Below are 56,588 nucleotides of genomic sequence, written 5' to 3' on the forward strand. Positions count from 1 at the left end.
CCTCGAACTGGCCGCCGTACGCCGTCACCTTGAGCTTGTCGCTGAGCGCGTAGCTGCCGCCCAGGAAGCTGTAGCGGTCGCCGCGTACGTCACGGGTGCCGTATTCGGTGGTGAAGTGCTCACTGCCCGAACCGGTGCGCGGACTGGTGCGAGTGAAGGTCCCGGCCTGGACCTGCAGGGCGCTCAGCTCTTCGCTGAGCAGGCTGACGCCATCGAAGCTGGAGGGCAGGGCGCGGTTGTCGATGCTGTTGAAGACCGGGGTTTCCGGCTGCTGGCGGCCGGCCCGCAGGACGGTGTTGGAGGCGCGCAGCTTCAGGCTGGCAAGGCCGATCTTCGACCATTGCGGCACGGCGTCGCCATCGCTGTCGGCCAGGGTACGGTTGCCGCCACCGGCAATGCTGCCGTGGCCGCGCTCCAGGGCGATCTCGTTGAACCCGGCCACGTCCAGGCCGACACCCACTGCGCCCTGGGTATAGCCGGAGCTGTACTTGAGCTGGCTGCCCTGGGTCCAGGTGTAGCGGCTGTGGGTTGGCTCGGTGTAGCCGTCCTTCTGGATGTTGAAGTGGAAGCTGTCCTTCATCTGCTCGCGGGCGGCGAAGTTGCGCGTGCTGAAGCTCAGGCTCTGGCCCTCGACGAAGCCCTTGGCGCCGGCYTGGCCCTTGACCACGGCTTCGCTGTCACGACGCAGCTCGTCCGGCGGCAGGGCTTCCTCGTCGGCACAGGCTTGCCCCAGGCTGGTTGCGCTGATGGCTAGCGCCAGGAGGGGGCGGGTGAACAGGTGATGCTGCATGAGTTGCTCCTTGTTGTTGTCGGTTTTCCTAGCAACGAATGCATCCCCTCCACCCATCGGAGAGATGGGGGAGCCGGCAGGCGGAGGGGAAGGCGGGAAGTGCTGCCCGGTCTTTGCCGGGCTGGCGTTCAGGCGGCTGTGGCCGCCGGTGTCAGGTCGGCGATCAGGGCTGGTTGCTCACGCCGTAGAAGGAATTGCGGCCGAAGGGGCTGATCAGGAAACCCTGCACGGACTTGCGCATGGGCTGGTAGACGGTGGAGTGGGCGATGGGGCTGATCGGCAGTTGTTGCGCGAGGAGCTGCTGGGCCTGCTGGTAGAGGCTGACGCGCTGCTGATGATCGGTGGTGGCCTTGGCCTGGCGCACGAGCTTGTCGTAGGCCTTGTCGCACCACTTGGAGACGTTGTTGCCGTCCACGGCGTCGCAGCCATAAAGGGTGCCGAGCCAGTTGTCCGGGTCGCCGTTGTCGCCGGTCCAGCCGAACAGCGCGGCATCGTGCTCGCCAGCGTGGGCGCGCTTGATGTACTCACCCCACTCGTAGCTGACGATCTTCGCCTTGATGCCGACCTTGGCCCAGTCGGCCTGGATCATCTCGGCCATCAGCTTGGCGTTGGGGTTGTACGGGCGCTGCACCGGCATGGCCCAGAGGGTGATCTGGGTGCCCTCGGCGACGCCGGCTTGCTTGAGCAGTGCCCTGGCCTGTTCCGGATCGTAGGCCTGGCCCTTGATCGACTCGTCATAGGACCACTGGGTCGGCGGCATGGCGTTCACCGCCTTCTGCCCGGCACCCTGGTAAATGGCGTCGATGATCGCCTGCTTGTTCATCGCCATGTCCAGCGCACGGCGTACTTCGGCCTTGTCCAGTGGTGCGTGGGTGACGTTGTAGGCCAGGTAGCCGAGGTTGAAGCCCGGCTGCGACGGCATGTTCAGGTTCGGGTCCTGCTTCAGCGCTGCCAGGTCGGCTGGGCGCGGGTTCAGGGTGATCTGGCATTCACCGGCCTTGAGCTTCTGCATGCGCACCGAGGCGTCGGTGTTGATGGCGAAGACCAGGTTGTCGACCTTCACGTCATCGGGCTTCCAGTAGTCCCTGTTGCCCTTGAAGCGAATCAGCGCGTCCTTCTGGTAGCGGCTGAAGATGAACGGGCCGGTGCCGATGGGCTTCTGGTTGATCTGCGCGGGATTGCCCTGCTTGAGCAGTTGCTCGGCGTACTCGGCGGACTGGATCGCGGCGAAGTTCATCGACAGGTTCTGGATGAACGCGGCATCCACTTCGTTGAGGGTGAAGGTCACGGTGTGCTCATCCACCTTGCTGACCTGGGCGATGTTGCGGTCCAGGCCCATGTCGGTGAAGTAGGGGAATTCGGTGGGGTACGCCTTGCGGAACGGCTGCTCCTTGTCGAGCATGCGGTTGAAGGTGAACAGCACGTCGTCGGCGTTGAACTCGCGGGTAGGCTTGAAGTACTCGGTGGTGTGGAACTTGACGCCCGGACGCAGGTGGAAGGTCCAGGTCTTGCCATCGGCGGAGGTCTCCCAGCTTTCGGCGAGGGCCGGTTGGGCTTCGGTACTGCCACGCTTGAACTGGGCGAGGCGGTTGAACAGGGTTTCCGAGGTGGCGTCGTAATCGGTGCCGGTGGTGTATTGGCCGGGGTCGAAGCCCGCCGGGCTGCCTTCGGAACAGTACACCAGGGTGGACGCGGCCTGGGCCGCGGAGCCGGCCAGCAGGAGCCCGCCGAGGGCGATGGCGTGCAGGGGATTACGTCGCATGTTGCGCATTGCCTGACCTCATTCTTGTTCTTCTGAGGGACCGGCGAACCGATGGGGTCTGCAGCCGGCCTGGGAGAACGGAACCGGATGAGGTCCGTTCGTTCATGGTCGGGCTGTGCCCGGCCAAGCCGTCGCCGAAGTTAAGTCAGGCTGAAATTAAGTTCAACTTAAAATTCAGTGCTACTGAAATTTTTCCCAGTCTGTGAATCCGGTTGGAGAATCAGGTGGCGGGGTGCTCACCGAACAGCGGCAGGGTGGTGACGGTGAGCATCTCCGCCACGCAGTCGCCGGCGTTGCGCAGGCAGTGGCGCTTGCCGGAATCGAAGTGCACCGAGTCCCCCGGGCCGAGCGGATAGGTATGACCGTCGATCACGTAGGCGATCCTTCCGCTGAGCACGTAGGCGAATTCCGCGCCGTCGTGGGTGATCAGCTCCGATTCGTAGCCAATCGGTACGCTCACCTTCACCGCGTTCAGCTGGTTGCCCGGAAAGCTGCTGGACAGGCGCTCGTAGCTCAGCGGCTGGCCTTCGATGGTGTAGCGCACGCGCTCGCCCTGGTGCGAGTCCGGCGGAATCTGCTGCGGCGAGTCGAACAGGGCGTTGAGCGGAACATCCAGCGCCTTGGCGATGCTGGCCAGCGACGACAGCGAGACGCCGGTGAGATTGCGCTCGGCCTGGGACAGGAAGCTGGCGGTGAGGCCGGACTCGGCGGCCACCTGGTTCAGCGTCTTCTTGGCCGCGCGCCGAAAGCGGCGCAGGCGTTCTCCGATACGATCTGCGGACATTGGTTGGGCTCTTGTAGGACGCGGGCAGCATACCAGCGTCGCGATAGGCTGGAAGCACTGCGCCATGACGGCAGCGGAAATCGTCCGCCTCGATCGAGGTTACAGCGGAAAGCCTTTGACCCGGAATTTCAGTGCTGCTTAAATTTGCCATCACTTCACTGCCTATGGGGAAAGTCGCATGACATTGGGTGTTGGGGGCAGCAGCCCCGAGCAGGCGCTGGCGCCACTGCAGATCATGACGGCCGGCGTTCGCCCCATCGCTCTGGAGGAATATCGCGCACGCGTCGCGCAGCTGCAGGGGCTGATGGTCGCTCGCGGCATGGCCGCGGTGCTGGTCGATGCCGGCAGCTCGCTGTTCTATTTCACCGGCCTGCGCTGGAGCCCCAGCGAGCGTCTGGTCGGCGCGCTGATCCCGGCCCGTGGCGAGGTGCGTTATATCGCCCCGGCCTTCGAGGAGGGAACGGTGCGCGATCTGCAAGTGCTGCCCGGCAGCATCAGCGTGTGGGCGGAGCACGAAAGCCCCTCTGCGCTGCTGAAGGAAATGCTGGTGCAGATTGGCGTCGTCGATGGCGACAGCCTCGGGCTTTCCCACAGCCTGCCGTTCGGCATGTTCGAGCGCCTGCGCCAGGCGGTGGGCGAGGTGCAGCTGGTGGATGCCGGCGGGCTGATCGAGGAGTGCCGCCGCTGCAWATCACCGGCGGAGCTGGCACTAATGCAGCGCGCCAAGGATATGACCCTGGAGGTGCACAAAGCCGCCGCCAGCATCCTGCGCGAAGGCATCAGCACCACCGAGGTCGTGCGCTTCATCGAGGCGGCGCACCGCAAGGTCGGCGCCCCGGGCTCGACCTTCTGCATCGTCCTGTTCGGCGAGGACAGCGCCTTCCCCCATGGCGTACGCCAGCCGCGGCCGTTGCGCGAGGGCGACATGGTGCTGATCGACACTGGCTGCCAGCTGTTCGGCTACAACTCGGATATCACCCGCAGCTACGTGTTCGGTACGCCCAGTGCGCGCCAGCGTGGGTTGTGGGACCTGGAAAAGGCCGCGCAGCAGGCTGCGTTCGATGCCGCTGTGCTCGGCTCGCCCTGCGAGCAGGTGGATGCCGCCGCGCGCCACTGCCTGGAGGCCGGCGGCCTCGGGCCGGATTACGCGCTTCCAGGCTTGCCGCACCGCACGGGCCACGGCATCGGTCTGGATATCCACGAAGGCCCTTACCTGGTGCGCGGCGATCGCACGCCGCTGGGCGTCGGCATGTGCTTCAGCAACGAGCCGATGATCTGTGTGCCGGGGGAGTTCGGTATTCGCCTGGAGGATCACTTCTACATGACGGCGGACGGTCCGCGCTGGTTCACCCAGCCGAGCCATTCGGTGGACGATCCGTTCGGCCTGGAGGCCTGATCGCTCGCGAACCATCTCGTTGTGGGGAAGCCTTGTGCGTAGGAGCGGACTCCGTCCGCGATAGATTGGCATTGCGCCGGACGCCATCGCGGACGGAGTCCGCTCCTACATGCAAACGTCAGGGAGCTAGCTCAACCCGCGAGAAATTGTTCGACCCCAGCGGGCTCAGGGTAAAGCCGCTCACCCCCGGCCGCACCACGGCGAACTGCTTGGGATAGGCCAGGGCGATCCACGGCGCCTCGCGCTGGTAGATCGCCAGCGCCTTGCGGTACAGCGCGGCGCGGGCTTCCTGATCGGTAATGGCGCGCGCCTGGCGCAGCAGCTCGTCGAACTGGGCGTTGCACCAACCGGCCTGGTTCTCGCCGCTCTTTGCTGCCGCGCAGGACAGATTGGGCGTGAGGAAGTTGTCCGGGTCGCCATTGTCACCGGCCCAGCCCATGAAGATCAGGTCGTGCTCGCCCTGCTTGGCGCGCTTGATCAGCTCGCCCCACTCGAACACGCGGATGTCCGCCTGGATGCCGATCTTGCGCAGGTCGTCCTGCAGCATCTGCGCGCCGATGCCGGGGTTGGGATTGGTCGGCCCGCCGCCCGGGCGGGTCCAGATCGACAGCTTCAGTCCCGGCTGTATACCGGCTTCTTCCAGCAGCTGCCTCGCCCGCGCCGGGTCGTGCGGCCAGACCTTGAGTTGCGGATCGGAACCCCACAGCGTAGGCGGGTAGGGCGCCACGGCCAGGGTGGCGGCACCCTCGCCGAACTGTGCACGCAGATAGGCATCGCGGTCGAAGGCGAGGTTTATCGCCTGGCGCACGCGCACGTCGTCCAGCGGCTTGTGCCGGGTATTGATGCCGACATAGGCGACCAGCAGCGAATCCAGTTCCTCTACCTTCAGCTTCGGGTCCTGGCGCAGCGCGGGCACGTCGGTGGGCTTGGGGTAGACGGCGATCTGGCAGTCGCCGGCCTTGACCTTCTGGATGCGCACGTTCGGGTCGGGGGTGATCGCCAGCAGCAGGCGCTCGATCTTCGGCTTGCCGCCCCAGTAGTCGGGGTTGGCGTTGAAGCGCACCTGGGCGTCCTTCTGGTAGCGCTGGAAGACGAAGGGGCCGGTGCCGATCGGCAGGTTGTTCAGCTGCTCGGCCTTTTCCGCGGCCAGCAGCAGGTCGCCATACTCGGCGGAATAGATAGAGGCGAAGCCCATGGCCAGGTCAGCGAGGAAGGGCGCCTCGGGATGCTTCAGGGTGAAACGCACATGCTGCTCGTCCAGCTTGTCCACGGCGCTGATCAGGCCGGGCAGGCCCATTGCCTCCGCGTAGGGGAAGCCGCGCGGGGCCAGCTTGTGCCAGGGGTGCTGCGGGTCGAGCTGGCGCTGGAAGCTCCAGAGCACATCGTCGGCGTCGAATTCGCGGGTCGGCTTGAAGTAGTCGGTGCTGTGGAACTTCACGCCCTGGCGCAGGGCGAAGGTGTATTGCAGGCCGTCGTCGCTGATCGTCCAGCTTTCGGCCAGTGCCGGCACCACGCGGGTGCTGCCGGGGGCGAATTGCACCAGCCGCTCGAAGACGGTTTCCGCCGAGGCGTCGGCGGTGGTCGCGGCGGTGTACTGGGTGATGTCGAAGCCTTCCGGGCTGGCCTCGGTGCAGACCACCAGGGATTGGCCCAATGCCGGTCCGCAGCCAAGCAGGCTGAGCAGGGCAAGACGGGCGAGTGTGCGGCGCAAGATGGTTGCCGGAGAAACGGCCGCCGGTGCTTGACGGCGGCCATTGCCCTTACTTGCCGACGCTGACGCCGTAGAACGAGTTCAGCGCGAACGGGCTGATCTTGAAGTCCTGCACGCTCTTGCGCATCGGCTGGTACACGGTGGAGTGGGCGATCGGGGTGATCGGCACCTGCTCCTTGAGGATGTGCTGGGCCTGCTTGTACAACTCGGTACGCTTGGCCTGGTCGGGGGTGCGCTTGGCATCCTTGATCAGCTTGTCGTAGGCCGGGTCGCACCATTTGGAGAAGTTGTTGCCATCCACGGCGTCGCAGCCGTAGAGGGTGCCCAGCCAGTTGTCCGGGTCACCGTTGTCGCCGCTCCAGCCGATCAGCATGGCGTCGTGCTCGCCGGCCTTGGCGCGCTTGATGTACTCGCCCCACTCGTAGGTAACGATCTTCGCCTTGATGCCGACCTTGGCCCAGTCGGACTGCAGCATCTCGGCCATCAGCTTGGCGTTGGGGTTGTACGGGCGCTGCACCGGCATGGCCCACAGGGTGATCTCGGTGCCTTCGGGTACGCCGGCCTTCTTCAGCAGTTCCTTGGCCTTTTCCGGGTTGTAGCCGGCGTCCTTGATGGTGTCGTCGTAGGACCACTGGGTCGGCGGCATGCCGTTCACGGCCAATTGGCCGGCGCCCTGGTAGACGGCGTCGATGATTGCCTTCTTGTTCACCGCCATGTCCAGCGCTTCGCGTACTTCGAGCTTGTCGAACGGCTTGTGCAGGACGTTGTAGGCGATGTAGCCGAGGTTGAAGCCCGGCTGCGACGGCATGCTCAGGTTCGGGTCCTTCTTCAGCGCTTCCAGGTCGGCCGGGCGCGGGAAGAGGGTGATCTGGCACTCGTTGGCCTTGAGTTTCTGCATGCGCACCGAGGCGTCGGTGTTGATGGCGAAGATCAGGTTGTCGATCTTCACCTCACCCTTGTTCCAGTAGTCGGGGTTGGCCTTGAAGCGGATCATCGCGTCCTTCTGGTAGCGACTGAAGACGAACGGGCCGGTACCGATGGGCTTCTGGTTGATGTCGGCTGCCTTGCCCTGCTTGAGCAACTGGTCGGCGTATTCGCCGGACTGGATCGAAGCGAAGCTCATGGCCAGGTTCTGGATGAACGCGGCGTCGACTTCGTTGAGGGTGAACTTGACGGTGTGGTCGTCGACCTTCTCCACCTTGGCGATGTTCGCGTCCATGCCCATGTCGGTGAAGTATGGGAATTCGGTCTGGTACGCCTTACGGAATGGATGGTTCTTGTCGAGCATGCGGTTGAAGGTGAACAGCACGTCGTCGGCGTTGAATTCGCGAGTCGGCTTGAAGTACTCCGTGGTATGGAACTTCACGCCGGAGCGCAGGTGGAAGGTGTAGGTCTTGCCGTCATCGGATACGTCCCACTTTTCCGCCAGGCCCGGGATGACCTGGGTGCCGCCGCGCTCGAACTGGGTGAGGCGGTTGAAGACCGTCTCGGCGGAGGCGTCGAAGTCAGTGCCGGTGGTGTACTGGCCGGGGTCGAAGCCCGCGGGGCTGCCTTCGGAGCAGTAGACCAGGTTGTTGGCGGCGTGGGCGAGGGGCGCGCTGGCGATCAGCCCGGCGGCAATCATGGAGCGGATGACGGCGTTCTTACGCATTTGGACCTCTGTTTATTCTGGTTGTCATCGAGGGGCAGCCTCGTGAGCTGCGTTGCGTGAAGCTATGCACGGCACATGCCGGGCGCAAGCGGCTGACCGGGGTGAGTGTAGAAGTTGTGACGCGGGTGCAAGGGAATGTCGCAATTTCGACAATGGGAACCGTGCGGTCGGGTGGCGGCGTCCCGGTCCCCGCAGACGCCGCGCTGCAAGAGGCCGGAAGTGTTACGGCATCTGCACCTCGATCGTGCCGTCGGCGCTGACGGTGACCTGGCTGGTACCGGCCTCGATTTCCTGCGCCGGGGCCGAGTCCATGGAGGAGAACTTGGCCGCGGCCATGCGCACCATTGGCATCGGGCGCGGCGCGCCGGAAGTGTTCAGGTTCAGGCTGACCAGCTTGTAGCCCTTGCCGCCGAGGGCGTCGGTGAGCACCTGGGCGCGCGCCTTGAAGGCGTCCACGGCGCCTTTCATCATCGCGTCCTCGTTCTTTGCGCGGGTGGCGTCAGCGATGCTGAAGTCCATGCTGCCCATCTTCAGCTTGCCCAGCAGGTCGGCGGTGAGCTGCGACAGGGTGGCGAAGTCGGTGCTTTCCAGGCGCAGTTCTGCGCGTTCACGCCAGGCGGTGATCTTCTGGCCCTTGTCGTCGTACACCGGGTAGCTGTTGCGGCTGCCCAGGCTGACGGTGACGCCCTTGGCCTTGCGCGCCTGCTCGACCGCCGCGTTTAGCGCAGTGGTGGTCTCGGCGGCCAGCTTGGCCGGGTCGGTGCCCTGGTTCTCGCTGAACAGGGTCACGTGCATCAGGTCGTGGGCGACTTCCTGGCTGACCTCGGCGCGCAGCGAAACCTGGTTGTAGCGCGGTTCGTCAGCCATGGCCCCGAGGCTGGTGGCGCACAGGGCGATGGCGGCGGCGATGGCGGTGAAGGGTTTCTTCAGTACAGACATGGATGACTCCTTGCTCCAGAAAGTGTCCGGGCCACAGCTTAGTAGAGGCAGTGGCGAGGACTGTCAGACCCTTTGACGGCTATTTGTTCGCAAGCGGGTTAAGGCCGGATGTCACCAATTGTTTCGTAGCGAGACGGCCGTCACGGGGCGCGCTGGAGTATGCTGTGGCGCTATGCCGCACAAAGGGGAGGGGGCACTTGGCTATACTCGCGCAAATTCCGGAATTCACCATGCGCCCACCGGTTTTCCAGCTGTCCGCCAGTCGTCAGAACCTCCTGCATCTGACGCTCATCCGTATTCTCGTCCTTGCCGCCCAGGCAGGTTCAGTCGGGCTTGCCTACAAGGCCCAGCTGATCCAGCTGCCCTGGCTCGCCCTGGGCGTGACCCTCGGCGTCTCCCTCGTCCTGTGCCTGGGCACCGCGCTGCGCCTGCGTGGCCCGTGGCCGGTCACCGAGCTGGAGTATGCCGTCCAGCTGGCCTGCGACCTGATCATCCACAGCGTGCTGCTGTATTACTCGGGCGGGTCGAGCAACCCCTTCGTCTCCTATTACCTGGTGCCGCTGACCATCGCTGCGGCGACCCTGCCGTGGCTCTACACCATCGTCCTGGCCGGCCTCGCCCTGGCCAGCTACACGGTGCTGCTGGTGTGGTTCCACCCGCTGGAGATGGCTGCCGGGCAGCGCGACAACCTGCTGATCTACGGCATGTGGCTGAGCTTCGCCCTCGCTGCCGCGCTGATCACCTTCTTCGTCGCGCGCATGTCCGAATCCCTGCGCCGCCAGGAACAATTGCAGGCGCAGCGCCGCGAGGAAGGCATGCGCGACCAGCAACTGCTGGCCGTCGCCACCCAGGCTGCCGGAGCCGCCCACGAACTGGGCACGCCGCTGGCGACCATGAGCGTACTGCTCAAGGAGTTGCGCCAGACCAATGCCGACCAGCCGATGTTGCAGGAAGATCTCGCCCTGCTGCAGGAGCAGGTCAAGCTCTGCAAGACCACCCTGCAGCACCTGGTGCGCGCCGCCGAGGCGGATCGTCGCCAGGCGGTGGAAGAGCAGGGCGCCAACGAATGGGTCGAGTCGGTGCTGCGTCGCTGGCACCTGATGCGCCCCGAAGCGAGCTACCGCTACCAGACGCTGGGCAAGGGCAAGGCGCCACGGATGATTCCGCCGACCGACCTGAGCCAGGCGCTGCTCAATCTTCTGAATAACGCGACGGACGCCTGTCCGGACGATCTGGACATCCGCCTGGACTGGGATGCCGGTGAAATCTGCCTGAGCATCCGCGACCAGGGCCCAGGCGTGCCGCTGGCCATTGCCGAACAGCTCGGCAAGCCGTTCTTCACCACCAAGGGCAAGGGGTTCGGCCTGGGGTTGTTCCTCAGCCAGGCCAGCGTGACCCGCGCAGGTGGAACGGTGAAGTTGTATAACCATGAAGATGGCGGCACTCTGACCGAGTTGCGTCTGCCCAGAAGCTATGGCGTGGCCTGAGAGCCGCGCCCGCGAGGAAGTACCATGAGCGAAGAGATCCTGTTCGAAGGCGAAGAGCAGCCCCACCTGCTGCTGGTGGACGACGATGCCACCTTTACCCGCGTCATGGCCCGCGCCATGACCCGTCGCGGGTTGCGGGTGTCGGTCGCCGGCTCCGCCGAGGAAGGCCTGGCCATGGCCAAGGAAGATCTGCCCGACTACGCCGTGCTCGACCTGAAAATGGACGGCGATTCCGGCCTGGTGCTGCTGCCCAAGCTGCTCGAGCTCGATGCCGAGATGCGCGTAGTGATCCTCACTGGCTACTCCAGCATTGCCACCGCGGTGGAAGCGATCAAGCGCGGTGCCACCAACTACCTGTGCAAACCGGCCGATGCCGACGATGTGCTGACTGCACTGCTGTCACAACATGCCGACCTGGAAACCCTGGTGCCGGAAAACCCCATGTCGGTCGACCGCCTGCAGTGGGAACATATCCAGCGCGTGCTTGCCGAACATGACGGCAACATCTCCGCGACCGCCCGAGCGCTGGGTATGCACCGGCGCACATTGCAACGTAAGCTGCAGAAACGCCCGGTGAGGCGTTAAGCGATCGATAACACAGGAGGGGCGCCAATGAGCGCTCCTTTTTATTTTCCGCCGTGCGAGCCCGACCCATGACCGACAGTGCCGAATACCGGGCCGCGAACGATGCCGTTCGCAGCCGCTTCTTCCACCGCGTCTGGCACCTCACCGCGCTCTACTGGCGCAGCGAAGAGAAGGGCATGGCCTGGCTGCTGCTGCTCGTGGTGATCGCCCTCTCGCTGGTGGGCGTGGCCCTCAGCGTCTGGCTCAACAGCTGGTACCGCGACTTCTACAACGCCCTGCAGAACAAGGACCTGAACAGCTTCATCCACCTGATGCTGATGTTCTCCGGGATCGCCGCGGTGTTCATCCTCACGGCGGTTTACCGGCTGTACCTGACCCAGATGCTGACCATCCGCTGGCGCCGCTGGCTGACCGAGAAGCACTTCGCTGCCTGGCTGGGCGACAAGAGCTACTACCGCCTGGAACAGCGTGGCCACACCGACAACCCCGACCAGCGCCTGACCGAGGACCTCGACAACTTCACCAGCACCACCCTGAGCCTCGGCCTGGGGCTGATCCGCAACGTGGTCAGCCTGGTGTCCTTCTCGGTGATCCTCTGGGGCGTTTCCGGCAGCATCGAGCTGTTCGGCATCACCATCCCTGGCTACATGTTCTGGGTGGCACTGGTGTATGCGGCGGTGGGCAGCTGGCTGACGCACCTGATCGCCCGTCGCCTGATCGGCCTGAACAACCAGCAGCAGCGCTACGAGGCCGACCTGCGCTTCGGCCTGGTGCGGGTGCGCGAAAACGCCGAAAGCATCGCCCTGTACAACGGCGAGGCCAACGAGAACGAACGCCTGATGGGCCGCTTCCGCAATGTCTGGGGCAACTTCTGGGAGCTGATGAAGGTTCAGAAGCGCCTGACCTTCTTCACCTCCGGCTACGCCCAGATCGCCACCGTATTCCCCTTCATTGTTGCCGCACCGCGCTACTTCTCCGGGCAGATCCAGCTCGGCGAGCTCATGCAGATCAATTCCGCCTTCAGCAACGTGCAGGACAGCATGAGCTGGTTCATCGACGCCTACACCAGCCTCGCCAGCTGGCGGGCGACCAGTGATCGTCTGCTGAGTTTCCGCGGCGCCATGGCCGAGACCACCCAGGAATCGGCGAATATCGACGTGCGCAAGACCGGCAGCAGCCTGCAGCTGCAGGACCTGACTCTGAGCCTGGGCAGCGGCCGTGAACTGCTGGAGCCGACCCGCCTGACCATCAATGCCGGCGAGCACGTGCTGATCGGCGGCCCCTCCGGCGGCGGCAAGAGCACCCTGCTACGTGCCATGAGCGGCCTGTGGCGCTATGGCAGCGGTGTGGTGCAGATGCCCGAAGGACGCAGCCTGTTCGTCCCGCAGAAGCCCTACCTGCCCATTGGCACCCTGGCCGAAGCGCTCTGCTACCCGGAGCCCGGCAACAGCCACGATGCCCAGCGCATGAAGGAGGTGCTGCATCTGTGTCGCCTGGATACCCTGGCGGCGCGCTTGGACGAGGCTGACCACTGGCAGCGTGTGCTCTCTCCGGGTGAGCAGCAGCGTCTGGCGATTGCCCGCGCACTGCTTTACGCGCCGCAATGGCTGTTCCTCGACGAGGCCACATCAGCCCTGGACGAGTCCGACGAAGCTGCGCTCTATCAAGTGCTGCTGGAGCAACTGCCCGAGGTGACGCTGGTCAGCATTGGCCACCGGGTCAGCCTCAAGCGCTTCCACCCGCGTCAGCTGCGCCTGGAAGAGCATCGCCTGGAGGAAATGGAAGCTGTCCTCCCTGCGTAGTGGCAGTTTGATTCACTGGAAAAATGTGATGGGCTGAGTGGGAAACATCTGAAAGTCTTCTCAGACAGGATGAATTCTTCTTATTTATTTACATTTTTCAGTGCTTAACCGCTGCGAAGTTTTCAATAACAGGTACCCTGTGCACCCCGGCGGCCCACCCGCCGGGCTGAATGCCATCCAACGGTACCTGCATGAAGTCCCTCTCCCCGTCACGACAGGCTTTGACCCGTTCCGACCTGCGCCTCGTCGATCCGCGCCGGTTGCTGCTGGGCGCTGCCTGTGTGTCCGTGGTGCTCGCCGCTGCAGCCTTCGCTGGTGGCCTGTGGCTCGGCCGCTCGCAGGTCGAGCCGGTGATGGTGCCGGTGGCGCAGGCCGAGGAAGCGCCGGACGAATCTGGCGAGCGTTTTGCCGCCGAGCGCATCGGCGAGTTGACGGGCCGTCTGCAGGTACTGGAGAAGGATGCCGACTACCTGCTCAAGGCCGTCGACAGCCACGATGAAATCGCCCGCAAGCTGTCCAGGGTCGACCCGGAGCTGGTGCCCGCTCCCAAGGCCAAGCCCGGTACCCAACGCAACGAAGGCGGCATCCTGCTGCCGCCGCGCGCCTGCGTCGATCCGTTGCCGGCCGCTGCCGCCGATCTGGAGCGCAACGAACAATCCGCCAAGTGCCTGCGCCGGGTCTTCGACCTGGTGATGGACCAGGTAGCCCGGCGCAACGCCGACTTCATGGCCATCCCCGCGCGCCGGCCGATGGAGCAGGCGCGCCTGGGCTCGCCCTTCGGCAACCGCGTTGACCCGTTCAACCGGCACCTGGCGTTCCATTCCGGGCAGGACTTCTCCGCGCCCACTGGCAGCCCGATCCACGCTGCTGCCGGCGGCCGGGTGATTGTCTCCGGCCCGCATGCCTCCTACGGCAATCGGGTGGAAATCGACCACGGCAATGGCCTGGTCACCCGCTACGCCCATGCTTCCAAGCTGCTGGTGAAGGTCGGCGATGTGGTCATGCCGGGGCAGGAGATCGCCAAGGTCGGCTCCACTGGCCGCTCCACCGGCCCGCACCTGCACTTCGAGGTGCTCTACCACGGCGAATTCGTCGACCCGCAGAACTTCCTTTCCCTGGGTGGCATGGAGATCGACAGCGATGGCCTGGCCACGGACTAAGAAGCCTACCACCCGCCAGCTGCTGCGCGCTGAGCACCGCCCCCACGTTCCCCGCGGCTATGCCTGGCTGGGCTGGTCCTTGCTGGTGCTGGCCGTACTGGCCCTGCTCGCGGCCGGCGCCTGGCAGCTGCGCGCCAGGGACGACGGGCAATTGCACGAACGCATCGAGACGCTCGAGGCGCAGAACGCCGAACTGACCGAGGCGATCGAGGAAAAGCGCCTGCAGGGCGAGGAGGAGCGCGCCAATCGCGAGCAACTGATGCAGCGAATCGACGCCATGTCCGCCGAAATCAAGAAACTCAAGACCGAGCTGGCCTTCTACCGCCAGCAGAAACCTGGCAAGTAGCCCGCGCCGAGGGCGCAAGGAAACACGATGTTCAGCAACAGCAAGAAGAAAGGTCCGCAGGTGTCGGTGGACAAGTTCTCCAGCCTGCTTTCGGGCAATGTCGATCTGGTCGGCGACCTGCAGTTCCAGGATGGCCTGAAGATCCTCGGCACGGTGAAGGGCAACGTCCGCCACAAGCCCGGCGCGGCCAGCCTGCTGGCGCTCAGCGCGGAAGGGCGGATCGAGGGCAACGTCAGCAGCTACGACGCGCTGATCGACGGTACCATCATCGGCGACCTCTACGTCGAGCACCTGCTGGAACTGCACTCCAACGCACGGGTGGTTGGCAACATCCAGTACCGCCAGCTGAGCATGGAAAACGGCGCCACTGTCGACGGCAAGCTCACCCGCCTGGCCGATGGTGAAGCGCCCAAGCCACTGGAGCTGCCGGCACCGGTGAAGGAAGAAGTGGCCGAGGCCTGATTTGCCCCGGCGGGATCGGTACTTAGCTTGCTATGATTGCCGGCCCCACTATCCAGACACTTGCGCCCCATGCTCGCCCTGCTGCTCCAGACCTTCGCCATCACCGCTCCGGTGTTCGCCATGCTGTTCCTCGGAGTGCTGCTGCGTCGCGTCGGGGCGATCAATCCGGAGTTCATCCAGACCGCCTCGGCGCTGGTGTTCAACGCCACCATGCCGGCAATGCTGTTCCTCGGCATCTACCACTCCGACCTGCACAGCGCGGCGCGTCCGCAGGTGCTGCTGTATTTCTGTGCGGCGACGCTGGTGGGCTTCCTGCTGGCCTGGGGCTGGGCGGCGTGGCGGGTGCCGCGCGAAGACCGTGGCGTGTTTGTCCAGGGCTCGTTCCGCGGCAACAACGGCATCATCGGCCTGGCCCTGGCCACCAGCCTCTATGGTGAGCACGGCCTGGCACTGGGCTCGGTGCTCGCGGCGCTGGTGATCCTCTGCTACAACACGCTGTCCTCGGTGGTGCTGGCGATCTACAGCCCGAGCATGAAGTCCGACCCGCTGAGCATCGCCCGCAACGTCATCTGCAACCCGCTGATCATCAGCGTACTGGCGGCGCTGCCGTTCTCCTGGTTCGGCATTGGCCTGCCACAGTGGCTGCTGACCTCCGCCGACTATTTCGCGCAGATGACCCTGCCGCTGGCGCTGGTGTGCATCGGCGGCACCCTGTCGCTGGCCTCGTTGCGTGAAAGCGGCCGGCTGGCAGTGGGCGCGAGCCTGATGAAGATGGTCTGGCTGCCGATCATCTGCACCTCCGTTGCCTGGGCACTGGGTTTCCGTGGCGCCGAGCTGGGCGTGCTGTTCCTGTATTTCGCCAGCCCCACGGCGGCGGCCAGCTACGTCATGGCCCGCGCCGCCAACGGCAATCACGAGCTGGCGGCGTCGATCATCGTCATCACCACGCTGGTGGCGGCCTTGACCACCAACGTCGGCATCTTCGTCCTGCAGTGGGGCGGCTGGATGTGACTCGACCGATGTCGAGAATCTTCCAATCGGGGTTGCGCCAAAAGCCATTCGGCTTGTAGGAATTTTCTGAAAGATCGCCCTGCGTCGCAACAGCGCGCGAAGTCCATTCCGCGCGTCGACAAGACCGGTTACATTTGGCTCCCCCCGCTATGCACGATCAAGGAATGTTCATGCAGCCCACGCGTCGGATGGTTCGTGCCGTCTTCTTTCTGTCAGCCAGTCTCCTGGCTGCGACGGTCGCTGCCGAGCCGAGCGCGCAGCTCAGCAGCCCCACCGGCGGCTGGCGCTATTCCGGCCTGAACGATGATCCCAGCGTACCCCGCGTGGCCTATCCGACTCCGCCGATCGACCGTGGCGGCGTGCGTGGCCGCAGCCTGATCGAGGGCCACCTGCGCGAAGTGGCCGGCGTCGACCGCGCCCAGCGCCTGGTGATCAACGGCAACCCGCTGCCGCTGTATACCGACGCCGAAGGCAAGTTCGTCCGGCCCTACAACTTCGGGACCGGCAGCAACAGCGTCGAAGTCGCCAGCGCCGAGGGCAAATCCCTCAAGCGCATCCAGTTCTACGAAGCCAACCGGGGCCGCATCCCGCCGCGCATCCGCCTGGTGCTGGGCTGGAACGACCCCAAGGCCGAACTCGACCTGCATATCGTCACGCCCGACGGCCAGCATGCCTTCTGGGCCAACCCGCGCCTGAGCAACGGCGGTGGCCTGGACCCGGACGGCGTCGATGGCCCCGGCCCGGAAATGTTCACCATGGCTGCGCCGCTGCACGGCACCTACCTGGTCTACGTCAACTACTGGGGCAACTACAACGCCAGCCAGGGTTACAACTTCCAGGAAGGCAACCACGAGCAGGACGTGATCACCGCCGAGATCAACCTGGTGTTCAATGAGAACACCGTCAACGAGAAGCGCGAGACCTTCGTGGTGCCCATGCGCACCATCGGCGATCTGGTGCTGGTGAAGACCTTCAACTACTGAATTCGCCCCTCGCAGGGATGACACGGGACAAGCGATCGATGAGCGACAATACGCCCTCCAGCAGCCAAGACAGCACCCCCACGCCGCCGTCGGCACAGGCCCCGCGCCGTGGCCCGCTGATCGCCATCGGCGCGCTCGCCGCCGCCCTGGTGGCCGGCGGCCTGGCCCTGGCCTTCGGCCTGATCCCGGCCTTCCACTCGGCGCCGGTGGGCACCCTGGAAGCACCGGAAAGCCCGGACGTGGTGCGCGACCTCAAGTGCCCGGACGCGCTGATCGAGAGCGCATCCCTCAGCCAGCTGCCCAAGGCCGTACTGGAAGTGCCGCTGCTGCGCGACGTGCTCACCGAGGACTTCGTCTTCTATTACGAGAACAACGCTGACCGCCTGGGCCTGACCGGCACCCTGCGGCGCATCGTCTACGAGCACGACCTGACCCTGAAGGACAGCGTGATCGAGGAACTGCTCGACCAGCCGGCCCAGGTCGCCCTGTGGCGAGGCGCCGATGGTCGCCTGCGCGACTTCATGGTGGTGCTCAAACGCGGTGGCCTGGCCAAGGTGCTGGAGCCGCTGGCCAAGGTCGCAGCCGATGACACGCAGCTGAAGAAGGTTGCGGAAATCCAGGTGAAGGGCAGCGCCACGCCGGTTTACAGCCTGCGTTACGGCGCCGAGAAAACCCTGCTGTTCGTCTCCCGTGGCGACCAGATGCTGGTGCTGTCGCACTCGAAGATGCTGTTCCCCAATCCCGGTTACGACGACCTCGGCGAGGCGGATGCCGCCGTGGCCAAGGACCTGGGCGCGGCGCTGGAAGGCGAGCCGCTGTTCGCCAGCGACTTCGGCCTGGAGCCGCGCGGTGAGTTGAAGCAGCGCATCACCCTGGGGGCTGGCGTGCTCGCCATGGGCTACCAGCGCTTCATCCCGACCTTTGCCGGCGTGCGCTTCGAGCAGGGCAAGGAAGGCGGCTGGCACAGCTACCTGGCGCTGAACGAAGTCGCCCGCCAGCCGGACCTGGATTTCACCCCTGTCTGGCAAGCCATGCCCATGGGCGCCAGCGCCTGCGTGGCGCTGCCGGTGACGCCGGGCCTGTACGACAACATGCTGGTCAAGCTGGGCGCCGAGCAGAAGATGGCGGTGTCCTTCTCCGAGCACCTGTCCGGCGCCGCCGGCCTGTGCTGGTACCCCGATTCGCGTCTGCACTCGCCGCTGCTGGTGGTGAAGCTCGACGCACCGGCCGGCCCGGAGCTGGACGAACAACTGGGCAAGCTGTTCGGCAGCATGGTCGGCGCCTACGAGGCCAACGTGCAGGAGCACGTGTTCCCGGTGGACAGCCAGGCCGCCGGCGAAGGTCGCCTGTGGCAGCGCCAGGTCAGTTCGCGCTTCGGCCAGTACGCCGCCAGCGAGGCGGGCAACCCCGACCAGGTCAGCGGCAACGGCTTCTTCCGCGTCAGCCTGCTGCGCGATGGCAACACCCTGCTGTTCTCCATCGACGACAAGCTGCTCAACAAGGCCCGCAACACCCTGGCCAAGCGCTACCCGCCGCTGGCCGACGTGCTGCCCAAGGATGCCATGGTGCCCGCGTACCTGGCGCCCAAGACCCTCTCCGAACTGCTCAAGCGCGAGACCCTCGACAGCCTGCCGCAGGACATTGAACCGGTGTTCCGCAACGCCGCCGACACGCTGCTCCTGCCGCGCCTGAAGACTCTCGCCGGCAACGGTTCCTACGCCCTGACCCTGCCGGCCGGCAGCGAGCCCAGCGGTGAATGGAAGTGGCTGCCGCTGGACTGGAAGGCGCTGTGATCCGAGCTTCTCTCACGCTGCTCGGCAGCCTGCTGCTCGCCACCCTGGCGCATGCGGCGGAGCCGGCGCTGGATGCGCAGCAGACCCAGGTGTTCCGCGCCTGGTTCGTGCGCATTGCCGAGGAGCAGCTGCGCCGCGGGCCGAACCCGCGCTGGTACCAGCAGGACTGCGCGGGCCTCGTGCGCTTCGCCGCCAACGAGGCGCTGAAGGTGCACGACGCCAAGTGGCTGCGCGCCAACGGCATGTCCAACCGCTACCTGCCGCCGGAGCTGGAACTCTCCGAAGCGCAGCGCAATCTGGCACAGACCTGGCAGCAGGGCGGCGGCAAGAGCGGCCCCTACGTCAACGCGATCAAACTCATTCAGTACAACAGCCAGCTCGTCGGCCGCGACCTCAACCAGGCCCGGCCGGGCGACCTGATGTTCTTCGACCAGGGCGATGACCAGCATCTGATGATCTGGATGGGCCGCGACATCGCTTATCACACCGGCACTCGTACGGCGACCGACAACGGCATGCGCTCGGTCAGCCTGCAACAACTCATGACATGGAAGGACACCCGATGGATACCCGACGAATCCAATCCCAACTTTATCGGCGTCTATCGCTTGTCCTTCCTGACCCGATGAACGCGCTGCGCGGCATGGCCGCTGCCCTGGCCTGCGCCGGCCTGTTCGCCGCCGCGCCCGTACTCGTGCAGGCAGACGACGACGTCCCGGCGAGCGGCTACACGCCCATGGCCGGCGAGTCGTTCTTCCTGCTGGCCGACTCAAGCTTCGCTTCCGACGAGGTGGCCAAGGTGCGCCTGGAAGCGCCGGGCCGCGACTACCGTCGCTACCGCATGGAGCCCTACGGAGGCGCGGATATCCGTGTCTACCGCATCGACCAGCCGCTGGAATTCCTCAAGCGCCAGAAGAACCTGCACCGCGTGCTGTCCGAGGGGCAGTTCAAGGGTGAGGGCCTGTCCAACACCCTGGCCTACCTGTGGGACAACTGGTACCGCAAATCGCGTCGGGTGATGCAGCGGACCTTCTCCTACGAATCGCGCCAGCAGGTCACCGAGGTGGTGCCCGAGCTGAAAATGGGCAACGCCATCGCCGCGCCGACTCCCTATGACGCGCAGCCGCAGTACGCGCCGATTCCCGGCCTGCCGATGGTCAGCCAGTTCCGCTACCCGCTGTGGGATGCCAAGCCCATCCAGCCGCCGAAGGAAGTCACCCTGGCCGGCTCCTCCAGCGAGTTCATCAACGTCGCCCCGGGCAACGTCTACGTGCCGCTGGGCAAGCTGAAGCCGGGCCTGTATCTGGTCGAAGCGCTGGTCGGCAAGTACCGCGCGACCACCGTGGTGTTCGTCTCCAACAGCGTCGCGGTGAGCAAGATCGCCGGCAGCGAACTGCTGGTGTGGACTGCACGCAAGCATGAAGGCACGCCGGTCAGCGGCGCCAAGGTGCTGTGGACCGACGGCCTGGGCGTGATGAGCAGCGGCAGCAGCGACGCCGACGGCCTGCTGCGCCTGCAGCACGTCAGCCCCGAGCGCTCCTTCGTGATCGGCGAGGACGAGGAGGGCGGTGTCTTCGTCTCCGAGAACTTCTATTACGACAGCGAAATCTACGACACCAAGCTCTACGCCTTCACCGACCGCCCGCTGTACCGTCCGGGCGACTGGGTGTCGCTGAAGATTGTCGGCCGCGAGTTCAAGAACTCCCGCGAATCGCAGTCGCCGCAAAGCGCGCCACTGCGCCTGTCGGTGATCGACGCCGCCGGCACCACGCTGCAGACCCTCGACCTCAAGTACGACGCCAAGAGCGGCACCAACGGCCGCTTCCAGCTGCCGGCCAACGCCGTTGCCGGCGGCTACGAGCTGCGCTTCGACTACCGCGACCAGACCTACAGCAGCGCCTTCCGCGTCGCTGAGTACATCAAGCCGCACTTCGAGATTTCCCTCGACCTGGCCAAGCCCGACTTCAAGACCGGCGAACCGGTGAAGGGCAACCTGATCCTGCTCTACCCGGACGGCAAGCCGGTGGCCAATGCGCGCCTGGAGCTGAGCCTGCGCGCCCAGCAGCTGTCCATGGTGGACAACGAACTGCAGTACCTCGGCCAGTTCCCCGTGGAGCTGACCAGCGCGCAGATCACCACCGACGACCAGGGCCGCGCCGCGCTGGACCTGCCGGCGGCGGAGAAACCCAGCCGCTACATGCTCACCGTGTTCGCCAGCGATGGCGCCGCGTACCGGGTGAAGACCAGCAAGGAAATCCTCATCGAGCGTGGCGCCGCGCGTTATCGCGTGAGCGCGCCGCAGCGCTTCAGCGCCGCCGGTGACAAGGTCGAGTTCAGCTACGCCGCCGAACAGCAGACGCAAATCCAGCCGACCGCCTACCGCTGGCTGCGCCTGGAAGACCGCAGCAGCGGCGACGGCGCAGTGGAAGGCGGCAAGTTCGCCATCACCTTCGACAAGCCCGGCACCTACAGCGTCGAGCTGCGCGACAAGGCCGGCCAGCTGCTCGGCGGCACCGGCCACTCGGTCAGCGGCGACGGTGTGAAAGCCGTGCCGGGGACCGTGGAAATCGTCCTCGACAAGACTGAGTACAAGGCCGGCGAAGAAGCCCTGGCGCTGATCACCTTCCCCGAGCCGGTGGACGATGCGCTGCTGTCGCTTGAGCGCGACAAGGTCGAGGCCACCGCGCTGCTGTCCAAGGGCGGCGACTGGCTGAAGCTGGAGAAGCTCAACCCGACCCAGTACCGCGCGCGTATCCCGGTGAAGCCGGAGTTCTCGCCGAACCTGACCTTCTCCGTGCTCTATACCCGCAGCGGCGACTACAGCTTCCAGAACGCCGGCATCAAGGTTGCGGTGCCGCAGGTGGAAATCGCCGTCAGCACCGACAAGGAACGCTACGAGCCGGGCGAGACGGTCACCGTCAACCTCGATACCGTCTACGCCGGCAAGCCCGTCTCCAGCCACCTCACCGTCAGCGTGGTGGACGAGATGATCTACGCGCTGCAGCCAGAGATCGCCCCGGGCATCGACCAGTTCTTCTACCACCCGCGGCGCAACAACGTGCGTACCAGCGCCAGCCTGTCGTTCATCAGCTACGACGTTGCACTGCCCGGTACGCCCAGCGCGCCCGGCCGTGCCAACCGCAGCGAACGTGGGGTGAAGGTGCTGGAACGCCCGCGCCGCGAGGAAGTCGACACCGCTGCCTGGGAACCGGAGCTGGTCACCGATGCCAACGGCAAGGCCCAGTTCAAGTTCCGCATGCCTGACTCCCTGACCCGCTGGCGCATCACTGCCCGCGCCATGGATGACCAGGGCCAGGTTGGCCAGAAGAAGCAGTTCATCCGCTCCGAGAAGCCGCTGTACCTGAAATGGAGCGGCCCGAAACGCTTCCGCAGCGGCGATGCGCCGGACCTTGGCCTGTTCGTCTTCAACCAGGGCGAGCAGGACACCAAGGCCGAGCTGCTGATCCGCGCCAACGGCGCAGAGCAGACCCAGGCGCTGGAGCTCAAGCGCGGCGTGAACTACATCGCCCTGCCGCAACAGCCGCTCAGTGATGGCGACTGGAGCGTCGAACTGCGCCAGGATGGCCAGGTGCGCGACAGCCTCGGCGTGCACTTCAGCCTGGCGGCCGACAGCTGGCAGGTGTTGCAGTCCAAGCCGCTGCAGGTCAATGCGCAGAACACCCCGCTGGAGCTGCCGGCGGATGCCCGCGATGTCAGCCTGCGCCTGGACGACAGCGCCCAGGCCCTGCTGCGCGGCAACCTCGACTCGCTGCTGGATTACCCCTGGGGTGGCGTCGAGCAGACCGCCAGCCAACTGCTGCCGCTGAGCATCGCCTATCCGACCCTGGCCAACAGCGAGCCGCGCGTGCGTGACCGCCTGCGCCTGATCATGCAGACCAGCCGTCTGCGCCTGGTGCAGATGGCCGGCCCGGACGCCTACTTCACCTGGTGGGGCGGCGAAGACAACGACGCCTTCCTCACCGCTTACGCCTACTACGCCGACTGGTACGCCAGCCGCGCGCTGGAAATCCAGCTGCCGCCGGACCACTGGCAGCGCGTGCTGGAGCTGTATTCCGCGCGCGCCAGTGCCACGCCGCTGCTGCAGCGTGCGCTGATCCTGGCCTTCGCCCGCGACATGCAACTGCCGGTGCAGACCCTGGTCAGCGGCCTGCTGACCGACCTGGAGAATGCCGGCAACGGCGAGTCGGCGAAGTCGATCAACGACCTCGACAGCGAAGACAGCCTGGTCATGGGCGACCCCGACTCCGAGCTGGGCCTGGCCGCTGCCCGTGTGCTGGCGGCCAGCCTGGCCGAGCAGAACAAGGTCGCGCTGCCGGCGGGCTTCGCCAAGCAACTGGATGGCGCACGCCTGAAGCTGAACACCAGCGAGCAGCCGTTCGCCCGCGCGGTGCAGCTGTACAGCGGCCCGGCGGACGCCAGCCGCGCCCGCTCGCTGCTGCAGAGCCTGGCACCGCAGCAATCCACCATCGAGCGCGCCCTGGCCCTGGCCTGGATGCAGCGTGCCGTGGCCGCCACTCCTGCAGCCGAACTACCGCAGCCGGTGGCCGACTGGAAGGAAGGCCGCAGCACCACCGGTGATGCGTTCTGGAAATGGCAGGGCAAGGAGGCTCCGGCCCAGCTCGACCTCAGCGCCGCGCCGTCGCGCACGCTCAATGCCTCGGTCACCTTCCGCAGCGCGCAGGCTCCGGCCAGCCAGCTGCCGGTGACCATCAAGCGTCGTCTGCTGCGCCTGGTGCCGGGTGACGAAGCCTTCGCCTTCAAGGCCGAGGAACTGGGCAGCAAGCCGCTGTCCAGCGACGAGCTGTACCTGGATGAAGTGACCCTGACCACCGAGCAGGCGCAAGCCCTGCGCTACGGCATGCTGGAAGTGCCGCTGCCGCCGGGCGCGGACGTCGAGCGCACCACCTGGGGCCTGCAGATCAGCGGCCTGGGCGGCGTCGAGGCGACCAGCCTGGAGCGCGCGCGCAACGAACCGGGCGACCTGTTCTACGGCGTGCCGGTGGACACCCTGAGCGGCGAGCTGCGCTTCCGCCACCTGGTGCGCTTCTCGCAGAAGGGCGAGTTCGTCCTGCCGCCGGCGCGTTACCAGCGGCTCTATTCGCCGCAGGAGCAGGCGCTGGAGCAGCAGCCGGCCCTGGCGAAGATCAAGGTCCAGTAAGCCATGCGCGCGTGCCTCGCCGGGCTGATCCTGCTGTTGCCGCTGAGCGCCCTCGCGGCGCCCGGTGCGCCAGAGCAGGCGCAGCTGGCCTGGCGCACGGCACAGGGCGACGAGCTGCTGCGGCTTGGGCCGCAGCAGGTGCTCGACCGCCAGCCGCTACCGGCGGACCTGCACGCGCCGCTGGGCAGCCTGTGGAAACTGTTTGTCTATGCCTGGCTCAACGACACCGGCCAGCAGGAACCGGCCTACCAGTGCCGGGGCGAGAGCAGGGAAGAAGTCTATTGCTGTTCCGCCGGGCAGAGCATCGAGCGCGACGCCGCGCTGGTGAAATCCTGCGGCCTGTACTTCCAGCCGCAGCGCCTGGGCATCGACGGCGCGGTCTGGCACCAGTACTGGCAGTCTCGCCAGGCGCCGGAATGGATCGCCCAGCTGGACAAGCTGGCGCCACAGACCGAGGTACCGGTCGCCGAACTGCTCGATCAACTGCAACACCTGCCGGCCCAGGAGCAGGCGCGCAAGGTGCTGCTCGATGTCAGCCTGGCCGCCGACGAAGGCCGCGCACCCGCCGCGCTGGGCGGACGCCTGCGGGTGAAGACCTGGAGCTGGGACGAGGGCGGCAAGCGCGAAGGTGGCTTCGCTGGCTGGCTGGTCGATGGCACGCCGCTCTGGGCGCGCGGGCCGGGTACCAGCAAGACGGTGCTGGCCAAGTACGGCAACGCCATCGGCGCCGCGTTGCCGGCGCCGTGGCCGAGCGATCCGGGGCGTTGCGTGGAAGTCGGGCTGTTCAGCCGCTATCCGCTGAAAGAGGTCTACGACGCGCGCAACCAACTGGCTGCCGAAGGCCTGCTGCAAGGCCGGCAGAACGTGCTGTTCGCCAACGGCGTTCGACTTGACGTGAACAGCAGCGGCGATCTGTTCCTCGAACGCGGCGCCGAGGGCCCGCGCCTGACCGCACGCCTGTCTCGCGAGGAATATGTTGCCCGCGTACTCGATCGTGAAGCCTCCGTCACGCCGCCGGAAGCGGCCAAGGCTCTGGCGGTGACCATTCGCACCTATCTGCTGCAGAACGGCGCGCCGCGCGGCGACTGCCTGAGCATCGACGACAGCAGCCAGCGCCAGCGCGTGGCGCCGCGCCCGGCCAGCGAGGCGGCGCGTGGCATCGCCGCCTGGACGGCCGATCTGGTCCTGGCTGGCGGTACGGTCACCTATCACTCGGACGTCGCGGGGCAGTCGAAGCTGTCCTGGCGCGACGCCCAGGAGCAGGCCGCCAAGGGCCTGCGTTACGACGCCATCCTTGCCCGCGCCTTCCCGCGTACCAGCCTCAGCCGCTGGAGCAATCCGATTGCCGCCTGCCAGCCGCTGCCCGAGGCCGAGCGCTGGCTGAAGGCGCAGCGCCGCGACTGGCGCCCGCGCCTGGAAGCCGAGGCGGGCTACGAGGAGCTGCAGTCCTTCGCCGTATGCCGGCTGAGCAGTGGCCGGCCCTATGTCGACCGCGAACGCCAGCGCATCTATGTGCGTGGCCTGTACTCCCAGCAGGATCGTCTCGACCTGGCTCATGAATACCTGCACCTGGCCTTCCAGGCGCACCCCAACGGACAAGACGAGGGCTATGTCGAAAGCCTGGCCCGTCGCCTGATACTGGAATGATCGCCATGAAACTCGCCCACGTGCTCCGCCTGTCCCTGCTCGCCAGCCTGATCCCGCTGGGCGCGCAGGCCGCCGAATCGCCGATCAGCCTGGATACCCCGCTGGGCGGCTGGCGCTCGGGCGACGGCGACAAGGCCGACTTCCGGCAGACGGTGAACTACCCGGCGTCCTCGGTGAACTCGCGGGACGACCAGTCCGACACCGCGCGCATCCGCGGCGAAATCCGTGGCCTGCCCAAGGACAGCAAGGAGCCGGCACGCCTGGTGGTGAACGGCGTGGCCATGCCGATGCGGGTCGAGGGCGACGGCAAGTTCGACCGCCCGTTCGCCTTCCCGGCGGGCTCCAACAGCGTCGAAGTCGTCAGCCCGGACGGCCAGCACCGCAAGCGCGTGCAGTTCTACCACGGCGGTGGCGGCGGTGAAGTAGCGGCCAAGCTGCGGGTGCTGCTGTCCTGGGACTCGGACAACACCGACCTCGACCTGCACCTGGTGACGCCCGATGGCGGCCACGTCTGGTACGGCAACCGCTCGCTACCCAACGGCGCGGCCCAGGACGTCGACGTGACCACCGGCTACGGCCCGGAGATCATCGCCAGCCCGACGCCGCTCAAGGGGCAGTATCTGGTCTACGTGAACTACTACGGTGGTGGCTGGAGTTCGGATGACAGCTCTGGCGACGTGAACGCGGCCAAGCCGCTGACCACGGCGCAGGTGACCATCGTCACGGAGGAGGGGACGGTGAACGAGAAGCAGGAGTCGTTCCTGATCCCGATGCGTCAGCCGGGGGAGCTGACGCTGGTCAAGCGGTTCAGTTACCCGTAACGACAGAGTCGCTTTCGCAGGAGCGCCACGTTCAGTTTGTAGGGCGAGTAACGCGCCAGCGTTATCCGCCCTACGCGCTGCTTCGGGTGAGGTTTTTTGCGCCGCTTCGGCGTGCGCGCGGACTTCCTGTTTCGCCCCCTCGGTCGACCTACTTTGGCAAACGACCCAAAGTAGGCAAAGGTCTCGCCCCTCCATCCGGCTTTTCGCTTCGTGAAAAGTACCCTCGGTTCTTCGGAGTTTCAGGGGCACGCTGCGAAGGACCGTCCCTGGCCCATCGCAGCTCTCGCGAGATCCATGTCGCTCAACCCCTGAAACTCCGATCACCTTCGGCCTCCTGAAAGGGGCACTCCGGAGCGTGCGGGTATTTCACTGGAAGTCTTCAAGAGCCAAGAGCCAAGAGCCAGAGCCGAAGCTCGATGCGCTCTTCGTAGGAGCGAGCTTGCTCGCGAACCGCTGCGCTGTGAAATCCCAAGTAGAAGCGGGCCATGCCCGCGATCAGCGCCCGCTGGCGCTGTTGAAAATCAGGCCTTCTGATCCGCCTGCCAAGCCTCGATCACTTCCTGCGCCGCCCGGAACGCATCGATGGCCGCCGGAACACCGGCATAGACCGCACAATGCAGCAGCGCCTCGCGAATCTCTTCCACCGTGCAGCCGTTGTTCAGCGCGCCGCGCACGTGGCCTTTCAGTTCCTGCGGGCACTTGAGGGCGGTCAGTGCGGCCAGGGTGATCAGGCTTCGGGTCTTGCGCGGCAGGCCTTCGCGGTTCCACACGCCGCCCCAGGCGTGCTCGTTGACGAAGTCCTGCAGCGGCTGGGTGAACTCGGTGGCGTTGCCCAGGGCGCGGTCGACGAAGACGTCGCCCATCACTTCACGGCGGACCTGTTCGCCGGCCTTGCGGTTCTCATTGCTCATGACGGGTTCCTTCAGAGTCCTTCCAGGCGCACCGGCGCGGTGCCGGAGCGCAGCATGTTGAGTTGTTCGGCGGCGGCCTTGGAAACGTCGATGATTCGCCCGCGACCGAACGGTCCGCGGTCGTTGATGCGCACCACGACGCTGCGGCCGTTGTCGAGGTTGGTCACCCGTACCCGTGTGCCGAAGGCCAGGGTGCGGTGGGCGGCGGTCAGGGCGTTCTGGTTGAAGCGCTCGCCGCTGGCAGTGCGCTTGCCATGGTGCGCCTTGCCGTAATAGGACGCGGTGCCTTCGGCGCGGTAGCCGCGGCCGGAGACCTCCGAGTCGCTGTCGTAAGACGTGGTGCTACAGCCGGCCAGCAGGGCCAGGCAGCCGACGAGGGCCATGGGTCGCAGCATCGAACCTCCGGACGTAAAAACGCCGGGCAAGCCCGGCGTCGTTGAAGTGTGGGCTCAGCCTTCGAGCTTCTTCTTCAGCAGTTCGTTCACTTGCGCCGGGTTGGCCTTGCCCTTGGCGGCTTTCATGGCCTGGCCGACGAAGAAGCCGAACATCTTGCCGCGCTTGGCTTCGTCGCTGGCGCGGTACTGTTCGACCTGCTCGGCGTTGGCCGCCAGCACGTCGTCGAGCAGCTTCTCGACGGCGCCCGAGTCGGTGTTCTGCACCAGGTCCTTGGCCTTGATGATCTCGTCGGGCGAGCCTTCACCTTCGGCCATGGCGGCAAACACCGTCTTGGCCGCCTTGCCGTTGATGGTGCCGTCCTTCAGGCGCAGGATCATGCCGCCCAGGTGCTCGGCGGATACCGGCGACTGCTCGATCTCCAGGTTGTCCTTGTTGAGCAGGCTGGAGAGCTCGCCCATCACCCAGTTGGCCGCCAGCTTGGCGTCGGCGCAGATGGCCTGGACCTGTTCGAAGTAGTCGGCCATCTCGCGGCTGGCAGACAGCACGCTGGCGTCGTAGGCGGACAGGCCGTACTGGCTCTCGAAGCGCTCGCGCTTCTGGTCCGGTAGCTCCGGTAATTGGCCACGCAGTTCTTCGAGGAAGGCGCGCTCGATCACCACCGGCAGCAGGTCCGGGCAGGGGAAGTAACGGTAGTCGTTGGCTTCTTCCTTGCTGCGCATGGAGCGCGTTTCGTCCTTGTTCGGGTCGTACAGGCGGGTTTCCTGCACGACCTTGCCGCCGTCCTCGATCAGCTCGATCTGGCGCTGCACTTCATGGTTGATCGCCTTCTCGATGAAGCGGAAGGAGTTCACGTTCTTGATCTCGGCACGGGTGCCGAACTCGGCCTGGCCCTTGGGCCGAACCGAGACGTTGCAGTCGCAACGCAGCGAGCCTTCGGCCATGTTGCCGTCGCAGATGCCCAGGTAGCGCACCATGGCGTGGATCGCCTTGACGTAGGCCACGGCCTCCTTCGCGCTGCGGATATCCGGCTCGGAGACGATCTCCAGCAGCGGGGTACCGGCGCGGTTCAGGTCGATGCCGCTCATGCCGTGGAAGTCTTCGTGCAGGCTCTTGCCGGCGTCCTCTTCCAGGTGTGCGCGGGTGATGCCGACGCGCTTGACGGTGCCGTCTTCCAGGGTGATGTCCAGGTGGCCCTTGCCGACGATGGGATGATCCATCTGGCTGGTCTGGTAGCCCTTGGGCAGGTCCGGGTAGAAGTAGTTCTTGCGGGCGAAGACGTTGCGCTCGGCGATTTCGGCGTTGATCGCCAGGCCGAACTGGCAGGCCATGCGCACGGCTTCCTGGTTCAGCACCGGCAGGGTGCCGGGCATGGCCAGGTCGACCAGGCTGGCCTGGGTGTTCGGGGCGGCGCCGAAGGTGGTGGCGCTACCGGAGAAGATCTTCGATTGGGTGGAGAGCTGTGCGTGGATTTCCAGCCCGATCACGGTTTCCCATTGCATGTGTGTCGTCCTCAGAATCCAGCCGGTGCTTGTTTGTGCCAGTCAGTGACCAGTTGGTACTGGTGCGCGACGTTGAGCAGGCGGCCTTCCTGGAAGTACGGCGCGAGCAGCTGGACACCCACCGGCAGGCCGTCGACGAAGCCGGCGGGCATGGACAGCCCCGGAATGCCGGCGAGGTTGGCGGTGATGGTGTAGATGTCTTCCAGGTACTGGGCGACCGGGTCGTTGTTCTTCTCGCCGAGTTTCCAGGCCGGGTTGGGCGTGGTCGGGCCGAGGATCACGTCGACTTCGGCGAAGGCATTGGTGAAGTCGTTCTTGATCAGGCGACGAATCTTCTGAGCCTTCAGGTAGTACGCGTCGTAGTAACCGGCGGAAAGCGCGTAGGTGCCGACCATGATGCGGTTCTTCACTTCAGAGCCGAAGCCTTCGGCGCGGGAGCGCTTGTACAGGTCCTGCAGGTCCTTCGGGTCTTCGCAGCGATAGCCGTAGCGCACGCCGTCGAAGCGCGACAGGTTGGAGCTGGCTTCTGCGGGCGCGATCACATAATAGGCAGGGATCGCGTGCTGCATGTTCGGCAGGGAGATTTCCTTGACCACCGCGCCGAGCTGCTTGAGCTGCTCGACCACCTTCATCACCGCGTCGGCGATACGGCTGTCCAGGCCGGCGCCGAAGTATTCCTTCGGCAGGCCGATGCGCAGGCCGCTCAGCGGCTTGGCCAGGGCGGCCAGGTAGTCGTCCACCGGCTGGTCGACGCAGGTGGAGTCCTTCGGATCGAAGCCGGCCATGGCGCCGAGCATCAGCGCGCAGTCCTCGGCGGTGCGGGCCAGCGGGCCGCCCTGGTCGAGGCTGGAGGCGTAGGCGATCATGCCCCAGCGCGATACGCGGCCGTAGGTTGGCTTGATACCAGTGAGGTTGGTCAGCGCCGCCGGCTGGCGGATCGAGCCGCCGGTGTCGGTGCCGGTGGCGGCCGGGATCAGGCGCGCAGCCACGGCAGCAGCGGAGCCGCCGGAAGAGCCGCCCGGTACGCGGGAGGTGTCCCAGGGGTTCTTCACCGGGCCGTAGTGGCTGGATTCGTTGGCCGAGCCCATGGCGAACTCGTCCATGTTCAGCTTGCCCAGGCTCACGGTGCCGGCGTCGGCCAGGCGCTCGACGACGGTGGCGTCGTAGGGCGAGACGAAGGCGTCGAGAATCTTCGAGCCGCAACTGGTGCGCACGCCCTGGGTGCAGAACAGGTCCTTGTGGGCGATTGGCGCGCCCAGCAGGGCACCGCTCTCGCCTTTGGCGCGCCGCTCGTCGGCCGCCTTGGCCTGGGCCAGGGCGATTTCCTCGGTGACGGTGATGAAGCTGTTCAGCTGCGGGTCGAGCTGCTGGATGCGCGCGAGCAGGGCAGTGGCCAGTTCCTGGGCGGAGAATTGCTTGTCGGCGAGTCCGCGAGCGACTTCGGCGAGGGTCAATTGATGCAGCATATGTCCGTGTCCTTAGCGCTTACTCGATGACTTTCGGGACGAGGTAAAGGCCGTCTTCCACGGCCGGCGCGATGGCCTGGTAGGCTTCGCGGCGGTTCTCCTCGGTGACGGCGTCGGCGCGCAGGCGCTGCGTGGCTTCCAGCGGGTGGGCCAGCGGCTCCACGCCATTGGTGTCGACTGCCTGCATGGCGTCGATCAGGCCGAGGATATTGTTCAGGGTGTCGGTGGTACGCGAAATGTCGGCTTCCTCCAGGCCCAGGCGGGCGAGGTGGGCGATCTTTTCCACGTCGGTGCGTTCAAGCGCCATCGAGGTCTCCAGCTAGAGCGGCCCGGTTCGAACTGGACCTGGCCGGAAGGAATTGAGGGGGCAGGGAACAGAACCCGCGGCAGACGGTCGAAGGCCGCTGGGACGGGCCTGCAGGCCCGAAAAACGAGGAATCTAGCATAAATTGCCGCCTTGCCCAAAACCCCCGTCATTGTTAGAGTTTGCCGCACTTTTTTACCCGCGCATTTTTCACCCACGCGCCACCTAGGGTTTCTTTCCAATGTTCAAAAAACTGCGTGGCATGTTCTCCAGTGATCTGTCGATCGACCTGGGCACTGCCAATACCCTTATTTATGTGCGCGAGCGCGGCATCGTCCTGAACGAACCGTCCGTGGTCGCCATTCGTAGCCACGGCAGCCAGAAGAGCGTGGTAGCGGTCGGTACCGAAGCCAAGCGCATGCTCGGCCGTACCCCCGGCAACATTGCCGCCATTCGTCCGATGAAGGACGGCGTGATCGCCGACTTCAGCGTCTGCGAAAAGATGCTGCAGTACTTCATCAACAAGGTTCACGAGAACAGCTTCCTGCAGCCCAGCCCGCGCGTGCTGATCTGCGTGCCGTGCAAATCCACCCAGGTGGAACGCCGCGCCATCCGTGAATCGGCCCTGGGCGCTGGCGCCCGTGAGGTGTACCTGATCGAAGAACCGATGGCCGCTGCCATCGGCGCCGGCCTGCCGGTGGAAGAGGCCCGTGGTTCCATGGTCGTCGACATCGGCGGCGGCACCACCGAGATCGCCCTGATCTCCCTCAACGGCGTGGTCTACGCCGAATCCGTCCGCGTCGGCGGCGACCGCTTCGACGAAGCCATCGTCACCTACGTGCGCCGCAACTACGGCAGTCTGATCGGCGAATCCACCGCCGAGCGCATCAAGCAGGAAATCGGCACCGCCTTCCCGGGCGGCGAAGTCCGCGAAGTCGACGTCCGTGGCCGCAACCTGGCCGAAGGCGTACCGCGCAGCTTCACCCTGAATTCCAACGAAGTGCTCGAAGCGCTGCAGGAATCCCTGGCGACCATCGTCCAGGCGGTCAAGAGCGCGCTGGAGCAGTCCCCGCCAGAACTGGCTTCCGACATCGCCGAGCGCGGCCTGGTGCTGACCGGTGGTGGCGCGCTGCTGCGCGACCTGGACAAGCTGCTGGCCCAGGAAACCGGCCTGCCGGTGATCGTCGCCGAAGACCCGCTGACCTGCGTCGCCCGTGGCGGCGGCAAGGCGCTGGAAATGATGGACCGTCATTCGATGGACCTGCTGTCCACCGAGTAAGTTGGACGTGGAGGTTGGTTGACGTTTTGCCCGCGCTGGTGAAACTTCAACCGACCTTGCACCGCTAGGAGCCGGTCATCAAACCGATATTCTCCAAAGGGCCCTCGCTGGGCGCGCGCCTTCTGGTGCTCGCTGTCCTGTCGGTCGCCTTGATGGTGGTCGATGCCCGCTTCGATTATCTGAAACCGGTACGCAGCCAGATGGGCCTCGTGCTGAGCCCCTTCTATGGCATCGCCGACTTCCCCGTTCGTGCCTGGGAAGGCGTGCGCGACCAGTTCACCAGCCGCAGCGAGCTGCTGGCCGAGAACGAGCGCCTGAAGGCCGAGCAGTTGCTGATGCAGCGCCGCCTGCAGAAACTGGCGACCCTCACCGAACAGAACGTACGCCTGCGCGAGCTGCTCAACTCCTCCGCCCTGGTCGACGACAAGGTGCTGGTGGGCGAGCTGATCGGCGTCGACCCGAACCCCTTCACCCAGCGCATCCTGATCGACAAGGGCGAGAAGGACGGCGTGTTCCAGGGTCAGCCGGTGCTCGACGCCAGCGGCCTGATGGGCCAGGTGGTCGAGGTGATGCCGTATACCGCGCGCGTGCTGCTGCTGACCGATACCACCCACAGCATCCCGGTGCAGGTGAACCGCAATGGCCTGCGCGCCATCGCCGTGGGCACCGGCAACCCGGAGCGCCTGGAACTGCGCTACGTCGCCGATACCGCCGACATCAAGGAAGGCGATCTGCTGGTCAGCTCCGGCCTTGGCCAGCGCTTCCCGGCCGGCTATCCGGTGGCGGTGGTGAAGGAAGTGCTGCACGACACGGGCGGGCCTTTCGCCACCATTCGCGCCGTGCCGACCGCCAAGATGAACCGCAGCCGCTACGTGCTACTGGTCTTCAGCGACAGCCGTACCCCCGAACAGCGCGCTACCGACGCCGCCGAAGCCCAGGCCGAGGCGGACCGCAAGGCCGCTGAGTCTGCCGCTCCCGCGCAACCTGCGCCTGCCACGCCGGCAGCACCTGCAGCCCAGCCGCATAACGGTGCACAACCGGCCGCTCCGGCGGCGCCCGCCGCCCAGCCTGCCCATCCGGCCGGCAGCAACGGCGCGGCACCTGCCGCACCCGGTGCCTCGGCCGCGCACCCCGATGCCAGGGCCCGCCACTGATGGCTGGCCAGGGTTCCAACAATGGCTGGGCGATCTGGTTGACCCTTCTGGCGGCGCTGCTGTTGTCGGTGGCGCCGATGCCCAGCTTCATGGAGATCGGCCGCCCGCTGTGGCTGGCGATGTTCCTCACCTACTGGGTGCTCTACCTGCCGCAGAAGGTCGGCATGCTCAGCGCCTGGGTGCTGGGTGTCGCCGAGGACGTGCTCTACGGCAGCCTGCTGGGGCAGAACGCGCTGATCCTCAGCCTGATCATTTTCCTGGTGCTGGCGCTTCACCAGCGCCTGCGCATGTTCCCGATCTGGCAGCAGTGCCTGGTGCTGCTGGTGGTGTTCGGTCTCGCCCAACTGGTCCAGCTGTGGATCAGCGCCCTGACCGGCAACCGCCCGCCGACCCTGGTGTTCCTGCTGCCGGCGCTGGTCAGCGCGCTGCTCTGGCCCTGGGTCTACACATTGCTGCGGGCCCTGCGGCTGCGCCTGAACATCAACTGATCGTCCCCTTTGCGGGGCAATCGCCGGGCCCGCGTTGCGCGGGCTCGCTTCGGAGTCCCTGATGGCCCAGCTGTACCTCGCCTCCAGTTCGCCGCGCCGCCGCGAGCTGCTCACCCAGATCGGCCTGCCGTTCCACATAGTGCCCGCGTCCATCGACGAAACGCCGCAGCCCGGCGAGTCGGCGCTCGCCTACGTCGAGCGCCTGGCCCGTGGCAAGGCCCAGGCGGGGCTGAATTTCCTCGCCCAGCGCGCCGACGTTTGCGTGCTCGGCGCCGATACCGCGGTGGTGCTGGATGGCCGCATCCTCGGCAAACCGCTCGACCGTGACGACGCGCTGGCCACCCTGCTGGTACTTTCCGGCCGCGAGCACGAAGTGCTGACCGCCGTAGCCGTGGCCGACCGCGAGCGCTGCGAAGCGCGCGTGGTCAGCAGCCGCGTGACTTTCCGCGAGATTTCCGCCGAGGAAGCCGAGCGTTACTGGGAAACCGGCGAGCCGCAGGACAAGGCCGGTGGCTATGCTATCCAGGGGCTCGCGGCGGTCTTCGTCAGCCGCGTCGAGGGCAGCTACAGCGCCGTGGTCGGCCTGCCCCTGTGCGAAACCTCGGCATTGCTGGCTGACTTCTCCATCCCTAGCTGGCAGTCTTGATCGGAAAGTAGCGCTGGCACGACTCCGGGCGCGATAAGGAAGGGCGCATGAGCGAAGAGATCCTGATCAATATCACGCCGATGGAATCGCGCGTGGCGGTGGTGGAGAACGGCGTCCTGCAGGAGGTCCATGTCGAGCGCACGCTGCGCCGCGGGATCGTCGGCAATATCTACAAGGGCAAGGTCGTGCGTGTGCTGCCGGGCATGCAGGCGGCCTTCATCGATGTCGGCCTGGAGCGCGCGGCGTTCATCCATGCCGCCGAGATTTCCACCCGCGAGGGCAGCGCCGTCGAGAGCATCGGCGCGCTGGTCCACGAAGGGCAGAGCCTGGTGGTGCAGGTCACCAAGGACCCCATCGGCACCAAGGGCGCGCGCCTGACCACGCACCTGTCGATCCCTTCGCGCTACCTGGTCTACATGCCGCGCACCAGCCATGTCGGCATTTCCCTGAAGATCGAGGACGAACACGAGCGCGAGCGCCTCAAGCAGGTGGTCGCCAAGTGCGTCGAGGCCGAGGGCATCGTCGAGAAGGGCGGATTCATCCTGCGCACCGCCGCCGAGGGTGCCGGGGAAGACGAGATTCTTGCCGATATCCGCTACCTGCGCCGTCTCTGGGACCAGATCGACGCGCAGATCAAGACGGTCGGCGCGCCGACGATGATCTACGAAGACCTGTCCCTGGCCCTGCGCACCCTGCGCGACCTGGTGAACCCGCGCATCGAGAAGATCCGCGTCGATTCCCGGGAGAACTTCCAGAAGATCACGCAGTTCGTCGAAGAACTGATGCCGGAAATCGCCGACCGCCTGGAGCATTACCCTGGCGAGCGGCCGATCTTTGACCTCTACGGCGTCGAGGACGAGGTGCAGAAGGCGCTGGAGCGCAAGGTGCTGCTCAAGTCCGGCGGCTACCTGATCATCGACCCGACCGAGGCGATGACCACCATCGACGTCAATACCGGCGCTTTCGTCGGCCACCGCAACCTCGAAGAAACCATCTTCAAGACCAACCTCGAGGCGGCCACCGCCATCGCCCGCCAACTGCGCCTGCGCAACCTGGGCGGGATCATCATCATCGACTTCATCGACATGGAAGACGAGGAGCACCGCCGCCAGGTCCTGCGCACCCTGGAAAAGCAGCTCGAACGCGACCATGCCAAGACCAATATCATCGGCATCACCGAGCTGGGCCTGGTGCAGATGACCCGCAAACGCACCCGCGAAAGCCTGGTGCAGGTACTCTGCGAGCCCTGCCCGAGCTGCCAGGGGCGCGGCATGCTGAAGACGCCCGAGACCATCTGCTACGAGATCTTCCGCGAAATCCTCCGCGAGGCGCGGGCCTACCAGGCCAATTCCTACCTGGTGCTGGCCAATCAGAAGGTGGTCGACCGCCTGCTCGACGAGGAGTCGGGCAATGTCGCCGACCTCGAACTGTTCATCGGCCGGCCGATCAAGTTCCAGGTCGAGGCCATGTATTCCCAGGAGCAGTACGACGTTGTCCTGCTTTGAGCAGCACGTCGCAGGGCATGGCGTTCCGAGCGCGGAACGCTTTGCCGTGGGGTTTTCCGGAGCTTTGTCTGATCCACACTGTCAGACTCTGTTCGACTGCTCATGGCTGGGAGGCCGCTCGATGACCCTTCGCACCCCGGTATCCGGCTGACATGGAAAACGCCGGCCGCCTGCTCGCCACCACCTTGCGCTTCGTCCTCGGGCTGCTGGCCCTGGGCCTGGTGCTGCTTGCGCTGTACGTCAGCCTGGGCCGGCAACTGGTGCCGCTGGTGGCGGAGTATCGCGATGACCTGGCGCAACAGGCCAGCCAGCAGCTCGGCCTGCCGGTCAGCATCGGCGCGCTGGAAGGCCACTGGCGCGGCTTCAGCCCGATCATCGTGGTGCGCGACATCCAGCTGGGCGAGGGCAACGATTCGCTGCGCCTGGAGCGTGTACGCCTGACCCCGGATATCCTCGGCAGCCTGATGGCGCGCCAGCCGCGCGTCGACAGCCTGGAGCTGGAAGGCCTGCACCTGACCCTGCGCGAGGACGAGGACGGCAAGTGGCACGCCGACGGCCTGCCCAATCGCAACACCGAGACCGATCCGCGCAAGCTTATCGACCTGCTGCTGACGCCGCGCCGGCTGTCGCTGATGGACAGCCAGCTGACCGTGCTGCCGCAACAGTCCAACCCGCTGTCGCTGAACTATGTCGGCATGACCCTGCGCAGCGGCAGCCGCCAACGCCTGGAAGCACGTTTCAGCCTGCCGGGCGGTGAGCCGGTGGCGGCGCGCCTGGAAACCCGCCTGAACCGTGACGACTGGGCAAAAAGCTCGGCCCAGCTGTACCTCAGCCTGCCCCAGGCCGACTGGGCCAAATGGCTGCCGGAGCGCCTCACCGGCGCCTGGAAGCTGTCCCAGGCCAAGGCCGGCGGCGAATTCTGGGCAACCATCGACAAGGGCGTGCCGGTGTCTGCCGCGGCGCGCCTGAATGCGCCGAAGATCGACGCCGCCCTGGGCGACCGCAAGCCGGTGAGCCTGAGCGATATGGGCGTCAGCCTGTTCTTCCAGCGCCAGGGTGATGACCTCGACGTGCGCGTCGCCGATCTGGCAGCGAACCTCGGCGAAACCCGCTGGGGCGAGGTGGAGCTGGAGCTGACCCGGCGGATGAAGGGCGAGGAGCACTGGCAGCTGCGCGCCGACCGCCTCGACCTGTCCCCGCTGGCGCCGCTGATCACCGCCCTGGCGCCGCTGCCGGACAAGGTCGACGAGTGGCTGGACGGGCTCAAGCCGCAGGGCGTGCTGCACAACGTCAACTTCGACTACTGGCCGCAACGCGAGGGTGCCGAGCGCGTGGCCTACGCCACCAACCTGGAGAAGGTCGGCGTCAGCGCCTTCCACGACGTGCCCGCCGTGGCCAACGTCGATGGCACCTTCAGCGGCAACCTCGGCGGCGGCACCCTCGATGCCAATGCCCAGGACTTCATGCTGCACCTGGCGACGCTGTTCCCCGAGCCCTGGCGCTACCGCAGTGCCCACGCGCGGCTGTTCTTCCAGCTCAACGACGAGGCCTTCACCCTCGGCAGCCACCTGATGAAGGTGGACGGCGAGGAAGGCACCCTGGCCGGCGACATGCTGATCCGCCTGATGCGCGACCCCGAGGCCGAGGACTACATGGACCTGCGCGTCGGCATGAGCAACGGCGACGCGCGCTACACCGGCAAGTACCTGCCCACTGTCATCCCGCAGATGAGCAAGGACCTCGCCGCCTGGCTCAAGGGTTCGATCAAGAGCGGACGCATCGAGCAGGGCTACTTCCTCTGGCAGGGCTCGCTGCAGAAACATTCGGCGCCCGAGGCCCACGCCATGACCCTGTACTTCAAGGTCCACGACGGCGTGCTCGACTACCAGCCCGGCTGGCCCGGCCTAAGCAAGGCTGAAGGCGAAGTGCGGGTGGAGGACACCGGCGTCAGCATCAATGCCAGCTCCGGGAAGATCCTCAACAGCCAGGTGCGCGACGTGCTGGTGGAGATTCCCCACACGCCGCCGGGCGAGCCCTCCCACCTGCACGTCAACGGCGACATCGCCAGCAACCTGGTCGACGGCCTGAAGATCCTCCAGGACTCGCCGATCGGTGCCAGCCACACCTTCGAAGGCTGGGAAGGCGAGGGCGACCTGAACGGACACCTCAACCTGGACATTCCGCTGGCCAAGGGCGAAATGAGCAAGGCGCGGGTCATTGTCGACTTCGACACCGACAAGGCGCGGCTGAAGATCGCCAAGCCCGAGCTGAACCTGGAGCAAGTGAAGGGCAAGTTCCGTTACGACACCGACAGCGGCCTGAGCGGGCAGAACATCGCCGCCCAGGTGCTGGGTTCGCGCGTTACCGGCAGCATCCGCGCCGAGGGCCGCAATGGCGTGCCGCGCACGCGGGTGCTGGTGGGCGGCCAGGTGGCGGTGAAGTCGCTGCTGGAGTGGGCGAAGATACAGAAGCAGTTGCCGGTGGACGGTCGTGTGCCGTTCCAGCTCAACCTGTTGCTGGATGGCAAGGACAGCCAGCTGCAGGTCGCCTCCAACCTGCAGGGCGTCAGCATCGACCTGCCGGCGCCGCTGGGCAAGGCCACCCAGGAGACCCGCGAGAGCGAGTTCCGTATGACCCTGGAGGGCGCCGAGCGGCGTTACTGGGCAACCTACGCTGACCGCGCGAGCCTGGCCTACGCCGCTCCGGCGGACCAGCCGCTGGCCGGCCGTGGCGTACTGCGCCTGGGTGGTGACCCCGCCGTGCTGCCGAACTGGAACGGCGTGCAGGTGCGCGGCAAGATCGATGAAGTCGACGCCGATGCCTGGATGGCGGTCGCGAAGAAGTATTCGAATACCGGCGTCGAAGGCGCCGCCGGCCTGCTGCGTGGCGCGGACCTGCAGATAGCCCGCTTCAAGGGCTTCGGCCAGACCTTGGAAAACCTCACGCTGGACGTCGCCCGCGTCGACAGCAGTTGGCAGGTTGGCCTGGTCAGTTCGCTGGTTTCCGGCAAGGTCACCGTGCCGGACAGCAAGGTGAAGCCGATCCAGATCGCCCTCGACCGCATCGACCTGCCCAAGGGCGAGGCCATCGACTCGAAGAAGGCGGTGGAGCAGCCGGACCCGCTGGCGAAGATCGACCCGCGCACCCTGCCGCCGATGGACGTCTCGGTTCGTCAGGTGCTCAAGGCCGGCAAGCCGGTGGGTTCCTGGAGCTTCAACGTGCGTCCGACTACCACTGGCGCCGGCTTCAACGACGTCAACCTGGACCTGCGCGGCCTCTCGGTGAAGGGCAACCTGCGCTGGGACGGCATGGACACGAGCGCGCGCAGCACCTTCCAGGGCCAGCTCGAAGGCAAGAACCTCGGTGACGTGCTCAAGGCCTGGGACTTTGCGCCCAGCGTGACCAGCGAGCGCTTCCGCGTGGACATCAACGGCAACTGGCCGGGCTCGCCGGCAGCGCTGAACCTGCGGCGCTTCGGCGGCACCCTCGACGCCAGTCTGCGCAAGGGCCAGTTCGTCGAGGTGGAAGGCGGTGCCAACGCCCTGCGGGTGTTCGGCCTGCTCAACTTCAACGCCATCAACCGCCGCCTGCGCCTGGACTTCTCCGACCTGCTGGGCAAGGGCCTGAGCTACGACCGGGTGAAGGGCGTGCTAACCGCCACCGATGGCGTCTACTTCACCCGTGAGCCGCTGCGCCTGGACGGCCCGTCGAGCAATCTCGAGCTGAATGGCACCCTCGACCTGGCCCACGACCAGATCGACGCCAAGCTGCTGGTGACCCTGCCGGTAACCAACAACCTGCCGCTGGCAGCGCTGATCGTCGGCGCACCGGCCATCGGTGGTGCATTGTTCGTGGTCGACAAGCTGCTGGGCGACAAGGTCGCGCGCTTTGCCAGCGTGCAGTACAGCGTCAAGGGCCCGTGGCAGAGCCCGACCATTGCCTTCGAAAAACCTTTCGAAAAGCCTCATTGAGCCCCTCAATCGAGCACAAAGCCTGGGCTTCAGTTAGCATGAAACCCAGACACCGACGGAGCTCAGCATGTCCATTGCGGTCATCCAGATGGTCAGCCAGGACGATGTCCTGGCCAACCTCGCCGCCGCCCGCCGCCTGCTTGAACAGGCCGCCGAGGGTGGCGCGCGCCTAGCCGTACTGCCGGAAAACTTCGCCGCCATGGGGCGCCGCGATCTCGCAGACATCGGCCGCGCCGAGGCCCTTGGCGAAGGCCCGATCCTGCCCTGGTTGAAAAGCGCCGCCCGCGACCTCAGGTTGTGGATAGTCGCCGGCACCCTGCCGTTGCCACCCGAAGGTCAGCCGGACGCCAAGGCCAATGCCTGTTCGCTGCTGGTAGACGAGCGCGGCGAAGTGGCGGCACGCTACGACAAGCTGCACCTGTTCGACGTGGACGTCGCCGACGCCCGTGGCCGTTATCGCGAGTCGGATGACTACGCCTTCGGCCAGCGCGTAGTGGTGGCGGACACACCGGTCGGGCGCCTGGGCATGACGGTCTGCTACGACCTGCGCTTTCCTGAGCTCTACACCGCGCTGCGTGAAGCCGGCGCGGAGCTGATCAGCGCGCCCTCGGCCTTCACCGCAGTCACCGGCGCGGCGCACTGGGAAATCCTCGTCCGTGCCCGCGCCATCGAGACCCAGTGCTACCTGCTGGCGGCCGGGCAGGGCGGTACCCACCCCAAAGGTCGGGAAACCTGGGGCCAGTCGGCCATTGTCGACCCCTGGGGGCGTATCCTCGCCGAACAGGCCAAGGGCGAGGCGGTGCTGCTCGCCGAGCGCGACAACGAGGAACAGGCGGCGGTCCGGCAGCGCATGCCGGTTGCCCGGCACAGAAGATTTTTCCCGCCGGTCGAACCACGACCGGCGCGTACGGAGTGAATATGAGCGAACTGTTGTCATCCGTCAGCCAGCACCTGCTGGCCCCCGGTGGTCTGGATATCGACCAGCTGTCGCCGATCCTGCACGAGCTGAGCGGCCCCGGCATCGACGCCGCCGACCTGTACTTCCAGAGCCAGGTCTCCGAGTCCTGGATGCTCGAGGACGGCATCGTCAAGGAAGGCAGCTTCCACATGGACCAGGGCGTCGGCGTGCGCGCGCAGTCCGGCGAGAAGACCGGCTTCGCCTACAGCAATGCGATCAACCATGAAGCGCTGATCCAGGCCGCCCGCGCTGCTCGTTCGATCTCGCGCGCCGGGCAGAACGGCAAGGTGCAGGCGTTCCAGGCCGTGGTGCCGACCCGTCTGTACGCCGGCGAGAATCCGCTGGACGTGATGAGCCGCGCCGAGAAGGTCGAGCTGCTGCAGAAGATCGATATCGCCACCCGCGCCCTCGATCCGCGCATCCAGCAGGTCACCGTCAGCCTCGCCGGTGTCTGGGACCAGGTTCTGATCGCCGCGGCAGACGGCTCGCTGGCCGCGGACATTCGCCCGCTGGTGCGTTTCAATGTCAGCGTCATCGTCGAACAGAACGGCCGTCGCGAGCGTGGCGGTCACGGCGGTGGCGGTCGCACAGACTACAAGTACTTCCTCCAGGAAGACCGCGCCATGAGCTACGCCCGCGAGGCGCTGCGCCAGGCCCTGGTCAACCTTGAAGCGGTGCCTGCACCGGCCGGCAGCCTGCCGGTGGTGATGGGCGCCGGCTGGTCCGGCGTGCTGCTGCACGAAGCCGTGGGCCATGGCCTGGAAGGCGACTTCAACCGCAAGGGCAGCTCGAACTACAGCGGGCGTATCGGCGAGAAGGTCGCCTCCAGCCTGTGCACCATCGTCGACGACGGCACCATCGCTGGCCGCCGCGGTTCGCTGTCGGTGGACGACGAAGGCACGCCGACCAACTGCAACGTGCTGATCGAGAACGGCATCCTCAAGGGCTACATGCAGGACAAGCTCAACGCCCGCCTGATGGGCGTGGCGCGCACCGGCAACGGCCGCCGCGAGTCCTATGCGCACCTGCCGATGCCGCGCATGACCAACACCTACATGCTGGCCGGGCAGAGCGACCCGGAGGAGATCATCGCCAGCGTCGAGCGCGGCATCTACTGCGCGAACCTCGGCGGCGGCCAGGTGGACATCACCAGCGGCAAGTTCGTCTTCGCCACCAGCGAGGCTTACCTGATCGAGAACGGCAAGATCACCCGCCCGGTGAAGGGCGCGACGCTGATCGGCAACGGTCCGGAAGTGATGAGCCGGGTATCCATGGTCGGCAACGACCTGGCGCTGGACAGCGGCGTGGGCACCTGCGGCAAGGACGGCCAGTCCGTGCCGGTCGGTGTCGGTCAGCCGACCCTGAAGATCGACGCCATCACCGTCGGCGGCACGGGCGCCTGAGGCCGTTGCCAGTGGGACTGGATGTGCGGGACGCGGCTGCTCAGCGCAGGCCGCGTTTGAGCTCGTCCAGCTCGCGGATGTACTTGAAGATCTTCCGCGCCGCGGCCGGAGGCTTGTTGTGAGCGGCCTCGTGCTGGGCGTGGCGGATCAGCTGGAGCAGATGCTGGCGGTCGCTTTCCGGGTATTCGCCGAAGAAGGCCGACAGCGCGGCGTCACCACCGGTGATCAGGTGGTCGCGCCAGCGCTCCAGGGCGTGGAAGCGTTCGTTGTACTGGCGGGTGGAGGTATCTACCTGCTCCAGCAGGGCGAGGATGGCCTCGACGTCCTGGTCGCGCATCAGCTTGCCGATGAACTGCCGGTGGCGTTTCTTGGCGGCGTTGGCCTTGTGCTTGGGAGCTTCTTCCAGTGCGCGGCGCAGCGGATCGGTGAGCGGCATGCGGTCGAGCATGTCGGCCTTGAGCGCAGTCAGGCGCTCGCCGAGTTCCTGCAGCGCGTGCATTTCGCGTTTTACTTGCGTCTTGCTCTTCTCATCGAAAAGCGAGTCGTCATCGTGAATTTCAGCCATGGCGGGGGTCTCGTTGAAAACGCCGCCATGATAACGAGTCAGGGGCCGCTTGTCCGGCCCGCGCCGGTTGCCGCCGCCTGATGGCGGGGCCGGACCATGAACAGGAGAGGCATGCAATGAGCGAACACAACCCGGCAGTGAGCCCGGAGGTCCTTCCCGAACTGCGCGAGCAGGTCGAGCGGATCATCGCCGAGGCCACCCGGCAGGGCGCCAGCGCCTGCGAAGTGGCGGTGTCGGTGGAGCAGGGGCTGTCGACCTCGGTGCGCCAGGGTGAAGTCGAGACCGTCGAGTTCAACCGCGACCAGGGCTTCGGCATCACCCTCTACGTCGGCCAGCGCAAGGGCTCGGCGAGCACCTCGGCCACCGGCGCGGACGCCATCCGCGAGACCGTAGCGGCGGCGCTGGCGATTGCCAAGCACGCCTCCGAAGACGATTGCGCCGGGCTGGCCGATCCGGCGCTGATGGCCCGTGACCTGCCGGACCTGGACCTGTACCACGGCTGGTCGATCACCCCCGACCAGGCCATCGAGCGCGCACTGGCCTGCGAGGCCGCCGCGTTCGCCACCGACAAGCGCGTCACCAAGGCCGACGGCACCACGCTGAACACCCACCAGGGCTGCCGCGTCTACGGCAACAGCCACGGCTTCGTCGGCGGCTATGCCAGCACCCGCCACAGCCTGAGCTGCGTGATGATCGCCGAGCTGGAAGGGCAGATGCAGCGCGACTACTGGTATGACGTGAACCGTCGCGGCGACCTGCTGGCCAGCCCCGAATCCATCGGCCGTCGCGCTGCCGAACGTGCTGCCAGCCGCCTGGGCGCGCGGCCGGTGCCGACCGCGGAAGTGCCGGTGCTGTTCGCCCCGGAAGTCGCCGTCGGCCTGTTCGGCCACTTCCTCGGCGCGATCTCCGGCGGCAGCCTGTACCGCAAGTCGTCCTTCCTCGAAGGCGCACTGGGCCAGCGGCTGTTCCCGGAATGGCTGACCCTGGACGAGCGCCCGCTGGTGCGCGGCGCGCTGGGCAGCGCCTCGTTCGACAACGACGGCCTGGCGACCTACGCCAAGCCCTTCGTCGAGGGCGGCGAGCTGGTCTCCTACGTGCTCGGCACCTACTCCGGGCGCAAGCTGGGCATGCCCAGCACGGCCAACTCCGGCGGTGTGCACAACCTGTTCGTCAGCCATGGCGACGAAGACCAGGCCGCCCTGATCCGCCGCATGGGCCGGGGCCTGCTGGTCACCGAGCTGATGGGGCAGGGCGTCAACCTGGTGACCGGCGACTACTCCCGTGGCGCTGGCGGTTACTGGGTAGAGAACGGCGAAATCCAGTTCCCGGTGCAGGAAGTCACCATCGCTGCCAACCTGCGCGACCTGTTCCGCAACATCGTCGCCATCGGCAATGACGTGGAGTACCGCGGCAACCTGCATACCGGCTCCGTGCTCATCGAAAAGATGATGGTCGCCGGCAACTGATCCACCCGCCGCGGCCCCGCTGGCCGCGGCTTTCAGCCCTTCCTCGATCCCCCTCCCAGGACCCGCCGCCCAGCGCAATGCGCTCGGGCGGCTTGTTTTTTTGATTCTCGCAAACAATAATCAATCTCATTATCGGTTGAGGGATTGCCATGTTTGCCGACGTCGACAGCTCGATCACCGACCGCTGGTACCTGCTGGGCACGCGCATCCGCTGCGCCCTGGAGCCGAACGAGCCGCGGCTGGTCGAGCAGTACCTGTGCGAAGCGCGCTACCTGGCGGCCTGGGAGCCGGTACCGGCCTGGCGCCTGTTCGAAAAGTGCTTCCAGTTGCTGCTCGACAGCAGCCGCGACATCGCGCTGCCCTGGCACTGGCGCGTGCTCTGCCTGGATCACGCCTACCTCCCATTGCGAGAACTGCAACGCCTGGCGACTTCGACCGCCCAGCGCCAACGCCTTTGCCTGCTCGGCCGGCGCATGGCGCAGCAGGAGATGGCGCCTTCCCTGAGACTGCAAGAAGGAATCGAGAATGACTGACAGCCGTATTGAACGCGACAGCATGGGTGAACTGCAGGTGCCGGCTTCGGCACTTTACGGCGCCCAGACGCAGCGGGCGGTGAACAACTTCCCGGTGAGCGGCCAGCGTATGCCGCGTCCGTTCATCCGCGCGCTGCTGCTGGCCAAGGCGGCCGCGGCGCGTGCCAATGTCAGCCTGGAGCAGCTGGACGCGGAAACCGGCGCCGCCATCGTCGCCGCCTGCGAGGAACTGCTGGCCGGTGACCTGCAGCAGCACTTCCCGGTGGACGTGTTCCAGATCGGCTCGGGCACCAGCTCCAACATGAACGCCAACGAGGTGGTCGCCACCCTCGCCAGCCGCCGCCTGGGCCAGCCGGTCAACGCCAACGACCAGGTCAACTGCGGGCAGAGCAGCAACGACATCATCCCCTCGACCATTCACATCAGCGCAGCGCTGGAGATCCACCAGCACCTGCTGCCCGCCCTGGAGCACCTGCACGCCACCCTGGAGAAGAAGGGCAAGGCGGTGCATCAGCATGTGAAAACCGGACGTACCCACCTGATGGACGCCATGCCGGTGCGCCTGAGCCAGGTGCTCGGTGGCTGGGCGCAGCAGGTGCGCCAGGCATCCCAGGGCATCGAGGCACAACTGCCGGCGCTGCAGCAACTCGCACAGGGCGGCACTGCGGTAGGCACCGGTGTGAATGCCCATCCGCAGTTCTCCGCGCGTTTCTGCGAGGAACTCAATGGCCTGACCGGCCTGGTGTTCCGCCCCGGTGACGACTTCTTCGCGCTGATCGGCGCCCAGGACATCGCCGTGGCTGCCTCCGGCCAGCTCAAGGCCCTGGCTGTAGCGCTGATGAAGATCGCCAACGACCTGCGCTGGATGAACTCCGGCCCGCTGGCGGGCCTCGCCGAGATCGAGCTGGAGGCGCTGCAGCCGGGCTCCTCGATCATGCCCGGCAAGGTCAACCCGGTGATCCCGGAAGCCACTGCCATGGTCGCCGCCCAGGTGATGGGCAACGACACCACCATCGCTGTCGCCGGGCAGTCCGGCAACTTCGAGCTGAACGTGATGCTGCCGGTGATCGCCGACAACCTGCTGCACAGCATTCACCTGCTGGCCAATGTCAGCCGCCTGCTGGCGGACAAGGCCATCGCCACTTTCAAGGTCAACGAGGCGAGCCTGCGCGAGGCGTTGTCGCGCAACCCGATCCTGGTCACCGCGCTGAACCCGATCATCGGCTACCAGAAGGCCGCCGAGATCGCCAAGCAGGCCTACCGCGAGGGTCGGCCGATCATCGATGTCGCCCTGGAAAACCCTGATCTGGATCGCGCCCGCCTCGAACAATTGCTCGATCCCGAGAAGCTCACCGCCGGCGGACTTTGAGTCCGCCCCACCCGCTGGAGGAACCTGCCATGCGTCATTGGCAACGCACCATCGAACTGGGCAACCGCTGCTTCATTCGTCAGGAACTGATCGATGCCCGTGAGCACTACCTCCACGCCCTGGCGCTGGCGCAGGTGCTGCTGGATCGCTGGCATGACGCCGAGGAGGCGGTGATGGCCTTCGTCATCTCCCACCACAACCTCGGCGACCTGCACCTGCAACTGGGCCAGCCGGAAGAGACCGCCGAGTACCTCTGCGCCTGCCACGAGCGCCTGCTGGCGCTGGGCGAGGACCTGCGCAAATGCGCGGATCTGCGCGCCGCAGCGGTGCAGCACAGCCGCCGCACCTACGTCGAGCTGCTGAATTTCATCGGCGAGCACGGCACCTACCCGCGCACCCAGCGCCTGCTGCGCCGCCAGGGCGCGGTGGAGCTGCGTCCGGGGTTGTTCACCGCCGTGCATTCCATGCGCTACCACTGAAGAAGGTTCGAAGATGCCTCACGTCCTGCCTGCCTTGCCCTACGCCTACGATGCCCTGGAACCGCACATCGATGCGCAGACCATGGAAATCCACCACAGCAAGCACCATCAGACCTACATCAACAACCTCAATGCTGCGCTGGAAGGCACCGAGTTTGCCGAAGTACCGGTGGAGCAGTTGCTGCAGAAGCTCGACAGCCTCCCCGCCGCCCTGCGTGGCCCGGTGATCAACAATGGCGGTGGCCACGCCAACCACTCGCTGTTCTGGACCGTGATGGCGCCGGACGGCGGCGGTCAGCCGCAGGAGGAACTGCGCCAGGCGATAGACGCCGAGCTGGGTGGCTACGACGCCTTCTGCCAGGCCTTCACCAAGGCCGCGCTGACCCGCTTCGGCAGCGGCTGGGCGTGGCTGAGTGTCGACCCGCAGGGCCGACTCGTCGTCGAGAGCAGCGGCAACCAGGACAGCCCGCTGATGCAGGGCAACCTGCCGATCCTCGGTCTCGACGTCTGGGAACACGCCTACTACCTGCGCTACCAGAACCGCCGGCCGGAATACATCGCGGCCTTCTACAACGTGGTCGCGTGGCCGGAAGTGCTGCGGCGCTACCGCGTGGCGCAGCAGGCGCGAGGCAAAGGATGAAACCCAGGACGGCAGCATGCGTCTGATCGTGCAGAGTCTGCGTGAAAGCGGAGGACGCAATTTGCGTTGGTTGCTGGGACTGACCATCGTCCTCGGCGGTGGTGTGCTCGCGTTCCAGCAACTCATGGAACTGGCGCGTCTGCAGCTGTCACCGCCGATGTACCTGGCCTTGCATGGCGGCATGTTGTGCGCGCTCGGGACCGCCGTGGGCGCGCTGCCGGTGCTGCTGGTGCGCAGTATGCCGGCGCGCATCGCTGATGCCCTGCTCGGCTTCGGCGCTGGCGTGATGCTGGCGGCTACCGCGTTCTCCCTGCTGCTGCCGGCGCTGGAGGCTGCCGAAGCGGCGGGCCGCCCGACCTGGCTGGCCTCGCTGCTGGTGAGTCTCGGCCTGGCCCTGGGCGCTTTCGGCCTCGCCGTGTTCGGCCGGGTGCTGGAAGAGGCCCAGGAGAATATCCAGGGTGTCGCCGAAGGCAAGGTGCCAGCGCGCATCCTGCTGTTCGTCGCGGCCATCGTCCTGCACAACATTCCCGAAGGCATGGCCGTGGGCGTTGCCGCCGGCGGCGAGGTGCAGGGAGCCAGCGGCCTGGCGCTGGGCATTGCGCTGCAGGACGTGCCCGAAGGGCTGGCGATTGCGCTGGTGCTGGCAGGGGCGGGTGTGTCGCGCGGCAAGGCGGCATTGGCCGGCGCGGCTTCCGGGCTGGTCGAACCGTTGTTCGCGGTGCTCTGCGCCTGGCTGATCGGCATCTCGCGGATGTTCCTGCCCTGGGGGCTGGCCGCGGCAGCGGGCGCGATGCTCTATGTGGTGGTGCGCGAGATCATTCCCGAATCGCAGCGACGCGGCCATGCGGCGCAGGCCACCCAGGGGCTGATCATCGGCTTCTGTCTGATGATGGTTCTGGATACGTCGCTGGGCTGATGGCCCGGCGCGTCACTCGCCTTCGTCGAAGTAGTTCTCGATCAATTCGACCAGCGCCTTGAGCGCCTCGTCTTCCTGCTCGCCTTCGGCTGCGAGGTGCAGATTGGTGCCCTTGCCCGCGGCGAGCATCATCACGGCCATGATGCTCTTGCCGTCCACCGTGCTCTCGGGGTTGCGACCCACGCGAACCTGGCAGGGGAAACGACCCGCGACGCCGACGAATTTGGCCGCCGCACGGGCGTGCAGACCAAGCTTGTTGATGATGGTGACTTCGAGGGCGGGCATCGCGAGGGGCTGTCCTTTTGTTGTGTGTCGCTGCTAGCTCAGGTCGCGGTGGCGAATCTGTACGTTGGTAAGACTTTCCTTGAGGGCCTGACCGATGCGCTCGGCAATATAGGTCGAGCGGTGCTGGCCACCGGTGCAGCCGATGGCGATGGTCACGTAGGCCCGGTTGCTCGCGGCGAAGCGCGGCAGCCATTTGTTCAGGTAGGCGAGGATGTCCTGGTACATCTCCTCGACGTCGGGTTGCGCCGCGAGGTATTCCTGGACCTCCGCTTCCAGCCCGGTGTGCTCGCGCAGCTCGGGCTTCCAGTAGGGGTTGGGCAGGCAGCGCACATCGAACACCAGGTCGGCGTCCACCGGCATGCCACGCTTGAAACCGAAGGACTCGACCAGGAACGCCGTGCCCAGTTCGGGCTTGTTCAGCAGGCGCAGCTTGAGCACGTCGCGCAGCTGGTAGAGGTTCAGGTTCGTGGTGTTGAGCTTGAGATCGGCGAGATCGGCGATCGGCGCCAGCAGATTCGTCTCGTCGGCGATGGCTTCGGCCAGCGAGCGGGTATCGGTGGTCAGCGGGTGCCGCCGGCGGGTCTCGGAGAAGCGCTTGAGCAGCGTTTCGTCATCGGCATCGAGGTACAGCACGTCGCACTGGATGTGCTTGTCGCGGGCTTCCTGCAGCAGCTCCGGGAAACGCTGCAGCTGGCTGGGCAGGTTGCGCGCATCGATGGACACCGCCACCTGCGGGTGCAGCAGCTCGGTGTGCAGCAGAGCGCGCTGGGCCAGGTCCGGGAGGAGGCTGGCCGGCAGGTTGTCGATGCAGTAGAAGCCGTTGTCCTCGAGCACGTTGAGCGCGGTGCTCTTGCCCGAGCCGGATCTCCCACTGATGATGATCAGGCGCATGTTCAGTGCCCGTTGTTCTGGAAGTCCACGACGATCCGGTACAGGTCCTCGCCGTTGGCGGCGTGACGCAGGCGGTCGCGGACGTCGGAGCGGTCGAGCATGGAGGCGATCTGCCGCAGCAGTTCCAGGTGTTCCTCGGTGGCGGCTTCCGGCACCAGCAGCACGAACACCAGATCGACCGGCGCGCCGTCGAGGGCGTCGAAGTCCACCGGGTGGTCCAGGTGCAGGATGGCGCTGATGGGTGACTGGCAGCCGGGCAGGCGGCAGTGCGGAATCGCGATACCGTTGCCGAAACCGGTGGAGCCCAGGCGTTCCCGGGCTACCAGGCTGTCGAAGATGTCTTGGGAATCGAAACCCGGCAGCTCGCGAGCCACCAGGTTGGCGATTTGTTCGAGGACGCGCTTCTTGCTGCCGCCCGGCACGTTCACGAGGGAACGGCCGGGGGTCAGGATTTGCTCAAGTCGGATCATAGAGAGGGGTTAACGAACACCGACACCTTGCTGGCGTTCGAGGTATTTTTCCTTGTGCTTGATCAGTTGGCGGTCGAGTTTGTCGGTGAGCAGGTCGATGGCCGCGTACATGTCTTCATGTTCGGCGCAGGCCACCACTTCGCCACCGGCGATGTGGAGGGTGGCTTCAATTTTCTGCTTCAGCTTTTCGACCTCCATGATGACCTGAACATTGGTGATCTTGTCGAAGTGGCGCTCCAGTCGGCCCAGTTTCTCGCCAACGTAGTCGCGCAGGGCGTCGGTCACATCCAGTTGATGTCCACTGATGTTGACTTGCATACCGCTTTCTCCTTGTTGCCGTGTGTAAGTGGCAGGTTATGTGGCCTGCCGCCGGAACACTTTGGCGTGGATCAACGTCATACCAGTCGCTTGCGCTCGCTGGAGGGAGAGATTCCTAGGGACTCCCGGTACTTGGCGACGGTGCGACGTGCCACTTGAATGCCCTGTGCCTCCAGTAAACCAGCGATCTTGCTGTCACTCAATGGCTTTTTCGGACTTTCCGCCGCGACCAGTTTCTTGATGATCGCGCGGATCGCGGTGGACGAGCATTCGCCGCCTTCGGAGGTGCTGACGTGGCTGGAGAAGAAGTACTTCAGCTCGAAGATGCCACGCGGCGTGTGCATGAACTTCTGCGTGGTGACCCGAGAGATGGTCGATTCGTGCATGCCTACCGCCTCGGCGATGTCATGCAGGACCAGCGGTTTCATCGCCTCCTCGCCGTATTCGAGGAAGCCGCGCTGGTGCTCGACGATCTGCGTTGCCACCTTCATCAGCGTTTCGTTGCGGCTCTGCAGGCTCTTGATGAACCAGCGTGCTTCCTGCAGCTGGTTGCGCATGAAGGTGTTGTCCGCGCTGGAGTCGGCACGGCGCACCAGGCCTGCGTACTGCGAGTTCACACGCAGGCGCGGCATCGCTTCCTGGTTGAGTTCCACCAGCCAGCGTTCGTTATGTTTCCGCACGATGACATCCGGTACCACGTATTCGGCTTCGCCGGACTCGATCTGCGAGCCGGGGCGCGGATGCAGCGATTGGATCAGCTCGATGGTCTCGCGCAGCTCGTCTTCCTTGAGCTTCATGCGGCGCATCAGCTGGGTGTAGTCGCGGCTGCCGAGCAGGTCCAGGTGGTCGTTGACCAGGCGGATGGCCTCGGCCAGCAGGTAGGTCTTGGCCGGCATCTGGCGCAGTTGCAGGAGCAGGCATTCGCGCAGGTTGCGCGCGCCGACGCCGGCGGGTTCGAGCTGCTGCACGCGGCGCAGGACGACTTCCACCTCATCCATCTCCACGCCGAGTTCGGGGTCGATGGAGGCGAGAATGTCGTCGAGGGATTCGTCGAGGTAACCGTCGTCGGTGATGCCGTCGATGATGCTCAGGGCGATGAGGCGGTCGGTATCGGACATCGGCAGGAGGTTGAGCTGCCACAGCAGATGGCTCTGCAGGCTTTCGCCGGCGGAGGTGCGGGAGGTGAAGTCCCACTCGTCGTCGTCGTTGCTCGGCAGGCTGCTGGCGCTGGTCTGGTAGATGTCTTCCCAGGCGGTGTCGACCGGTAGTTCGTTGGGGATGCGCTCGGCCCACTGGTCCTCGTCGAGGCTGTCGACGCTGGGCGTGGTGCTTTCCTGGAAGTTGTCCTGGGAGCTGCTGGTGCTGCCGTTGGCGCCGGATTCCGCGCCATCGGCCATGGGGTCGCTGTTGTCGAAGTCCTCGCCGTCTTCCTGGCGTTCCAGCATCGGGTTGGACTCCAGGGCTTCCTGGATTTCCTGCTGGAGGTCCAGTGTGGAGAGCTGGAGCAGTCGGATGGCCTGTTGCAGCTGCGGGGTCATCGTCAGCTGCTGGCCCATCTTGAGGACTAGCGATGGTTTCATGGCTGGAACTAGGCACCTTGTTCGCTGGCGTCAAACGCGCCATATCCACGACTACGGACACCGGGGTGCCGCGAGGAAGCAAATTATATGCCTGAGTTTGGACGCTTTGCCTAGGGCCTGTCGACCTTTCGTTACAACCCGGTTGCGCCAGGGTAGTTCAGGCAGGCGGATACGTCGCGGAGCGGCCGACGAGCCGCGCCACGCGTGGGGGAGAGGTGGTGCTGCCGCGCCCAGGCAGGGCGCGGCTCGGGCCGCTTAGAGGCGGAACTCGTGGCCCAGGTAGACTTCCTTCACCAGGTCGTTGGCGAGGATGCTCTCGGCGCTGCCTTCGGCGATCAGCTGACCGTCGTTGACGATGTACGCCGTTTCGCAGATATCCAGGGTCTCGCGGACGTTGTGGTCGGTGATCAGTACGCCGATGCCCTTGGCCTTGAGGTGGTGGATGATCTGCTTGATGTCGCCCACGGAGATCGGGTCGACGCCGGCGAAGGGTTCGTCGAGCAGGATGAACTTCGGCGAGCTGGCCAGGGCGCGGGCGATTTCCACGCGGCGGCGTTCACCACCGGACAGGCTCATGCCGAGGTTGTCGCGGATGTGGTGGATGTGGAATTCCTCGAGCAGGCTCTCCAGGGCTTCCTGGCGGCCGGCGCGATCCAGATCGCTGCGGGTTTCCAGGATGGCGCCGATGTTGTCCGCCACCGACAGCTTGCGGAAGATCGAGGCTTCCTGCGGCAGGTAGCCGATGCCGGCGCGGGCGCGGCCGTGCATGGGCAGGTGGGTGACGTCCTGCTCGTCGATACGCACGATGCCCTGATCGGCGCGCACCAGGCCGACGATCATGTAGAAGCAGGTGGTCTTGCCCGCTCCGTTGGGGCCGAGCAGGCCGACGATCTGCCCGCTCTCGATGCTCATGCTGACATCGCGGACGACTTGCCGGCTCTTGTAGCTCTTGGCGAGGTGCTGGGCGGTTAGGGTAGCCATTACTGCGCTTGATCCTGCTTTTTCTTCGGCTGGATGACCATGTCGATACGCGGGCGCGGGGTGGTCACCTGGGAGCCGGTGGCGCGGCCTGCGTTGACGATCTGGCGCTGGGTGTCATAGACGATCTTCTCGCCTTCGAAGGTGTTGCCTTCCTGGATCACCTTGGCCTGGTCGATCAGCACGACGCGGTTCTGGGTGACGAAGTACTGGATCGTCAGGCCATAGGCCTGGGTGATCTGCTTGTCCGGCGCCGGCTTCTGCTCGAAGTAGGCGGGCTTGCCGACCGAGGTAACTACCTCGATGTCGCCGTTCTTGTTCTGCTTGAGCGTGACGGTGTTGCCGGTCAGCTTCATGCTGCCCTGGGTCACTACCACGTCACCGCGATAGACGGCCACGCCCTGCTTGTCATCCAGTTCGGCGCTGTCGGCCTGGACGCGGATAGGCTGTTCCCGGTCGGTGGGAAGTGCCCAGGCGGCAGAGCTGCCGATGGCGGCAACGAGGCTGAAGAAAAAGGGGAGGGTGTTAACGAGCCTCATGCTGACCTCTTACGTTGGACAGCAGGAGCATCCGGCTGTCTTTCAGATACGCTTTCATGCCGACGGCCGTGGTCACACCGTTGGGTTCGGTGATCTTCACGGGTTGCTCTGTCTGCGCATAGTCCTTGTCTGGGAACACCGTCATGCGGGAAGTGTTGAGCAGGAGGGTGCGGTTCTGCGAATCGGTGCGGGCGACGCGCACGTCATCGATCAGTTCGWCTTCCTTGCCTTCCGGGGCCACTTCGGCGCGCACGCTCTGGACATGCCACGGCTGCGGCTCGTTCTCCCGGTGGAAGTAGAGATCGGGCGTGGTGACCAGGGTGATGTCGGTGGCTTTCAGGTGTTCGAGCTTGTCGGCGGTCATCTCGTAGGCGAGGGAGCCGTCGATGCGGTACTGGACGCTCTTGGCGTTCACTACATAGAAGTCGATTGCGTCGCTGGTCTGCGACTTCAGCTGGCGTTCGCTGAAGTCCAGGCGCACGTTCCAGTAATAGCCCAGGGCGATCAGCAGGATGGCGATCAGGGCGAGCAACAGCTTCTGGCGGAATGTCTTGGGCATGTTCGGCTCTAGAGGTACGCGCTCTGGGCGGCTTCGAGATTGCCCTGGGCGCGCAGGATCAGTTCGCAGAACTCGCGTGCGGCGCCTTCGCCGCCACGGGCCTGGGTTACACCGTCGGCATGCTGGCGCACGAAGGCGTCGGCACTGGCGACCGCCATGCCGAGGCCGGCGCGGCGAATGGCCGGCAGGTCGGGCAGGTCGTCGCCCAGGTACGCGACTTCTTCATAGCCTAGACCCAGTTCGGCGAGCAACTCGTCGAGCGCGACCAGCTTGTCCTCGCGGCCCTGGAACAGGTGGTTGATGCCCAGGTTCTGCGCGCGGCGCTCGACCACCGGGCTGGAGCGTCCGGTGATGATCGCGGTGCGCACGCCGGAGTTCATCAGCATCTTGATGCCCTGGCCGTCCAGGGTATTGAAGGTCTTGAACTCGCCGCCGTCGGGCAGGAAGTACAGCTTGCCGTCGGTGAGCACGCCATCGACGTCGAACACCGCCAGGCGTACTGCCTTCGCGCGTTGCAGCAGGTCTGCGGTCATTCAGATGACTCCCGCGCGGGTCAGGTCGTGGACGTGCAGCACGCCGACCGGGTGGTCGTTGTCGTCGACCACTACCAGCACGTTGATCTTGTGGTCGTCCATGATCTTCAGGGCTTCGGCGGCGAGCATGTCCGGGCGGGCGGTCTTGCCGCGCACGGTCATCACCTGGTCGATGGTCACCTGGCGCACGTCCAGGCCCTTGTCCAGGGTGCGGCGCAGGTCGCCGTCGGTGAAGACGCCGGCGAGGCGGCCGTCTTCGCCGAGGATGACGGTCATGCCCAGGCCCTTGCGGGTCATTTCCAGCAGCGCGCCACTGAGCGAAGTGCCAGGAGACACCTGCGGCAATGCTTCACCCACGTGCATGATGTTTTCCACTTTCAGCAACAATCTGCGACCCAGGGCGCCGCCCGGATGCGAGAAGGCGAAGTCTTCGGCGGTGAAGCCGCGGGCTTCCAGCAGGGCGATGGCGAGGGCGTCGCCGATCACCAGGGAAACCGTGGTGGAGGAGGTCGGTGCCAGGTTCAGCGAGCAGGCTTCATGCTCCACGCTGGCGTCCAGATTCACTGCGGCGGCCTTGGCCAGCGGCGACTCGGCGTTGCCGGTCATGCTGATCAGGGTGATGCCCAGGCGCTTGATCAGCGGCAGCAGGGTGATGATTTCCGCGGTGGAGCCGGAGTTGGAAAGGGCCAGGACCACGTCGTCCTTGGTGATCATGCCCATGTCGCCGTGGCTGGCCTCGGCCGGGTGCACGAAGAACGACGGGGTGCCGGTGCTGGCCAGGGTCGCGGCGATCTTGCGCGCGATGTGCCCGGACTTGCCCATGCCGACCACGACCACGCGGCCCTTGCAGTCGAGCAGCAGCTCGCAGGCGAGGGAGAAGTCGGCGCCGATGCGCGGCAGCAGGGCGTCCACCGAGTCGCGCTCGAGGCGGATGGTGCGCTGTGCCGACTGGATGAAATCGTGATTCTGGCTCATGTTCCAAGGGCGTGGGGCGAAATGAAGTGCGAGATTATAACGGGAAAGCGGGCAAGGCTTCACCACAGACATCTCATGTTGATCGCATTTTGCTGAACTGAGCCTTAACAGCGCCTTAGCAGCCCTTGGGGCGTGGCTTGGCGGGGTGTTATAGTTCGCGGCCGTTCGGCCTGTCGCGCCGCGTGTCTGCCGTGAGACAGGCGGAGCAAGGGACAGCGCCGTGATGAAAGGAGTTCTATGAGCACCAATGACCAATATGCGGTCGAGCTGAAGGGCCTGAGCTTCAAGCGCGGCACGCGTACGATTTTCGACAACGTGGACATCCGCATTCCACGCGGCAAGGTCACCGGGATCATGGGACCGTCGGGCTGTGGCAAGACCACCCTGTTGCGACTGATCGCCGCCCAGCTGCGCCCGGCGAAGGGTGAAGTGTGGGTCAACGGCCAGAACCTGCCGACCCTGGGCCGTGCCGACCTGTTCGACATGCGCAAGCAATTCGGCGTGCTGTTCCAGAGCGGCGCGCTGTTCACCGACCTGAACGTCTACGAGAACGTCGCCTTCCCGTTGCGCGTGCACACCGAGCTGCCCGACGAGATGATTCGCGACATCGTCCTGATGAAGCTGCAGGCCGTGGGCCTGCGCGGGGCGGTGGAGCTGATGCCGGACGAACTGTCCGGCGGCATGAAGCGTCGTGTCGCACTGGCCCGGGCCATTGCGCTGGACCCGCAGATCCTGATGTACGACGAGCCTTTCGTGGGCCAGGACCCGATCGCCATGGGCGTACTGGTGCGCCTGATCCGCCTGCTCAACGATGCCCTGGGCATCACCAGCATCGTGGTCTCCCACGACCTGGCGGAAACCGCGAGCATCGCCGACTACATCTATATCGTCGGTGACGGTCGCGTGCTCGGCCATGGGACGCCGGAACACCTGCAGGGCCTCGACGATCCGCGCGTGCGCCAGTTCATGAAGGGCATCCCGGACGGCCCGGTGCCGTTCCACTATCCTGCCCGCGACTACCGCGCCGATCTGCTGGGAGAACGCTGATGCGCAAGACTTCACCGCTCGAGCGAGTTCGACTGCTCGGGCGATCGGGCCTCGACGTACTCGAAGCGCTCGGCCGTTCGACCCTGTTCCTGCTCGGCGCCATCTTCGGCCGCGGCGTGCACAGCGGTGCCTTCCAGTTGCTGGTCAAGCAGCTCT

At 65.9% G+C, this 56,588-nt stretch carries 52 protein-coding genes (2 of these 52 running past the window's edge); 30 read left to right on the forward strand and 22 right to left on the reverse strand.

Annotated elements, in window-relative coordinates; translation table 11 throughout:
- The 3 genes from QO207_RS14740 to QO207_RS14750 form a co-directional block, all read right to left on the reverse strand.
- Positions 1–790, reverse strand: the 5' portion of a protein-coding gene (locus QO207_RS14740; RefSeq protein WP_301533128.1) for an OprD family outer membrane porin. Its footprint begins 626 nt before the window's first position; the window shows 790 of its 1,416 coding nt (coding positions 1–790); its start codon is at positions 788–790; its stop codon lies beyond the left edge, outside the window.
- A gap of 163 nt (positions 791–953) precedes the next feature.
- Positions 954–2,552, reverse strand: coding sequence for an ABC transporter substrate-binding protein (locus tag QO207_RS14745; protein ID WP_301533129.1), 1,599 nt, complete (start codon positions 2,550–2,552; stop codon positions 954–956).
- Positions 2,553–2,772: 220 nt separating this feature from the next.
- On the reverse strand, positions 2,773–3,336 hold the full coding sequence (locus QO207_RS14750; protein WP_301533130.1) for a helix-turn-helix domain-containing protein: 564 nt from the start codon (positions 3,334–3,336) through the stop codon (positions 2,773–2,775).
- A 178-nt stretch (positions 3,337–3,514) separates the two neighbouring features.
- Here QO207_RS14750 and QO207_RS14755 point away from each other — a divergent pair, with 178 nt between their 5' ends.
- On the forward strand, positions 3,515–4,732 hold the full coding sequence (locus tag QO207_RS14755) for a Xaa-Pro peptidase family protein (RefSeq protein ID WP_301533131.1): 1,218 nt from the start codon (positions 3,515–3,517) through the stop codon (positions 4,730–4,732).
- Between the two features lie 118 nt (positions 4,733–4,850).
- Here the strand turns inward: QO207_RS14755 and QO207_RS14760 are convergent, their stop codons facing one another.
- The 3 genes from QO207_RS14760 to QO207_RS14770 all read right to left on the reverse strand — a co-directional run bounded on the left by QO207_RS14760 (position 4,851) and on the right by QO207_RS14770 (position 9,033).
- Positions 4,851–6,416: an ABC transporter substrate-binding protein gene (locus QO207_RS14760; RefSeq protein WP_301533241.1), complete on the reverse strand. Its 1,566-nt coding sequence runs from the start codon at positions 6,414–6,416 to the stop codon at positions 4,851–4,853.
- 76 nt (positions 6,417–6,492) lie between these two features.
- On the reverse strand, positions 6,493–8,094 hold the full coding sequence (locus QO207_RS14765; protein WP_301533132.1) for an ABC transporter substrate-binding protein: 1,602 nt from the start codon (positions 8,092–8,094) through the stop codon (positions 6,493–6,495).
- A gap of 222 nt (positions 8,095–8,316) precedes the next feature.
- Positions 8,317–9,033 (reverse strand): SIMPL domain-containing protein, encoded by a 717-nt coding sequence (locus QO207_RS14770; protein WP_301533133.1) that lies wholly within the window; start codon positions 9,031–9,033, stop codon positions 8,317–8,319.
- Between the two features lie 230 nt (positions 9,034–9,263).
- On the opposite strand from QO207_RS14770, the gene QO207_RS14775 reads away from it, so the two are divergent.
- From QO207_RS14775 to QO207_RS14835, 13 genes are all read left to right on the forward strand, one after another.
- A complete protein-coding gene (locus QO207_RS14775) occupies positions 9,264–10,520 on the forward strand; it encodes an ATP-binding protein (RefSeq protein ID WP_301533134.1) in 1,257 nt (418 codons plus the stop codon).
- Positions 10,521–10,544: 24 nt separating this feature from the next.
- A complete protein-coding gene (locus tag QO207_RS14780; RefSeq protein ID WP_017518181.1) occupies positions 10,545–11,105 on the forward strand; it encodes a response regulator transcription factor in 561 nt (186 codons plus the stop codon).
- A gap of 68 nt (positions 11,106–11,173) precedes the next feature.
- On the forward strand, positions 11,174–12,907 hold the full coding sequence (locus QO207_RS14785; RefSeq protein WP_301533135.1) for an ABC transporter ATP-binding protein/permease: 1,734 nt from the start codon (positions 11,174–11,176) through the stop codon (positions 12,905–12,907).
- 191 nt (positions 12,908–13,098) lie between these two features.
- Entirely contained in the window at positions 13,099–14,067 is a 969-nt protein-coding gene (locus tag QO207_RS14790; protein WP_301533136.1) for a M23 family metallopeptidase, read from the forward strand.
- Complete coding sequence (locus QO207_RS14795) at positions 14,048–14,413, forward strand: hypothetical protein (protein WP_301533137.1); 366 nt, start codon at positions 14,048–14,050, stop codon at positions 14,411–14,413. The genes QO207_RS14790 and QO207_RS14795 overlap by 20 nt, the downstream gene beginning before the upstream one ends.
- Before the next feature lie 27 nt (positions 14,414–14,440).
- Complete coding sequence (locus QO207_RS14800; RefSeq protein ID WP_301533138.1) at positions 14,441–14,875, forward strand: polymer-forming cytoskeletal protein; 435 nt, start codon at positions 14,441–14,443, stop codon at positions 14,873–14,875.
- Positions 14,876–14,944: 69 nt separating this feature from the next.
- Entirely contained in the window at positions 14,945–15,886 is a 942-nt protein-coding gene (locus tag QO207_RS14805; RefSeq protein ID WP_301533139.1) for an AEC family transporter, read from the forward strand.
- A 188-nt stretch (positions 15,887–16,074) separates the two neighbouring features.
- Positions 16,075–16,869, forward strand: a complete 795-nt coding sequence (locus QO207_RS14810) for a YfaP family protein (protein WP_301533242.1) — start codon at positions 16,075–16,077, stop codon at positions 16,867–16,869.
- 38 nt (positions 16,870–16,907) lie between these two features.
- Complete coding sequence (locus QO207_RS14815; RefSeq protein WP_301533140.1) at positions 16,908–18,662, forward strand: DUF2138 domain-containing protein; 1,755 nt, start codon at positions 16,908–16,910, stop codon at positions 18,660–18,662.
- A complete protein-coding gene (locus tag QO207_RS14820; RefSeq protein ID WP_301533141.1) occupies positions 18,626–19,291 on the forward strand; it encodes a DUF1175 domain-containing protein in 666 nt (221 codons plus the stop codon). The genes QO207_RS14815 and QO207_RS14820 overlap by 37 nt, the downstream gene beginning before the upstream one ends.
- Positions 19,288–23,841, forward strand: coding sequence for an alpha-2-macroglobulin (locus QO207_RS14825; RefSeq protein WP_301533142.1), 4,554 nt, complete (start codon positions 19,288–19,290; stop codon positions 23,839–23,841). Before QO207_RS14820 ends, QO207_RS14825 begins: the two co-directional genes overlap by 4 nt.
- 3 nt (positions 23,842–23,844) lie before the next feature.
- Positions 23,845–25,488, forward strand: a complete 1,644-nt coding sequence (locus QO207_RS14830; protein WP_301533143.1) for a DUF2300 domain-containing protein — start codon at positions 23,845–23,847, stop codon at positions 25,486–25,488.
- A 5-nt stretch (positions 25,489–25,493) separates the two neighbouring features.
- A complete protein-coding gene (locus tag QO207_RS14835) occupies positions 25,494–26,309 on the forward strand; it encodes a YfaP family protein (RefSeq protein ID WP_301533144.1) in 816 nt (271 codons plus the stop codon).
- A gap of 521 nt (positions 26,310–26,830) precedes the next feature.
- Here the strand turns inward: QO207_RS14835 and QO207_RS14840 are convergent.
- The 5 genes from QO207_RS14840 to gatC are packed head-to-tail and all read right to left on the reverse strand — an operon-like array spanning position 26,831 to position 30,888.
- Positions 26,831–27,220, reverse strand: a complete 390-nt coding sequence (locus tag QO207_RS14840; protein WP_301533145.1) for a carboxymuconolactone decarboxylase family protein — start codon at positions 27,218–27,220, stop codon at positions 26,831–26,833.
- An 11-nt stretch (positions 27,221–27,231) separates the two neighbouring features.
- Positions 27,232–27,615, reverse strand: coding sequence for a septal ring lytic transglycosylase RlpA family protein (locus tag QO207_RS14845; protein ID WP_301533146.1), 384 nt, complete (start codon positions 27,613–27,615; stop codon positions 27,232–27,234).
- A gap of 54 nt (positions 27,616–27,669) precedes the next feature.
- On the reverse strand, positions 27,670–29,115 hold the full coding sequence (gene gatB, locus QO207_RS14850) for an Asp-tRNA(Asn)/Glu-tRNA(Gln) amidotransferase subunit GatB (RefSeq protein ID WP_301533147.1): 1,446 nt from the start codon (positions 29,113–29,115) through the stop codon (positions 27,670–27,672).
- 11 nt (positions 29,116–29,126) lie between these two features.
- The gene (gene gatA, locus QO207_RS14855) at positions 29,127–30,581 is read right to left on the reverse strand and encodes an Asp-tRNA(Asn)/Glu-tRNA(Gln) amidotransferase subunit GatA (protein WP_301533148.1); all 1,455 of its coding nucleotides are present in this window, start codon (positions 30,579–30,581) and stop codon (positions 29,127–29,129) included.
- Between the two features lie 19 nt (positions 30,582–30,600).
- Positions 30,601–30,888: an Asp-tRNA(Asn)/Glu-tRNA(Gln) amidotransferase subunit GatC gene (gatC, locus tag QO207_RS14860; protein WP_301533149.1), complete on the reverse strand. Its 288-nt coding sequence runs from the start codon at positions 30,886–30,888 to the stop codon at positions 30,601–30,603.
- 238 nt (positions 30,889–31,126) lie between these two features.
- On the opposite strand from gatC, the gene mreB reads away from it, so the two are divergent.
- The 8 genes from mreB to tldD all read left to right on the forward strand — a co-directional run bounded on the left by mreB (position 31,127) and on the right by tldD (position 42,289).
- A complete protein-coding gene (gene mreB, locus QO207_RS14865; RefSeq protein WP_017518164.1) occupies positions 31,127–32,164 on the forward strand; it encodes a rod shape-determining protein MreB in 1,038 nt (345 codons plus the stop codon).
- An 86-nt stretch (positions 32,165–32,250) separates the two neighbouring features.
- Complete coding sequence (gene mreC, locus QO207_RS14870; protein WP_301533243.1) at positions 32,251–33,318, forward strand: rod shape-determining protein MreC; 1,068 nt, start codon at positions 32,251–32,253, stop codon at positions 33,316–33,318.
- Positions 33,318–33,806: a rod shape-determining protein MreD gene (gene mreD / locus QO207_RS14875; RefSeq protein ID WP_301533150.1), complete on the forward strand. Its 489-nt coding sequence runs from the start codon at positions 33,318–33,320 to the stop codon at positions 33,804–33,806. Before mreC ends, mreD begins: the two co-directional genes overlap by 1 nt.
- A gap of 61 nt (positions 33,807–33,867) precedes the next feature.
- The gene (locus QO207_RS14880; RefSeq protein WP_301533151.1) at positions 33,868–34,452 is read left to right on the forward strand and encodes a nucleoside triphosphate pyrophosphatase; all 585 of its coding nucleotides are present in this window, start codon (positions 33,868–33,870) and stop codon (positions 34,450–34,452) included.
- A gap of 47 nt (positions 34,453–34,499) precedes the next feature.
- Positions 34,500–35,957, forward strand: a complete 1,458-nt coding sequence (gene rng, locus QO207_RS14885) for a ribonuclease G (protein WP_301533152.1) — start codon at positions 34,500–34,502, stop codon at positions 35,955–35,957.
- Positions 35,958–36,109: 152 nt separating this feature from the next.
- Positions 36,110–39,928 (forward strand): YhdP family protein, encoded by a 3,819-nt coding sequence (locus QO207_RS14890; protein WP_301533153.1) that lies wholly within the window; start codon positions 36,110–36,112, stop codon positions 39,926–39,928.
- A gap of 67 nt (positions 39,929–39,995) precedes the next feature.
- Positions 39,996–40,844 (forward strand): carbon-nitrogen hydrolase family protein, encoded by an 849-nt coding sequence (locus QO207_RS14895; RefSeq protein WP_301533154.1) that lies wholly within the window; start codon positions 39,996–39,998, stop codon positions 40,842–40,844.
- A 2-nt stretch (positions 40,845–40,846) separates the two neighbouring features.
- Complete coding sequence (gene tldD, locus QO207_RS14900; protein ID WP_301533155.1) at positions 40,847–42,289, forward strand: metalloprotease TldD; 1,443 nt, start codon at positions 40,847–40,849, stop codon at positions 42,287–42,289.
- 40 nt (positions 42,290–42,329) lie between these two features.
- On the opposite strand, the gene yjgA is transcribed toward tldD, so the two are convergent.
- Positions 42,330–42,854 carry a ribosome biogenesis factor YjgA gene (gene yjgA, locus QO207_RS14905; protein ID WP_301533156.1) on the reverse strand — a complete coding sequence of 175 codons (525 nt, stop codon included), beginning with the start codon at positions 42,852–42,854 and terminating at the stop codon, positions 42,330–42,332.
- Between the two features lie 116 nt (positions 42,855–42,970).
- Here yjgA and pmbA point away from each other — a divergent pair, with 116 nt between their 5' ends.
- The 6 genes from pmbA (at position 42,971) to QO207_RS14935 (ending at position 48,257) form a co-directional block, all read left to right on the forward strand.
- Positions 42,971–44,320: a metalloprotease PmbA gene (gene pmbA / locus QO207_RS14910; protein ID WP_301533157.1), complete on the forward strand. Its 1,350-nt coding sequence runs from the start codon at positions 42,971–42,973 to the stop codon at positions 44,318–44,320.
- A 149-nt stretch (positions 44,321–44,469) separates the two neighbouring features.
- Positions 44,470–44,853: a FagA protein gene (locus QO207_RS14915; RefSeq protein WP_301533158.1), complete on the forward strand. Its 384-nt coding sequence runs from the start codon at positions 44,470–44,472 to the stop codon at positions 44,851–44,853.
- Positions 44,846–46,222 carry a class II fumarate hydratase FumC gene (fumC, locus tag QO207_RS14920; protein WP_301533159.1) on the forward strand — a complete coding sequence of 459 codons (1,377 nt, stop codon included), beginning with the start codon at positions 44,846–44,848 and terminating at the stop codon, positions 46,220–46,222. The genes QO207_RS14915 and fumC overlap by 8 nt, the downstream gene beginning before the upstream one ends.
- A 29-nt stretch (positions 46,223–46,251) precedes the next feature.
- A complete protein-coding gene (locus QO207_RS14925) occupies positions 46,252–46,701 on the forward strand; it encodes a hypothetical protein (protein ID WP_301533160.1) in 450 nt (149 codons plus the stop codon).
- 13 nt (positions 46,702–46,714) lie between these two features.
- The gene (locus QO207_RS14930) at positions 46,715–47,341 is read left to right on the forward strand and encodes a superoxide dismutase (protein ID WP_301533161.1); all 627 of its coding nucleotides are present in this window, start codon (positions 46,715–46,717) and stop codon (positions 47,339–47,341) included.
- A 16-nt stretch (positions 47,342–47,357) separates the two neighbouring features.
- Positions 47,358–48,257 (forward strand): ZIP family metal transporter, encoded by a 900-nt coding sequence (locus QO207_RS14935; protein WP_301533162.1) that lies wholly within the window; start codon positions 47,358–47,360, stop codon positions 48,255–48,257.
- Between the two features lie 12 nt (positions 48,258–48,269).
- Here the strand turns inward: QO207_RS14935 and QO207_RS14940 are convergent, their stop codons facing one another.
- The 10 genes from QO207_RS14940 to QO207_RS14985 form a co-directional block, all read right to left on the reverse strand.
- Positions 48,270–48,542: an HPr family phosphocarrier protein gene (locus QO207_RS14940; protein WP_301533163.1), complete on the reverse strand. Its 273-nt coding sequence runs from the start codon at positions 48,540–48,542 to the stop codon at positions 48,270–48,272.
- Between the two features lie 33 nt (positions 48,543–48,575).
- The gene (gene rapZ / locus QO207_RS14945) at positions 48,576–49,433 is read right to left on the reverse strand and encodes an RNase adapter RapZ (RefSeq protein WP_301533164.1); all 858 of its coding nucleotides are present in this window, start codon (positions 49,431–49,433) and stop codon (positions 48,576–48,578) included.
- A gap of 2 nt (positions 49,434–49,435) precedes the next feature.
- On the reverse strand, positions 49,436–49,903 hold the full coding sequence (ptsN, locus tag QO207_RS14950; protein ID WP_037009823.1) for a PTS IIA-like nitrogen regulatory protein PtsN: 468 nt from the start codon (positions 49,901–49,903) through the stop codon (positions 49,436–49,438).
- A 9-nt stretch (positions 49,904–49,912) separates the two neighbouring features.
- The gene (gene raiA, locus QO207_RS14955; protein ID WP_017518151.1) at positions 49,913–50,221 is read right to left on the reverse strand and encodes a ribosome-associated translation inhibitor RaiA; all 309 of its coding nucleotides are present in this window, start codon (positions 50,219–50,221) and stop codon (positions 49,913–49,915) included.
- Positions 50,222–50,298: 77 nt separating this feature from the next.
- Positions 50,299–51,801, reverse strand: coding sequence for an RNA polymerase factor sigma-54 (locus tag QO207_RS14960; RefSeq protein ID WP_301533165.1), 1,503 nt, complete (start codon positions 51,799–51,801; stop codon positions 50,299–50,301).
- A 255-nt stretch (positions 51,802–52,056) separates the two neighbouring features.
- A complete protein-coding gene (gene lptB, locus QO207_RS14965; RefSeq protein ID WP_184588999.1) occupies positions 52,057–52,782 on the reverse strand; it encodes an LPS export ABC transporter ATP-binding protein in 726 nt (241 codons plus the stop codon).
- Positions 52,782–53,318 carry a lipopolysaccharide transport periplasmic protein LptA gene (gene lptA, locus QO207_RS14970; protein WP_301533166.1) on the reverse strand — a complete coding sequence of 179 codons (537 nt, stop codon included), beginning with the start codon at positions 53,316–53,318 and terminating at the stop codon, positions 52,782–52,784. Before lptA ends, lptB begins: the two co-directional genes overlap by 1 nt.
- Entirely contained in the window at positions 53,305–53,877 is a 573-nt protein-coding gene (lptC, locus tag QO207_RS14975; protein ID WP_301533167.1) for an LPS export ABC transporter periplasmic protein LptC, read from the reverse strand. Before lptC ends, lptA begins: the two co-directional genes overlap by 14 nt.
- A gap of 8 nt (positions 53,878–53,885) precedes the next feature.
- A complete protein-coding gene (locus QO207_RS14980; RefSeq protein WP_301533168.1) occupies positions 53,886–54,410 on the reverse strand; it encodes an HAD family hydrolase in 525 nt (174 codons plus the stop codon).
- Positions 54,411–55,385 (reverse strand): KpsF/GutQ family sugar-phosphate isomerase, encoded by a 975-nt coding sequence (locus QO207_RS14985; protein WP_301533169.1) that lies wholly within the window; start codon positions 55,383–55,385, stop codon positions 54,411–54,413.
- Positions 55,386–55,622: 237 nt separating this feature from the next.
- Between QO207_RS14985 and QO207_RS14990 the strand changes: the two genes are divergently transcribed.
- Together QO207_RS14990 and mlaE are read left to right on the forward strand one after the other, a co-directional pair.
- Positions 55,623–56,432: an ATP-binding cassette domain-containing protein gene (locus tag QO207_RS14990; protein WP_301533170.1), complete on the forward strand. Its 810-nt coding sequence runs from the start codon at positions 55,623–55,625 to the stop codon at positions 56,430–56,432.
- Positions 56,432–56,588 carry the 5' portion of a lipid asymmetry maintenance ABC transporter permease subunit MlaE gene (gene mlaE, locus QO207_RS14995; RefSeq protein ID WP_301533171.1) on the forward strand. It continues 641 nt past the right edge of the window, so only the first 157 of its 798 coding nucleotides appear in the window; it begins with the start codon at positions 56,432–56,434; its stop codon lies off the right edge, out of view. The genes QO207_RS14990 and mlaE overlap by 1 nt, the downstream gene beginning before the upstream one ends.

It is taken from the genome of Pseudomonas sp. CAN1, assembly GCF_030462585.1.
Lineage (GTDB): Bacteria > Pseudomonadota > Gammaproteobacteria > Pseudomonadales > Pseudomonadaceae > Pseudomonas.

Coding starts and splice junctions, on each gene's coding strand:
- QO207_RS14745 (WP_301533129.1), bottom strand. CDS start 2,552: ATGCGACGTAATCCCCTGCACGCCATCGCCCTCGGCGGGCTCCTGCTG.
- QO207_RS14750 (WP_301533130.1), bottom strand. CDS start 3,336: ATGTCCGCAGATCGTATCGGAGAACGCCTGCGCCGCTTTCGGCGCGCG.
- QO207_RS14765 (WP_301533132.1), bottom strand. CDS start 8,094: ATGCGTAAGAACGCCGTCATCCGCTCCATGATTGCCGCCGGGCTGATC.
- QO207_RS14770 (WP_301533133.1), bottom strand. CDS start 9,033: ATGTCTGTACTGAAGAAACCCTTCACCGCCATCGCCGCCGCCATCGCC.
- QO207_RS14775 (WP_301533134.1), top strand. CDS start 9,264: ATGCGCCCACCGGTTTTCCAGCTGTCCGCCAGTCGTCAGAACCTCCTG.
- QO207_RS14780 (WP_017518181.1), top strand. CDS start 10,545: ATGAGCGAAGAGATCCTGTTCGAAGGCGAAGAGCAGCCCCACCTGCTG.
- QO207_RS14785 (WP_301533135.1), top strand. CDS start 11,174: ATGACCGACAGTGCCGAATACCGGGCCGCGAACGATGCCGTTCGCAGC.
- QO207_RS14790 (WP_301533136.1), top strand. CDS start 13,099: ATGAAGTCCCTCTCCCCGTCACGACAGGCTTTGACCCGTTCCGACCTG.
- QO207_RS14795 (WP_301533137.1), top strand. CDS start 14,048: ATGGCCTGGCCACGGACTAAGAAGCCTACCACCCGCCAGCTGCTGCGC.
- QO207_RS14800 (WP_301533138.1), top strand. CDS start 14,441: ATGTTCAGCAACAGCAAGAAGAAAGGTCCGCAGGTGTCGGTGGACAAG.
- QO207_RS14805 (WP_301533139.1), top strand. CDS start 14,945: ATGCTCGCCCTGCTGCTCCAGACCTTCGCCATCACCGCTCCGGTGTTC.
- QO207_RS14810 (WP_301533242.1), top strand. CDS start 16,075: ATGGTTCGTGCCGTCTTCTTTCTGTCAGCCAGTCTCCTGGCTGCGACG.
- QO207_RS14815 (WP_301533140.1), top strand. CDS start 16,908: ATGAGCGACAATACGCCCTCCAGCAGCCAAGACAGCACCCCCACGCCG.
- QO207_RS14820 (WP_301533141.1), top strand. CDS start 18,626: ATGGAAGTGGCTGCCGCTGGACTGGAAGGCGCTGTGATCCGAGCTTCT.
- QO207_RS14825 (WP_301533142.1), top strand. CDS start 19,288: ATGAACGCGCTGCGCGGCATGGCCGCTGCCCTGGCCTGCGCCGGCCTG.
- QO207_RS14830 (WP_301533143.1), top strand. CDS start 23,845: ATGCGCGCGTGCCTCGCCGGGCTGATCCTGCTGTTGCCGCTGAGCGCC.
- QO207_RS14835 (WP_301533144.1), top strand. CDS start 25,494: ATGAAACTCGCCCACGTGCTCCGCCTGTCCCTGCTCGCCAGCCTGATC.
- QO207_RS14840 (WP_301533145.1), bottom strand. CDS start 27,220: ATGAGCAATGAGAACCGCAAGGCCGGCGAACAGGTCCGCCGTGAAGTG.
- QO207_RS14845 (WP_301533146.1), bottom strand. CDS start 27,615: ATGCTGCGACCCATGGCCCTCGTCGGCTGCCTGGCCCTGCTGGCCGGC.
- gatB (WP_301533147.1), bottom strand. CDS start 29,115: ATGCAATGGGAAACCGTGATCGGGCTGGAAATCCACGCACAGCTCTCC.
- gatA (WP_301533148.1), bottom strand. CDS start 30,581: ATGCTGCATCAATTGACCCTCGCCGAAGTCGCTCGCGGACTCGCCGAC.
- gatC (WP_301533149.1), bottom strand. CDS start 30,888: ATGGCGCTTGAACGCACCGACGTGGAAAAGATCGCCCACCTCGCCCGC.
- mreB (WP_017518164.1), top strand. CDS start 31,127: ATGTTCAAAAAACTGCGTGGCATGTTCTCCAGTGATCTGTCGATCGAC.
- mreD (WP_301533150.1), top strand. CDS start 33,318: ATGGCTGGCCAGGGTTCCAACAATGGCTGGGCGATCTGGTTGACCCTT.
- QO207_RS14880 (WP_301533151.1), top strand. CDS start 33,868: ATGGCCCAGCTGTACCTCGCCTCCAGTTCGCCGCGCCGCCGCGAGCTG.
- rng (WP_301533152.1), top strand. CDS start 34,500: ATGAGCGAAGAGATCCTGATCAATATCACGCCGATGGAATCGCGCGTG.
- QO207_RS14890 (WP_301533153.1), top strand. CDS start 36,110: ATGGAAAACGCCGGCCGCCTGCTCGCCACCACCTTGCGCTTCGTCCTC.
- QO207_RS14895 (WP_301533154.1), top strand. CDS start 39,996: ATGTCCATTGCGGTCATCCAGATGGTCAGCCAGGACGATGTCCTGGCC.
- tldD (WP_301533155.1), top strand. CDS start 40,847: ATGAGCGAACTGTTGTCATCCGTCAGCCAGCACCTGCTGGCCCCCGGT.
- yjgA (WP_301533156.1), bottom strand. CDS start 42,854: ATGGCTGAAATTCACGATGACGACTCGCTTTTCGATGAGAAGAGCAAG.
- pmbA (WP_301533157.1), top strand. CDS start 42,971: ATGAGCGAACACAACCCGGCAGTGAGCCCGGAGGTCCTTCCCGAACTG.
- QO207_RS14915 (WP_301533158.1), top strand. CDS start 44,470: ATGTTTGCCGACGTCGACAGCTCGATCACCGACCGCTGGTACCTGCTG.
- fumC (WP_301533159.1), top strand. CDS start 44,846: ATGACTGACAGCCGTATTGAACGCGACAGCATGGGTGAACTGCAGGTG.
- QO207_RS14925 (WP_301533160.1), top strand. CDS start 46,252: ATGCGTCATTGGCAACGCACCATCGAACTGGGCAACCGCTGCTTCATT.
- QO207_RS14930 (WP_301533161.1), top strand. CDS start 46,715: ATGCCTCACGTCCTGCCTGCCTTGCCCTACGCCTACGATGCCCTGGAA.
- QO207_RS14935 (WP_301533162.1), top strand. CDS start 47,358: ATGCGTCTGATCGTGCAGAGTCTGCGTGAAAGCGGAGGACGCAATTTG.
- QO207_RS14940 (WP_301533163.1), bottom strand. CDS start 48,542: ATGCCCGCCCTCGAAGTCACCATCATCAACAAGCTTGGTCTGCACGCC.
- rapZ (WP_301533164.1), bottom strand. CDS start 49,433: ATGCGCCTGATCATCATCAGTGGGAGATCCGGCTCGGGCAAGAGCACC.
- ptsN (WP_037009823.1), bottom strand. CDS start 49,903: ATGATCCGACTTGAGCAAATCCTGACCCCCGGCCGTTCCCTCGTGAAC.
- raiA (WP_017518151.1), bottom strand. CDS start 50,221: ATGCAAGTCAACATCAGTGGACATCAACTGGATGTGACCGACGCCCTG.
- QO207_RS14960 (WP_301533165.1), bottom strand. CDS start 51,801: ATGAAACCATCGCTAGTCCTCAAGATGGGCCAGCAGCTGACGATGACC.
- lptB (WP_184588999.1), bottom strand. CDS start 52,782: ATGGCTACCCTAACCGCCCAGCACCTCGCCAAGAGCTACAAGAGCCGG.
- lptA (WP_301533166.1), bottom strand. CDS start 53,318: ATGAGGCTCGTTAACACCCTCCCCTTTTTCTTCAGCCTCGTTGCCGCC.
- QO207_RS14980 (WP_301533168.1), bottom strand. CDS start 54,410: ATGACCGCAGACCTGCTGCAACGCGCGAAGGCAGTACGCCTGGCGGTG.
- QO207_RS14985 (WP_301533169.1), bottom strand. CDS start 55,385: ATGAGCCAGAATCACGATTTCATCCAGTCGGCACAGCGCACCATCCGC.
- QO207_RS14990 (WP_301533170.1), top strand. CDS start 55,623: ATGAGCACCAATGACCAATATGCGGTCGAGCTGAAGGGCCTGAGCTTC.